Raw genomic sequence first — 52774 nt, forward strand, 5'->3', positions numbered from 1 at the left:
GCCGGGGGCGGCCCCACCCCCCCCCCGCCCCGCGTCCCCCGCGGGCGGGCGCCCCCCCCCGCGCCCCCCCCCCCGCCGCGTTTTTCACCTCAGTAGAAGACCGGACCGGGGACGCCCCCACCGTCCGCGACGGCGTCACCCGACGACGCCTCCCCACCGATGGATCGCCCGCACTCCCGGAGCGGGCGAGGCCGACGTGGCGGAGTCGGCGTTTCCCGAGGACACTGGGGAGATAGCACTCGACAAGCCCCAGGAGTACATGCGATGCCAACCAACGGGCCTTTCGGCATCGACCCGGAAGATTTCGAACGCGCACTGCGCGGGGCGGGAACCGAGCTGCGCGACCTGCTCGGGAAAGCAGGCGTATACCTGGACCGCGTAGATCACGCGAGCATCGGTTCACTGGCGTCGCTGCTCGGACAGTTCGTCCAACCGCAGCGGACGCGTCCACCGGAGCCCGAGGGCGACATCACCGGTGAGACCGGCAGCGGGGTATGGGTGATCTACCGCATCGACGACAGCGGCGAGGCCAGGGTGGACCAGGTCTTCCCGAGCGAGCTCGAGGCCTTGCGCGCGCATCGCGACAACACCGATGAGCGCCGGCGGGTGCGGTTCCTGCCGTATGGGGTTCCGGCAAGCGTGCTGGATGCGCCCTGACGACGCCGGCTCGCCGTACGAGTGGGTTGCCGCTCCCGCGGCACACGTGCTGAGCGCGCGGAGAGTCGCTGCGTGCGCCCGGCCGGATCGCTGATTCTCGCGTCATCTCGCCTCGGCATCGGTCAGGTCGCCGGGCGCTGCGGCTCGAGTTCTCGCACAGCGCGGCGAGTCAGCCGTTGCCGTAGACGCGATCCGGCGAGATCAACACCACCGCCCGGCGCTCGGCGGCCATCACCCGGTCGTACTCGTCCCAATCCTCGTGCGTGCCACCGGCCGCGGTGAACACTTCACGCAGCAGAAGACGCAACCGTTCGGCGTCGATGCCTGGAGCCGGGTCGTCGGGGCCGACGATCCACACGGGCCCCTCGGCTGCGAGCCATTCCCATCCGACGCGCACCACGATCGTCGCACGCGGCCGGGCACGCAGATTATCCAATTTGCGCGTACCGCCGCGCACCACCAGACCCACCGCATCCGCCCCGCTCTCGGGGTGTGGCAACACGCCCGCGTTGACCAGAGACGACTGGATCGTGTTATCGGCTCGAAGCGTGGAGACGACGCAGAGTCCATGGTCGCCGGCGATCAGCCGGGCGAAGTCCGCGAGATCGGTCATGCCGAGAGTCTAAGTACGCGAGTCGGCGAAGACCGCCCGGAACAGCGAATCACCTGGTCGGCCGCCGATGCCGGTGGATCGACGTCATTCGCAACGCAGCTGCTTGTCCAAGTGCATCGAGGACACCCGGTAGCCATTGCGGCGGTACAAGGCGATCGCCGCCGCGTTGTCGCCCACCACGTTCAAGCCGAGCCTGGTTCGCCCCTCACCGGCTATCAGTTCCTCCGCGGCGGCGAGGATCGCCGATCCGTAGCCGCGGCGGCGGAACGGCTCGTAGACGTTGATGTCGTACAGCCACGCCGACTCGGCCGTGCCGGTGGTATCCCGGGGGTCCGGGCCGATCCACGCGTTGCCGACGACCTCACCGGCCGCGTTCACGGCGACGACCAGATGATGACCTTCGGTGTCGCGCCCGGCCGGAAGGAACTGGGCCGTGCCGTTCCGCGCCCGCCTCCAAGCCTCTTCCTCTGACATGAATTTGCCGAGTTCGCGTGCCCCCGCCGCCTCGCGGTCCCGCCTAGCCTGCGTGTACTCCGCTTCCGTCATCCTCCGCAGAGTCACCTTCGACGATTCCATGCCGACCATCATCGGCCCGCTACCCGCGCACACAAACGTTTTCAGCTCCGCGGTGCCCGTTCGGGGCGAAACCCTCCGTGGGCCTGCCTGTCGTTATCCACGACTATCGGTGATATCGAACCGCACGCCGGTGTGGAGCAGGTCGGTCGCGGAGAGACCGAACGTGTGCCGGAAGGTGTCACTGAAGTGCGATGGTGAGGCGAATCCCGCCTCGGCGGCGCTGCGGGTCACGTCGTGGCCCGATGCCAGACCGTGGACGGCCCGGCGCAGGCGGGCCCACTGCTGATAACGGCGGAATGTGGTGCCGGTACTGCGCTCGAACAAGCGCAGGAAATGCGAGGTGGACAAGCCGAGCCCGGCGGCGACCTCGTGCGCCCGGTATGCGCGCTCGGGCGCGGTCCGGATGGCTCCGGTCAGGCGGGTGATGCGCGGATCGGCGATGACGTCGGCGTGCAGCGCGGTACGGCGGGCGATCAGTTCGGGCGCGCCACCGTCGCGGCATGCCGCGGCGATCTCGGCTTCCCACCGATGTCCGACGCCGAAATGACCGACGGACCCGCGCATGGCGCCGGACACCGCGCGGCAGGCGGGATCGGCGAACAGCAGCAAGACCCTTCCTTCGGGAGCCAGCACCCGGTGCGGAAGACGCGCAGGCGCGTAGACGCTGCGCACGCGCAGACGGCCGAGGCCGGGAGCTTCGAAGGTCAACGGCGCGTCGACCCCGATATTGAGCACGTCGACCGCGGCGGAATGGTGTTCGACTCGGATGTTGTGGCCGAGGTAGCCGGCGTGGTCCGGCCTGATCCACACCAGCGGCGGCGGTTGACCACCGCACGTTTTCGGAAGTCCGGCGGCGAGCACATCTGCGAGGCTAGCGGCACGGCGCGCAGGCGTCGAACCGCATCGGAAAGAGTGATGATCATGCTCCCTGTTCGCGCCCGTGAGGAAATTCGCGCACGCGCCGACCGCGTCTCCGAGACGGCTGGGGCGCTCCGGGTGTCCGCGGCGACGACGCTGCGCGCGCATGCGCAGTCCGGCTTCCCTGCCCGTGAGCTTCGCCTGTACCGCCCGTGGTACCCGGCATCCGGCTCCGCACTGCCCGAACGGATCTTGCTGAGCGTCAACGAATTCCGCCCGCACCGGTTCCGCGACGTGGTCCCGGTCGCCGTGATCTCGGCCCGATTGGAGCAGCAGGTGCTTCGGACCGACGGTGCGCTCGGCATCGTCACCGCCTATCAGCCGTGGGGCCGGATCACGTATTCGCTGTCCCTGTGGAGCGGCGAAGCGGCGCTCGAGGAGTTCACCGGCAGTCCGGAGCATGTAGCGGTGATGAACACCTACCGCTCACGCGGATACCTGCGCCACATCCACTGGTGGGGGCGGCACCACTCGATCGGCGCGTCGATGGCCGAGGCGCGCCGCCGCCTCGACGCGGGGCAGGGACGACGCGCCGGTGCGCCCCGCGACGAGTGGGCCCGCTGGGACCGGCGGCGCTTGTCCGCCGCGTCCGCGCCGGATGATTCGCTGCGATGAAGGTCCTGGTGCTCGGCGGCTACGGTGCGGTCGGGCGGCATGTGGTCACCGAACTTCGCCGCGGCGGGGCCACCGTGATCGCGGCTGGACGCGATCGCGTCCGCGCGGACGCGGTCGTCGACCTCGGCGACCCGATGCTCACGGGCTATAGCGCGGCGCTGTCCGGAGTCGATGTGGTCGTCAACGCCTCCGGCTCCGAGAATCCGGAATTGGCCGCCGTCGCCGGCGCGGACGGCTGCGCGTTCGTCGACATCACCGCGACGCCGGGCTACGTCGATGCGCTCCGTCGGCTGCCCGCGGCGGCGCCCATCCTGGTCGACGTGGGGCTCGCACCCGGCCTGACCAACCTGCTGGCCATCGCGGTTCATCAGGAGGCGCCAGGGCCGATCGACCTGGCCGTGCTGCTCGGCGCGGGTGAGCGCCACGGCGCTGCCGCCACGGAATGGTCCTACCGCCTGCTGGGCGCGCACTTCCACGAGGACGGCGAACGCATCCGCAACTACAGCCGACCCGCACGATTCCTGCTACCGGGACACCGCGGGCGGCGGCTGTTGTTCCGGCTGGACTTCTCCGATCAGCACACTCTGCGCCGGGAACTGAATATCCCGGTCCGCACCTACTTCGGACTGGATTCCCGGCCCGCCACTATTGCACTGGCCGTCTTGACCTGGCTGCCGGGAGTAGCGAAAGCCCCACGCGGACTGCATATTCCGGGGACGGACCAGTGGATCGTGCTCGCTCGCGGTCACAACGGCACCACGCGCTGGGCGCGCGGGCGCAACCAGTCCCGCGCCACCGCCCTCGTCGCCGTCGCGGCGACCGAGCGAGCGCGGGGCGCCGCACCGGGCGTACACGCGCTGCACGATGTCCTCGGTCTCTCCGGCCTCTCGACAGACGAAATCGAGATCGGCCACACGACGGTATGACGCGGACCGAATACGAGACCAGCGGCGGAAAGCACCGACGACGAGCAGCACTCTGCCGCCGCGGTGCTTCCCGGCGACCACGCCATGCGACCGACTCCACGGGGAACACGACGGCTGATCGGGCAGCCTCGCACTCCGGCCGTCGCCGCAACCGACACCCGCCTTGTCCATGCCGCGAAGTGGGGACTTACAGCGCCTCGTAGACTGCCGCGACGAGGTCGTGGGCACGGGTGTCACCGTCGAGCCCGTCGCGGCGCAGGGCGGCGTGTCCTGCCGCCGCCCGGCCGTTTCGGCGCGTCCCGGTAACGACGGAGAACTGCGCCGGTCCCGCCGTTGACGGCAAGTGTGAACCGCATCTGGCCGGGTAGTGCCCTCGATATCGCCGCCGCACCGGTTGCTGGGCCGACGCTGGACCGGTCTCGTCTCCTAGGCAGCGAGCACTTGCGAAGACAGAGCAACCCGAAGGTTGGTGCCGTCATGGCGTCGCAGGAACTGGGAGCGCGTCTCCGATCGAGGGTCGCGGCGTGACCGCGCGCGGCTCGTCGCACTCGGTCGTCCACACCGACCGACCGGAGCGGTACGGCAAGCAATTGGTGTCGCACCTGGGGCGGCGCAACGGCGGCGAGTGGTCGTCGGAATCCTCGGCGGGCTGGATCGACCTGGACATAGGCCGAGCGACGGTCACCGCCCGTCCGGGCGAATTGCATCTGCGGATCGATGCGGCTGCCGAGGATCTGCCGCGGCTCGAGGACGTGCTCGCCAGGCACCTCGTCCGTTTCGGCGAGCGCGACCAGCTCGACGTGACCTGGCGGCGCGATCCCGCCACAACGGCCCCGGACGATCCGGCCGGTGATCGCCCGTCGGACAGCTGACGCCCACCGCGAGGAGACCCCCATGACCGGCCACAACGGCGACGAAGAACCGATCACCGACCTCCGATCCGCGCTCCGCAGGTTGGCGCGGCATCCTGGTCAGCTCCTCGAGACCGACCACCCGGTCGACCCGATCGGTGAGCTCGCCGGGGTCTATCGGCGGATCGGGGCGGGCGGCACGGTGCAGCGGCCGACCCGGCTCGGACCGGCGATGATCTTCGACAACGTCACCGGTTACCCCGACGCCCGCGTCTTGGTCGGCTTGATGGCCAGCCGCAAACGCGTGGGCATCCTGCTCGAATCCCCACCCGACCGGCTGACCCAGCGCATGTCCGAAGCCTATGACAAGGCCGTGGGACCGGTCGAGTTCCATGGCGGCGACGCGCCATGCCAGCAGGTGGTCCATCGCGCCGACGATCCCGGCTTCGATCTGCGCAAGGTGCTGCCCGCCCCGACCAACACCGATCAGGACGCGGGGCCGTACTTCTGTCTCGGCCTGGTACTCGGCAGCGATCCCGAGCTCGGCACCGACGTCACGATCCACCGGTTGTGCGTGCAGAGCCGCGACGAGATGACGATCTTCTTCGCTCCGGGACGCCACATCGACGCCTTCCGGCAACGAGCCGAGCAGGCGGGCCGCCGGTTCGAGATCACGGTCAACATGGGCCTCGACCCCGCCATTCACATAGGCGCCGAATTCGAGGCCCCGACGACACCGCTGGGCTACGACGAACTCGCCGTCGCCGGTGGCCTGCGCGGAAAGCCGGTGGAACTGGTTCGCGGGGTCACGGTGGCCGAAAAGGCCATCGCCGCCGCGGAGGTGGTGATCGAGGGCTATATCGTTCCCGGCGAGCGCCAGGCCGAGGACCAGAACACGCACACCGGGCACGCGATGCCGGAATTCCCCGGCTACGACGGCCCGGCCAACCCGGCGCTGCCGGTGATCAAGGTGACCGCGGTGACCACCCGCGAGCGGCCGATCCTGCAGACGCTCGTCGGGCCCGGCGAGGAACACGTGAGCTTGGCCGGTATCCCCACCGAGGCAAGCATCTTCCACGCCTTGCACGACGCGATGCCCGGCTTCGTCACGGAGGTCTACGCCCACAGCGCGGGCGGGGGGAAGTTCCTGGCGATCCTGAAATGCGCCAAGCAAAGCGCCTTCGACGACGGGCGAGCCCGCCAGGCCGCATTGCTGGCCTTCGGGGTGTACTCCGAGCTGAAGAACGTCGTCCTCGTCGACACGGACGTGGACATCTTCGACACCGACGACGTGCTGTGGGCGATGCAGACCCGCATGCAGGGCAATCGGGACATCATCACCGTGCCCGCGGTGGCCGGACACGTGCTCGATCCCAGTCAGCAGCCCGCCTACGACCCGAGCTTGCCGGCCAAGGGCACCACGTCGAAAACCATCTTCGACGCCACCGCGCCCTATCACCTGCGCGCGGAATTCACCCGCGCCCGCTTCCGCGACGTCGACCCCCGCCCGTACGCACCCGACCTGGATCTGGAGTACCCATGACGCCGACGCCCACCGACCGGATCGTCGTCGGAGTGACCGGCGCGACCGGGATCGTCTACGCCGTGCGCGCGCTCGACGTACTGCGCACGGTGGGGATCGAGACCCACCTCGTCGTCACCAAGGCCGCCGACCTCACGCGCGCGTACGAGACCGACCTCACCCGCCGCGACCTCACCGACCGCGCCGATCACGTGTGGGCGCTCTCGGACGTCGGCGCCCCGCTGTCGTCGGGATCGTTCCACACCCGCGGCATGCTGATCGCCCCGGCCTCCATGCGCAGCGTCGGCGAAATCGCCTCCGGCGTCACCTCTTCACTGCTCACCAGGGCCGCCGACGTCACGCTCAAGGAGCGCCGCCCCCTCGTGCTGCTGGCCAGGGAAGCACCGCTCACCCTGATCCACCTGCGCAATATGGTGACGATCACCGAAGCGGGCGGCACGATCATGCCGCCGGTCCCCGCGTACTACTTCCGCCCACGGGGCCTCGAAGACGTCATCGACCACACCGTCGGCCGCGCCTTGGACCAGTTCGGCATCCACACGGACATCTTTCCCCGCTGGGACGACGAGCTGCGGCGCTCGGTGACACGCCCTGGTGAAGACCCGGTTCTCTGATTCGAAAGGAACATTCATGCGACGCAGGACCATGCTCGCCGCGCTGGCCGCAGCGACCGCGACCCCGCTGCTCGCCTCCGCGTGCGACTCGCAGGAGGACAAGGGGTCCGAATCCGGCACCTCGGACACGCTGCGCTTCGATCCCGAGAAGTTCACCACGGAGACCGCGACGGTCACCACTGCCGACGGCGAGCGGAAGATCACCTACCGCCAGTACAAGGGCATCGTCTATGTGGCGAAACCGGTGGACGAGCAATACCAGAGCCTGAACGTCAAGGTTCCGGTCGAGATCGATGGCGCCGCGGTGGACGCGAGTAAGGCGCCGATCCTGCTCAGCAACAACATCGCCGGATACCTGTCGGGCTCGGTGACCGGTACCGGCGGCATGCCCGGCGGCCTTCCGCCCGGGGCGACCCCGCCCAGCGGCACGGCGCCCGGCGGACCGGGCGGGTTCGACGACGGCGGGAACCGAACCAGCAATCCCGACCTCGCGCTGGCAGCTGGTTACGTTGTCGTCGAGGCGGGAGCCCGCGGCCGCGACCTGGTCGCCGCCGACGGCGTCTACTACGGGGTCGCGCCCGCGGCCATCGTGGATCTGAAAGCGGCGGTGCGGTACCTGCGCCACAACAGCGGGCGGGTGCCGGGCAACACCGACTGGATCGTCTCCACCGGTGTCAGCGCGGGCGGAGCGATGTCGGCGCTGCTGGGCGCGTCCGGGGACAGCGACCGCTACGACTCCTACCTCACCGATATCGGTGCGGCCGACGCCTCAGATGCCATCTTCGCCAGCGCCGACTACTGCCCCATCGCCGACCTCGAACACGCCGACATGGCTTACGAATGGAATTGGGGCGGCAATCCGCTGCAGTCCGGTGAACAGGTCGATCGAACGGTGTCGCGCGAACTGGCCGGAGCGTTCCCGGCCTACCAGGCATCGCTGAACCTGCGGGGACGCGACGGGTCGGCGCTCACCGCCGACAACTACGGCGAGCACCTGCTGCGCACCTACCTGCAACCTTCGGCCACCGAGTACCTGAAAGCCCTGCCGGACAGCGACCGCGACTCCTACCTGGCCGCCAACCCGTGGCTGCGCTTCGACAACGGCACCGCGACCTTCACCTGGGCCGACTACCTGACGCATGTCGGCGCGCGCAAGAAGAACGTGCCCGCCTTCGACGCGTTCGACCTGTCCTCCGGGGAGAACAACGAATTCGGCAACGGCACCACCAAGGCACGCCACTTCACCCTCTACAGCCTGCGCCACGCCACCGGCGAGGCGAACGCGCAACTCGACAGCGACCTGCCGGGCAAGCTCGAGTTGATGAACCCGATGTACTTCCTCGACAACCAGACCCCGGGCCGGGCCGAGCACTGGTGGATCCGCGTCGGAACCAAGGATTCCGACACCTCCCTGACCGTCGTCGGCAATCTCGCCGCGAAGCTGGAGAACCTCGGCGCGAATGTCGACGCCGCCATGTATTGGGATGCCGGGCACGGCAGCAACGAAGACGCCGCGGATTTCATCACCTGGATCCGCGGCATCACCGGATACGGCCGTTGACTCGGCCGGGCGGCGCAGCCGGCCCGGAACCTACGGCGGAGTTCCTTTCGGGGCGGGAATGGTGAGCAGACCGAGGAACGCTCGCGCTTCCTCCGCGGTGGGCGCGGGCAGGCTGCCGCGACCGTGAATGAAGCCGATGCCCAGATACACCATCGCACCGGCGCGCAAACGCGCTTCGTCGGGAGCGAAGCCCAACTCCAGCATCGCCTTTCGCACCGTCTCGAAGACCTGCCGATCCAGGGCGCGCACCGTCGCGGCCACCTTCTCGTCGCTTCGCGCCCACTCGCGCACGGTGGCCTCGGTGGCCCAGGTGCCCTGGTCGATGAGATTGGCGGCCATATTGGCGATGCGCTGCTCGACCGGAACGGAGTCGATCGCCCCGAGTGCCCGGATGATCTCGGTTTGCCGCGCGCACCACCGATCGGCCATCGCCTCCATGAGTTGTTCGATGTCGTCGAAATGCCAGTAGAAGCTGCCTTTGGTGACGCCGAGTTCGTGGCACAGCCGCGGAATCCTGATGGCGGAGACGCCTTCACGAGCGAGCAGTGCCAGCGCACCGTCGACCCACGCCTCGTAGGAGAGCCGGGGTGCGCGGCCACGGTGCTGTGCCGCCGCCTTGCGGGAACGCCGCGGCGACGACTCGGTGACGTCCACGCCGGAGGGCCCGCAGGCATCGGCTGCCTGCGGCCGGTCCGCCGTCATCGGCGCTGCCCCGCATCGGTGGAAATCACCTCTCGATCGTAGGTGACCACCCCGCGAGGTTCAGGCGCGGCGACCGTCCGCCGTCCCGGGCTGGCGGCTGCCCCGTCTTCCGCGACGTATCTCCATTCGAAATGGTACCGATAACTATACCCAATGGTATGGTCACCGGCGTGGGTGCGCGCCGAAGCCGCCCCGAGAAGGGTTCGAAGATGAGACAGCGGATCTGCCGCGAGTTCCGCATGGTGTCGGCGCGGGCTTCGCCGGTTCGACCCTGGCCTGCGGCCATGCCGTCGGACCGATCCGCGGGAAATGCAGGCCGTCGGCGCCGCTCCGCATGCGTAGCTGATCGAACCGCCCCGTCTCACGCACTCCTCGGTCGACCAGCCCGAGGGCGTCGGGCAGATCATCACCGATTGGTCGACGCGAACTGGTGGGCTGAGCGGCCCCGCGACCGCATCGAAGAGTAGGAGCACCCATGTCAGTGGAAATTCCGCCTGCGGGCGCGGAGGCCGGCGACCAGCCACCGGTGAAGTGCCCCACCGCGTTCAGGTACTGGGAAGCGCGCCGCACGCCGAGGGTGCGACGGTTCGAGCGTCTCTTCGCGAAAGTCACCGGGACACAGTTGTTTCCGACCGACGCGCAGGCCGTCGCTTTGTGCGAGGACCTGTTCACCGGCGATCCGGTCGCGGAACGGTTCGTCGCGGAGGTGATGCACGGTGAGATCGGCCCGCAGGCCGGGCGCCGGATGTTGGAAACCGCGCTCGCCGCGGGCATCGACGCCGTGCCGGACGCCCCGGAGTCGATGCGCGCCCTGTTCGAGGAATTCGAGACGGTGCCCGAATGGGTCGTGCCCGAGCTGGTCGAGCAAGGCGCGGCGATCTGGCGGCGGTGGGGAACGATGCTGTTCAGCTTCGCCGGCGCGGAAACACTCGAGATGTACACCGAGGCGGCGGTGGCGACACCGTTGTCGCTGGCCGGTGGGTACGCCGGGGACAGCGCGCTGCGTCGTTTCCTGGAGACCACCCGCTTCTGGATGGACGTCTCCGCGCCCGGTGCGCTGCTGACGCCGGGATCGGCCGGGCGGGCCACGGCGTTGAAGGTCCGCGTCATGCACGTCTCGGTCCGCGCGAAGGTCGCCGGGCATCCGGAATGGGACATGGACCGGTGGGGCCTGCCGATCAGCCAGACCTACCAGATGCTGACCCTGCTCGCCGGCAGCGTCACACCCGGGCTGGGCCTGTGGGCGCTCGGGTACCAGACGACCGCGTCGGAAATCCGGGCGCTGCTGCATTTCCAGAAGTACATGGGATACCTGCTCGGCGTGCGGCTGCGCTGGTATCCGGAAACCGTCCTCGACTCGTTGCGTGTGCTGGCCATGACCATCGCCTCGCGGTCCTACGACGCCGGTCACCACGGCGCGGAACTGATCGAGTCCTATCCGATGGCGTTCGCGCCGCGCGACGGCCATCGCGGTCTCACGAGGCTGCGCGAAGCGTACAACTTCCGCATCAACTCCGTGTACTCCGCGATGTACATGGCGCCCTTCACCCGGCGCCGCTACAACTTGCCCCCGGCCTTTCCCTGGATAGTCATTCCCCTCCTGCGCTTTCCGCTGATCACGGCGATGGAGATCCTGCGTAGAACGCTCCCGCCCTTCGCGCGGGCGCACGAGAAGCTCATGCTCTGGCATCGCGAGAATTGGTACCGCGCTCAGATGCACGGGCGGAATGCGGCTTTCGACGCCAGCGGGGCGCTGCGCCGATGACATCCGCGTCGCGGCGGCCCTCTCACAGAACCGGTACTTCGATGCGCACCGGCTACGCCTTGCACGAGCTGGTCGCCCTGGCCTGAACCGGGCACAACCAGCTCGGTCCAACACCTTGCCAGATTGTTGCCATAATTATCGACAAAACGGTTGTCACATCGATCGGCAGGACGGTGTCAGTGTCGGAGACTCAGGGGCTCGAACGGGGAACCCAGGGAAAAGCCATCGCGATGGACCAGCTGCGCAGGGCCATCCGGCAGGGTGAGGTGGCGCCGGGGCAGCGGCTGGTGGAAGCGGAGCTGGTCGAGCAGTTCGGCGTCACCCGCGGCAGTGTGCGCGCCGCCATCGATGAACTGGTCGCCGAAGGACTGGTCGAGCGGATCCACAATCGGGGCGCCCGGGTGCGCAAGGTGTCGCGTGGGGCGGCGATCGAGATACTGGAGTGTCGCAAGGTGCTCGAGGGGTTGATCGCGGCAAAGGCCGCCCAGCACGCCACCGCCGCCGACCGGGATCGGCTGCGCGAGTACGGCGAGCAGCTCACCGCGGCGGTGCGCGACGGGGAGCCGATGAAGTATTCGAGCCTCAATCACGAGCTGCACGCCGCCCTGCGCGACATCGCCGGGCAAGCGACCGCGGCCGATCTGATCGATCGGCTCAACGCCCAGATCGTGCGCCATCAATTCCAGCTCTCGCTGCGGCCCGGTCGCCCGCAGGTCTCGCTCCGAGAACACCTGGCCGTGGTGGAGGCGGTGGTCCGAGGTGATTCGGCCGGCGCGGAACAGGCGATGCGGAACCATCTGGACAGCGTCATCGCCGCTCTGGACGAGTCGGCTGAGCAGGCGCCGTAGCAGCCGCACCTATGCGTCAACAGAATTGTTGACAATTTTGCGAGCATCCACTTACCCTCGGTCACGGGCGCGCCGCCGCGCCCGTGACCCGTTCGGTGAGAACACGTGAGGTGAGGCGATGCCCGAGAACACATCCGAGTCGCTACTGGTGGTCAGCGCCCATGCCGGCGACTTCGTCTGGCGCGCCGGTGGCGCGATCGCGCTGGCCGCTTCGCGCGGCGAGCGCGCCACCGTGGTGTGCTTGAGCTACGGCGAGCGCGGCGAATCGGCCAAGGCGTGGCGCGAAGGCAAGCAGCTCGACGAGATCAAGGCGCTACGCCGCAGCGAAGCCGAGGCGGCAGCGGATGTGCTCGGAGCCGACATCCGTTTCCTCGACGCGGGCGACTACCCCCTGATCGAGTCGCGCCAGCTGACCGACCAGCTGGTGCACATCTACCGCGAGACCCGGCCGACGGTGGTTCTGACGCACACCTTGGTCGACCCCTACAACGGCGACCATCCGGCCGCGGCGCGCATGGCCTTGAACGCCAGAATCCTCGCGCAGGCGGTGGGATACGACGCGCCGGGCCAGCCGCTAGGTGCGCCGCCGGTGTTCAGCTTCGAGCCGCACCAGTCGGAGATGTCGGAATTCCGCCCCGACGTCCTGCTCGACATCACCGAGGTGTTCGAGCTCAAGCGCAAGGCCATGCGCTGCCTGGGCGCCCAGCAGCACATGTGGACCTACTACGAGGACCTCGCCGATCGCCGCGGCGTACAGCTCAAGCGCAATGCCGGGCCGAATCTCGGCCTGCCGCACGAGACCAAGGCCGAGGCGTTCGTACGCCACTACCCCCACGTGACCGACCGGTTGTCATGACCTCGCCGGTGCGGGTCGCCGTCCTGGGATTCGGGGAAGCCGGAGCCGAATTCGCTCGCGACCTGGTCGTCGCGGGCGCCGACGTGCGGGGATTCGACCCGGAAGTCCACGCCCCGCACGGTGTGGCGCAGCGGGCCGACGAAGCCGACGCGGTACGCGACGCCGAGCTGGTGTTCAGCCTGACCACCGCCGAACAGGCGGAGGCCGCGCTGCGCGCCGGCCTGCCCGCGCTGGCGGCGGGCACGCTGTGGGCGGAGGCCAACACCTGCGCACCGGCGCTGAAGGCGCGGCTCGCCGAACAGGCCGCCCGCGTCGACGCCGAGCTGGTCGACGTGGCGATCATGGCTCCGGTGCCCGGCACCGGCCTGCACACGCCGATGTCGGTTTCCGGGCCGGGAGCGCCACGTTTCGCCGAGCTGATGAGGGGCTTCGGCGTCACGGTGACGGTGGTGGCCGGCCCGGTCGGCGCCGCGAGTTCCCGCAAACTGCTGCGCAGCGTCGTATACAAAGGCCTCGCCGCGGCGGTGGTCGAGGGCCTGGCGGGAGCCGAGGCCGCGGGCTGCGCCGACTGGTTCCGCGCGCACATCGCCGCCGAATTGCGCGGCTTCGACGAGCAAACCCTGGACCGGCTGATCGACGGCACCTATCTGCACGCCGCCCGTCGCGCCGAGGAGATGGCGGCGGCCGCCGCCCAGCTCACCGACCTCGGTGTCACCCCGCACAGCGCCACCGCGACCCGCGACGCGCTGCGCGCGATCGCGAACGGGCCCGGCCCGGACAGTACTCGACCTTCAGGAGAGAAAAGATGAAATCGATTGTGGTCACCGGCCACCCCCGCGCGGCGCTCGAGGACGCGACTCGACTCGGCGAGTACGGTGTCGCGACCGTGCACGAGGCGGCAGGCCGGGTCGGCTACCTCGGCCCGCGGTTGCGGCCCGCCTGGCCGGGCGCCCGCATCGGCGGCACCGCCGTCACGGTCCTGTGCTGGCCGGGCGACAACCTGATGATCCACGTCGCCGTCGAGCAGTGCCGTCCGGGCGACGTGCTGGTCGTGGCGACGAACTCGCCCTCGACCGACGGACTGTTCGGCGAGCTGTTCGCCACCGCCTTGCAGCGGCGGGGCGTGCGCGGCGTCGTGCTCGGCTGCGGGGTGCGCGACGTCGCCGAGCTGCGCGAGATGAACTTTCCCGCCTGGTCGGCGGCGGTCAGCGCGCAGGGGTCGGTGAAGGCGACCGCCGGTGCGATCAACGTGCCGGTCGTCGTCGAAGGACAGGTGATCCATCCCGGGGATGTGATCGTCGCCGACGACGACGGCGTGACCTGTGTGCCGCGCGCGGATGTGCCCGATGTGCTGGCGGCCGCGGCCGCACGGCTGGCCAAGGAGGAAGCCTCCCGGGCGGCCTTCCAGGCGGGTGAGCTCGGCCTCGACCGCTACGGTCTGCGGGATCGCCTGGGCGATTTCGGCATTACCTACCTCTCCTACGAGGACTACCTGGCCGCGGGAGAACGGGCGTGACGGCGCCGGACGCGGGCGTTCCATGCGTGTGGATGCGGGGCGGCACATCCAAGGGCGCGTACTTCCGCGCCGACGATCTGCCCGCCGATCCCGCCGCCCGCGACGATCTGCTGCTCCGGATCATGGGCACGCCCGATCCACGGCAGATCGACGGCATCGGCGGCGCGACCTCACTGACCAGCAAAGTGGCCGTCGTGTCGCCGTCGGCCCGGCCCGACGTCGACGTCGACTACCTGTTCCTCCAGCTGGGCGTCGCCGAGGCGACCGTGTCCGACCGGCAGAATTGCGGCAACATCCTGGCCGGCGTCGGACAGTTCGCGGTCGAGTCCGGGATGGTGCGCGCGGTCGGTGACCAGTGCACGGTGCGCATCCACCTGGTCAACTCCGGCGCCACCGCCACCGCGACATTCCCGGTGCGCGACGGTCGCCCGATATACGCCGGTGACACCCGCATCGACGGCGTGCCCGGTACGGCTGCCGCAGTGTTGCTGGCTTTCCAGGACACCACGGGATCGGCCACGTCAGGGTTGTTTCCGACCGGTAGCCCGGCCGACACCGTCGACGGCGTGCAGGTAACCTGTGTCGACAACGGCATGCCGGTGATCGTCGCCGAAGCCGAGAGTTTCGGCATCACCGGATACGAGTCGCAGGCCGAACTAGCCGATGACGACGCACTGCTGACCCGGATCGACCGCGTGCGCCGCCAGGCGGCGACGTTGATGGGCTTGGGCGATGTCGCGCGATCGTCGGTACCGAAGACGGTGCTGGTCGCTCCCGCCCGCGACGGCGGACAGGTGAGCGCGCGCTCGTTCATCCCGGTCCAGCCACACACCTCGATCGGCGTGTTCGCGGCGATCAGCGCGGTCACCGCGATGAGAACGCCGGGAGCGGTCGGTTACGACCTCACCGCGGACTGGCCCGCCGGTCCGCAACGGGTGGATGTCGAACATCCGTCCGGGCGGCTTCGAGTCGATGTCGACGTCGACACCAGCGTCTTCCCGCCGCTGGTGCGTCGCTCCGGGGTGGTCCGCACCGCTCGCAAATTGTTCGCCGGTTCGGTTTTCCCCCGCACCTGAGGCGCCTGTTCGTCAAGGAGGACATCACCATGGCACCTGGCCACGACATCGCGCATCTGGCGCACGTGCAGCTGTTCACCCCGAAGCTCGACGAGAGCATCGCGTTCTTCGTCGACTTCCTCGGCCTGCGCGTCGTCGGCTCCGACGGCGACGACGTCTACCTGCATGCCTGGGACGACTATCAGCACCATACGGTCACGCTCAGCGCGCGCAAACGTTCCGGCATCGGGCGCACCTATCTGCGGGCGTCCAGCCCCGAGGCGCTGACGCGGCGGGTCGCGGCGCTGGAAGCGGCTGGCCGTGGCATCGGCTGGACCGACGGCGAACCCGGCTTCGGGCCCACCTATGTGTTCACCGATCCGGACGGGCACGAATTCGGCCTCTACTACGAGGCCGAGTGGCACCTGGCCGAGGAGGAGACCCGGCCCGCCCTGAAGAACCAGGCCCGCGCCTATCCAGGTGGCGGAGTTCCGGCGCGACGACTCGATCACGTCAACTTCCTCGGGCGCAGCCCGGCCGACAATCGCGACTTCCTGGTCGACACGCTCGGCGGCATGGTCACCGAGCAGATCGTGCTGGACGACGGCACCGTCGCGGGCAGCTGGACGACTTTCACCAACAAGAGTTACGACCTGGTCTACACCCGCGACCATCTGGGATTCTCGGGGCGGCTGCACCACATCGCGTTCGCGGCCGACAGCCGCGCCGACATCCTGCGGGCCTGTGACGTGGCCCTGGACCAGGGCGTGTTCATCGAGACCGGCCCGCACAAGCACGCCATCCAGCAGACGTTCTTCCTCTACGTCTACGAACCCGGCGGCAATCGCGTCGAGTTGTGCAACGCCGGCGCCCGGCTGATTCTCGCGCCGGACTGGAAGCGCGTCGACTGGACCGAGGCCGAGCGCCGCAAGGGGCAGGCGTGGGGCTTGAAGACCATCGAATCGTTCCACACGCACGGCACCCCGACGGCCGAGGAACTGGCCGCGGACCACTGACTGGAATAATTGTTAACAATTTCTTCAGCAATATTGTGCGCGACATCTCCAACGTTGTAGCGTGCGTCACATGAAGTACCCCATGGATGAAAGGGACGATGTTGTCCTCGACTGAACCGAACGGCCGCGCGGCTTCCGCCGGCGGCCGACTGTCGATCCGCGTGACGACGCTCTGCTGGTTTCTCGTCCTGCTGGACGGCCTGGATCTGTTCGTCTACGGCGCCACGCTGCCCGGTGTCCTCAAGGACGAAAGCTTCGGCCTCACACCCGCCATCGCGGGCGACATCGGCAGCCTCAACACCTTCGGCATGCTGCTGGGCGCCCTGGGTTCGGGCCTGATCACCGACCGCGTCGGCCGCCGCAAGATCATCGCCGCCGGCGTGCTGATCTTCACCGTCGCCGCGGCCGTCTGCGGCGCGGCGCCCAACGTCGAGATCTTCGGCGCGGCCCGCTTCTTCGCCGGCATCGGCCTCGGCGGCCTGCTGCCGACCGCCATCGCGCTGGTCATGGAATACGCTCCCGCGCATCGCAAGAACCTCAGCGTCACCGTGCTGATGACGGCCCATCAGGCAGGCGGCGCGATCGCGGGCGCCGTGGCGATGACGATCGTGGAATCCCTCGGCTGGCGCTCGGTCTACTGGTTCGGCGCGGCGCCGGTGGTAATCGCACTGCCCGCCATCCTGTTCCTGTTGCCGGAATCGCTGACCTACCTGCTGGCCTCGGGCAAACAGCAGAAGGCCGAGGCGATCGCGAACAGGTTCGGCGTCTCGTTGGCGGCGTTCGCACCGGAAGCAGGCTCACAGCAGCGGCGCGCGAAAGTCACCGCGCTGTTCACCCCGGCGCTGCGGGGAACGACGGCTTTGTTCTGGATCGCGTCGTTCGGCGGCCTGCTGCTGGTGTACGGCGTGAACACCTGGCTGCCGACCATGATGCGCGGCCACGGCTACAACCTCGGGTCGGCCATCAGCTTCCTGCTCGTGATCAATATCGGCGGCATCGTCGGCATGCTGGTCGCCGGACGCCTGGCCGATCTGTTCGGGCCGCGCCGGGTCACCGTCATCTGGTTCGCGATCACCTGTGTCGGCATCGGACTGCTCGCGGTCCACATGCCGCTGGTCGTCACCTACGTCAACGTATTCCTCACGGGCGGTTTCCTGTTCAGCGCGCAGACCCTGATCTACGCCAGCGTGGGCACCTACTACCCGCCCAGCATCCGGGCGACCGCGCTCGGCTGGGTCGCGGGCATCGGCCGCACCGGAGCCGTCTTCGGCCCATGGCTGGGTGGCATCCTGGTCTCCCACCAGGTGTCGGATTGGGGTTTCGCGGTGTTCGCGCTCGCCGCTCTCATCGCGGCGGTGATGGTCGGTCTGGTGCGCGCGCGTCCGCTTACCGAGCCGGCACCCGATCGTGTCGCTCCAGCCGCGCCCCGAACCGTGGACCTGGCGTCCTGATCCTCCCGTGGCCGGCGACGTGCCGATGAAGCGCCAGGTCCGCTCCGCCGCGGGCCTGGCGCCCCCATCGCCTGCCGGAGTTTCTCCACGCGCCGCCCGGCGTCACCTTCGATCGAGTCTGCTCATCCGCGGGTGCGCCGACAGCTGCAATTGCCCGGTCCAGCTGTCGGTTTCATGGGCGATCACCTCGTTGACCCGGTAGGAGAAGTCCCGCAGCAGGCCCATCCTGCGGTCGATCTCTCCGTTCGAGTTCGCGGGCGCGCGCGAGACGGAAGCCCACTCGAGCTGGAAGTCGCACAGCATCGCGTTGATCGACTGGGCGCTGCGGAGGTCGCGCATCCACGCGGTGGACACGCCGAAGAGCCGGTCGCATGCCAGGCTTCCTGCGGCGCAGGCGAGCAGGATGTATCCCCAGCTCGGGTTGATGGCGTCGACGCCCGCGGTGGTCAGCAGCGGCACCAGGATTCCGAGTAGGCCGAGCACGATCAGCGCCGCGGTGAGGGCTAGGCTGGCCCGCCGCTTCGTCAGACCGTCCCGCGAATACCACTCGCGTGCGTCCATGGCATACGCCTCGACGCGTTGGAACAGCCGGGCAAGGGTCTCATCGGAACTCGACCAATCGGCGGAGCGGAGGTCCAGCGAACGCGGCACTCCGAGGTCCTGCGAGCGATCCCCGCCGAGGGGCGATCGGTGCTCTGTCACGGCCCGTACTGTATCTCCCCTGGCGCTCCCGAATCACCTTTCGCCCGTTTGCCGGTCGGGCCGAACGGTGCCGCGGACCTCGACGATGACGCGGGCGTAGTTCTTATTGATGCTGTTCGATTCAGCTTGCACTACAACACATTTCGAGAAAGCGCCCAGTCGCGGACCGGGTCCGGTCGCGCCGTGCCCAAGGGTGCGGACGCGGTGGATTGCACGAAAGTTGCGACTTAGTAACGGATTCGGGCAGCTCGCGTCCCACGGCAAGGCGTCGGTCACAACCAGCGCCGGGACCGAAGAGACTTCCGACGGCACCGATGGAATTGTGCGACCGGCCCTCCCCTCCGATGAGTCGGTCACTCCCGTCCGACCGCGGGTACGTCGTCGCGACCTCGTCGGTAACCGCTTACTCAGAGGATTCAGAATCCCGTTGATCGCAATCATTTTCCGGCCATTGCGCAGCTCCTAGTGTTCGGAGAACCCTGCTGAGCACCGTGCCCGAGGACGACCGCAGCCGGGGATCGCCATGTCCGCCTCGGTTCCGCAGCGAACCGATCCTCGATTTCGGAGCGACGTGCAGCCAACTCCCTGGTCAGCGAAGGACTCTCGGCTCGAGCGAGTACCGGACGCGACGCCGGGACGGCTCGGCGCATCGCGCGCATCCCGGCCCGCGCTGCACGGCCACCGGGGCTATCTCGGCGCCGCGGCAGGCAGCCTCGTCACGCTGATCCTGCTGTTCCAGCCGTGGCTCATGGCGGCGGGCGCCGACGGCAGAGCCAGTGCGAATGCCTTCGGCCGGATCACCGCGACCACCTCGTATCTCAACGTCTGGTCGGCGACGCAACCGCCCACCGCGCGGATCAGCGGCGCCCTGGCGCTGCTGTCCGCGGGCGCGATCGTCATGACCGTCTGCGTGGTGGCGGTGAATCTCCGGCTGCGCACCGAGATCCTGGCGCGCGCGGCGACGGCGTGCGCGGTGACGACCGCGGCGCTGGTCGCGCTCACCGTGCTCTACGTCAACAGCAAGGCTCCCGAGCTGCGCGCCATGCTCGCGCGCTCCTCGGACTTCGGCGGGCAGGTCGGCATGGTGACCAGCTGGGCGTTCGGCAACGGCAGCCTGATCGCGCCGGGGGTGCGGCAGGTCTCCTACAACACCGCGGGACTCACCCACTGGCCCCTGCTCGCTGGGGTCACCTCGCTGGGCTCGGCCGTCGTCGCCGTCGCCCAATGGGCATACAACCGTCCGGCCACCTCACTGCGGCTGCCGCGACTCGCCGGTGCGCGTTCCGGCGAACCGGCCGGGCGCGTCGAGTGAGCGGGCCGGCACGCCACCCCGCGCTCCGCTGACTCCCCGCCGATCCGGGGTAGGACCAGCGCCGCACCCCCTGCGGCGGCACACCGTGACCGGCCGCGGTCGCCGGGCGATCCGCGCTGAACTACCGGACACCGAGGGACTCTCCGGTGCGGAAAGTAACCGGCGCAGCGGACTTTCGGCCCTACGGCCACGCCGCGCGCCGCGGGCACAGTCGTGCCAGGTGAGTCGGTGGGGCGAGAGCAGTGGAGGATGGGATGTCGCTGGTGTCGGAGGCGTGGTCGTCGACGTCGTTCCCGGAAGTCGCCGTGTTCGCCGCGGGCCGGGTGCCCGCACTCGAGCGGGAGCGCTTCGCCGGCACCGTGTGCCGTCTGCTGTCGCGCTTCCCTGCCGCGGGCAGCGCCCGCCTGCGGATCACGGGGCCCGATCACGACGACGGCCCGATGGTCGTCCAGGTGAATCTGTCCGTCGGCGGCACGCCGGCACGCATCCAGACGCTGGCGCGACGCCGTGGTGACGCGTTGCCGACGCTGGTGCGGTTGGAACGGCAGATCAAGGCGTTGCAGAAGACGTGGGAGCCGCGTCCGTGGCCGGATCCGGGTCGTCGGCCGCTGGACGCCCCCGGTCCGGGCGAACTGGTCCGCCGCAAGGTCGTCGCGCTGATGACCTGCGGGTTGCCCGCGGCGGCGGCGATCATGGACGCGATGGATTACGACGCGCATCTGTTCACCGATGCCGAGACCGGAGAGGACGCCGTCGTCCACCGCGCAGGGCCGTTCGGGCTGCGGATGGCGCGCCAGCACAGCGTTCATACCCCGCCCTGGATCGCGGGCACTCCCGGACTGGTCACCATCAATCCCCGCCCGGCCCCGGAGCTGACCGAAACCCGAGCCGTGGCACGGGTATGCGAATACGGCTTGCCGTCGCTGTTCTACACCGACTCGGCGTCGGGACGCGGCCGTCTGATGTATCGCCGCTACGACGGCGGCCTGACGCTCGTCGCACCCGCCGACCGCATCGACACCGTCACCGCCTGAACAACCGCACTCCCCCGGCGCTGTCCGTCCGGCACCGGTCGTCGCCGGTCACGCCCGGACCGAGCCGTTATCGATCACCTCTCCTTCCGAACCATGCGCAAAAGAAAGGCGGACACGACGTTGGCGCGTGATCTGACACAGCTGGAGATTCTCACCGAACTGGAACAATTCGCGGGCGCCGCGTTGGACCGCCACCTGTCCATGGTCAAGGAGTGGCATCCCCACGACTACGTGCCGTGGGACGCGGGACACAACTTCGCGATGCTGGGCGGAATCGATTGGGACCCGAGCCAATCGCGACTGTCGGACGTGGCGAAGGCGGCTTTGATCACGAATCTGCTCACCGAGGACAATCTTCCCTCCTATCACCGCGAGATCAGCGCGAACTTCTCCCGAGACGGCGCGTGGGGCTCGTGGGTGGGACGATGGACCGCCGAGGAGGCCCGCCACAGCATCGTCCTGCGCGACTACCTCGTCGTCACCCGGGCTGTCGACCCGGTCGCCTTGGAGAACGACCGTATGGCGCACATGTCCCACGGTTTCGCCGCGCCGATGGAGCGCACGGACACCTCCGGTGACGGCGGATTCCTGTTCTCGGTGGCTTACGTGTCCTTTCAAGAGTTGGCGACCCGCATCAGCCATCGCAACACGGCGGCCGTCTGCGACGATCCGGTCGCCGACCGCATGCTGCAACGCATCGCCGCCGACGAGAACCTGCACATGATCTTCTACCGCGGCATGTGCGCCGCGGCCCTGGATCTGGTGCCCGATCAGGCCATCGAAGCGATCGACCTGATCGTGCGCAATTTCCGGATGCCCGGCACCGGCATGCCCAACTTCCGGCGCAACGGCGTCCTCATGGCCAAACACGGCATCTACGATCTGCGCCAGCATTCGGAAGAAGTGCTGCAACCGGTCATCCGGCAGTGGAACGTATTCGAGCGCGACGACTTCGGTCCGCGCGGCGAGCAAGCCAGGGAACGACTCGCCGCCTTCCTGGACGACCTCGAGCACGTGCGCATTCCCCGGTTCGAGGAACAACGCGACCGCGCCCTCGCGCGGGAAGCGCGCCGGGGTGTCGGCACCGTGGCGGGATAGTGGCACCGGAGGGATCCTGGCCGGCGAAACGGGCGTCAGCCCACATAGCGCCGCGCGGCGGAATGGCGCTGGGATTCTTCCAGCAGAACGAGCCCCGCCTCCACTCGCGGCGGCAGGACTTTTCGTTCGCGCAGCACCCACGGCATCCCGCGCAGCGTGTCGAGAACGGCCGCCGCGGTCGTCAGGTCGGCCGGGGCCGATCTGAGCACCACGGCGGTCCGCCGCGCGGCGCTGCGGGCCGGGCGGCGCAACCACAGCGTCCACAGCGTGTTCCGGATGCCGAGGCGGCGACGATGGGTCGGGTCCCGGGTGGTGGACGGCTCGTGGTGGATCACGATGTCCTCCACCCAGCACATCCACCAGCCGTACGCCGCGAGGTCGAGCGCGAGCAGTTCCTCCTCCCCACCGAACCACAGGCGCCGGGAGAACCCGCCGACCTGACGGAACGCGCTGACCCGGAAGGCGGACAGCGCCGCCATCACGCCGAGCAGGGCGGGGCCTGGCAGCCAGTCGGGCCCGGCGACCGGCGAGTAGCGCAGTTCCGGCGTGATCGGGTCTTCGCGGAGGTCGGGGGCGACCAGGCAGCGTCCCGTCACCGAGCCGAGGCCCGGATACCGGTCGAGTAGATCGGCCGCGCGGGTCAACGCGCCCGGCTGCCAGCGGGTGTCGTCGTCGCAGAACGCCACGTACGGCGTGACCACCCGCTCGACCGCGATGTTCCTGGCCACCGCGCCCAGGTTGTCCGCCGAGCGGATGAGCTGCACGGAAGGGAACGCCGCGGCGACCGCGGCGGCCGTTCCGTCGGTGGAACCGTTGTCGACCAGGATGATCGGGGCCGCGTCGGCGAGCGCGGTCATGTGGGCGAGGGTGTGCAGCAGTTGCTCGCGCCGGTTGCGGGTGATGATGACGACCGTCATCCGTTCCGTTGGCATCCGTCACTTCCTTCCGTGGGCGAGTTCCAGAGTTCTGGCCCTGCGCTCGATCTCCGGCGGCAGCCTGCGCCGCTGCGCCAGCGCCCTGGGCAGGCGGCGCACGATCCCGGCGAACGCCAGCACCGTTCCCGGGTCGCGCACCGTCCGGCACAGCAGGCTCGCGGACTCGGCCGCGCACCGCCGCAGCGGCCTGCGCATCCAGGCGATCAACGCGTTGTTGCGCTGTTCGGCCCGTCTGCGCCACGCCTGCGGCGGCCGCCGCGCCGAGGGGTGGTGATGGGCGCGCACCCGCGCCACGTAACAGAGGTCCCAGCCGCACGCCGCCATGTCGAGTGACAGCAACCGTTCTTCGGCGCCGAAATGCAGAAGCGGGCTGAACCCGGACGCCTGTAGATACGCGTCTTTGCGCACGATCGCCGCGCAGGCGAGGAAGCCGAGAACCAACGGGCCCGGCAGCCCGGGGGGATGCCCGAGCGGGCTGGTCGCCATCAGTTCGTTGACCGGATCGTCACGGTGGTCGGCGCCGACGAGCGTGCGTCCCGCGACCAGGCCCAGCCGTGGATGGGCGTCCAGCACCCGCTCGGCTTCCTCGAGCGCGTCCTCGGCCCACCACGAGTCGTCGTCGCTGAACGCGACGTAGGGCGTCCGGGCCAGCGCGACGCCGAGGTTGCGCGCCGCGGCGCCGAGATTGCGGGGCAGCCGGACGACGCGCACCCCGGGGAACGCCTCCGCCACGTCGGCCGTGTCGTCGACCGAAGCGTTGTCCAGCACCACGATCGCGGGGGCCGGGCGCAGTGCGCGCAGTTCGGTCAAGGTTCGGCACAGTTCGGCGGCGCGATTGCGGGTGGCGATGACGACGGTGGTCTTCGCCACCGCCGGCGCGCTCACGCCGGCCGTCCCGCGAGCAGTTCCTCGAGCAGGTCGCTGGTGAGGGTGTCGGCGACGGGGAACTCCCGCCGCCGCGCCCGTTCGCGCCCCGCGGGCGCCAGGCACCAGCGCCACCACTGATCGAACGCGCCTGTGTCGGTGGTCTGCTCGGCGCCGACCAGCGCGGGCCAGTCCAGCGCCTTCGCCTGCGCGGTGACTTTTCCGCCGCCCGCGACGGGATCCACCGCCAGCACCGGGATACCGGCGCGCAGTCCCAGCACCATGCCGTGCAGCCGCGTGGTGATCACCGCGTCCAGGCGAGCGAACACCGACGCGAGCTGGTCGGGCGTGCGGCACAGCCGCCAGTCGTCGGAGGTCAATCTGGTGTCGAGCGGCAGTCGCGCGCAGTCGAGTTCGCGCAGCCACCGCAGCAGCGCGCGATGCACCGAGCGGTGCCTGCGGGCCATGCCGTATTCGGCTTGGCCCGGGGCGAAGACGACACCCACCACCGGGACGCTCACCGTGGACGCCCCGACCGCGATGTCCGGTCGCGCCACGGACGGACTGTCGCGCGGCAAGATGCGGTGGAACCCGGTGACCGCGGCATCGGCCGGATCGAGGATGGAGACGCCCACCGCGATGCGCCTGCAGTTCGCGTACCGCTCGTGCAGGAACCGGACCTGCTCACCGTGCGCGGGCCCGCAGACGAAAACGAGGTGCGAATAGCGTCCGGAGTCCGCGTCGTCCAGATGCATCGCGTCGGAACGAAACCCCGGGCTCCACGCCGTGTCGTGCGGGATCGCGGCGGAGGCCAGAGCGTCACACACTCGGCTCATGCTCAACACGTCCCCGGCCGTCGCTTCCCCGTGCAGGAAGCTGGGCCACCCGGTGACAAGTACCCGCATGTCTGTGCCCATACCCGCCGCACCCCAGGTCAATCAGCCGTGTCTTGGTTCGGTGACCGCGAACTTCGCACATCGCGGGCCGGTGGCCTAGCTCGGGGCCGCGCGCAGGTGCACGACCTTCGTCTGGGTCATCTCGTCCAGCAATTCCGGCCCGTAGCCGAAGCCGGATCCGCTGGCGCGCCGCGGGTGCGCCGCTCCGCCGGGCGCGCCGCCGAAGACGGAGTTGATCTTCACCGTGCCCACCGGCAGTTCCCGCCACGCGAGCTGGGCATGGGCCATCGAAGGCGTCAACACGGTGGCCGCGAGACCGTAGTCGTCGGTGGCGGCCTCCTCGATGCCGTGCTCGAACGTGTCCACCACTCGCACCGGCGCGACCGGACCGAAGGTTTCCTCCCGCATGATCCGCATGGCCGGATCGCACTGTGTCAGCACGGTGGCCGGATAGTGCGCACCGGCGCCGTCCGGCAGCACACCGCCGGTCAACAGCTCGGCGCCGTGCTCGACCGCGTCGCGGACCTGCGCGTGGACCTGCTCGCGGTGGCGCCGGTCGACCAGTGGGGCCGGCTTCCACGACTCGGCCTCGGCCACCAAGGCCGCCAGGAATGATTCCGCGACGTCCCGGTGTACGAAGATCCGCTCGACCGACACGCAGATCTGACCGGAGTTCGCGAACGCGCCGAGGGCCGCCTGCCCGGCCGCCCAGACGGGATCCACTCCGGCGTCGACCACGAGCGCGTCGTTGCCGCCGTTCTCCAGCAGTGCCTTCGCGCCCGTGTTCGCCACGCTCCGCGCGATCGACCGTCCCGTGGCCGTGCTGCCGACATGCGCGACGACGTCCACATCCAGCCGCGCGGCCAGCAGCGCGCCCACCCTTCCGTCGCCTTGCACCGTCTGCAGAACGCCCTCGGGAAGCGTGCCGGCCAGCAACTCACCGAGCAGACCTCCGGTATGCGGCGCGCGTTCGCTCGGCTTGTACACGACGGTGTTTCCGGTGACCAGTGCCGCGCCGAGCAAACCGCAGGACACCGCAACGGGATCGTTCCACGGTGTCAGGGCGACGACAACGCCGCGCGGTTCCCACACCATGAGATCGGTCGCTTCGAAAGCCCCCTGCAGGCTTCTGCCTCGGTGCAGCGGTCCCAGTTCGGCATATTGCTCCAGCGTCGCGGCACCCGCCAGCACCCCCTCCTTGCTCTCCGACCGCGGACGTCCGGTTTCGAGCCGGTTGAGTTCGGCCAACTCGTCGGCGCGCTCGCGCAGCAGAGCGGCGCCGGCACGGACGGCGGCGGCCCGCTCGGCCGCCGGAGTACGCGCCCACGCGGATTGCGCGCGATTTGCCATACCCACTTGCCGATCGATCTGCGCGAGATCAGTCATCGGCACCTTGCCGACGGCGGCTCCGCTGGCGGGATCGACGATCTCGATCGTTTCGGTCGCGCGGAGTCCGGTGGCGGACGGGGCAGCGTTGGGTGCGCTCATGTCGCGGCCATTGCCTGGCTTCCGCGGTTCAAACCGGTCGTGCCACAGCCGTGTCGATATCGCCGCACGGCACGTTCACCAGGCTCGATAGCTGAGAGGTTGCTGCCGTGCCGCGCCGACCAGGTTTGATCCGGCGGTAATAGGCAAGAGCTACCGGCATGGCCGAAAAGACCGAGCGGCTCACGGTGCTGCTGTGGCACGTGCACGGCTCATGGACGACGTCGTTCGTCCAAGGGCGGCACCGTTATCTGCTGCCCGTGCTGGCAGGCGGCGGACCGTGGGGCCGTGGACGGTGCGGTCGCGACTGGCCTTCGGCGGCGGAAGTGCCCGCGGATCGCTTGCGCGAAACCGAGCCGGACGTGGTCGTGCTGCAGCGCCCGGAGGAAATCGATCTCACCGAACGCTGGCTCGGTCGTCGCCCCGGGGCCGATATTCCCGCCGTCTACGTCGAGCACAACGCCCCGCGTCCCAGCGCGGCCACCACCAGCCATCCCCTGTCCGATCGCGCCGACATCCCGCTCGTGCACGTCACCCACTTCAATAACTTGATGTGGGACAACGGACGCGCGCCCACCCGGGTGGTGCCGCACGGAATCGTCGACCCCGGCGCGCTCTACACCGGTGAACTGCCCCATGGCGTGGCGCTGATCAACGAACCGACGCGGCGCGGGCGGATCACCGGAAGCGATCTGCTGCCGGACTTCGCGATGGCGGGACCGATCGACCTGTACGGCATCGGCGCGGCCGATTACACGGCCGACAGATCCACCGGCCACCCGATCCGCGGCGTCGGGGATCTGCGGCAGTCGGCGTTGCATCCGGAAATGGCGCGCAGGAGGGTGTATCTGCACACCGCGCGCTGGACCTCGCTCGGATTGTCCCTGCTGGAAGCCATGCACTTGGCCATGCCGGTGGTGGCCATCGCCACCACCGAGGCCGTCATGGCCGTGCCGCCGGAAGCCGGTGCGATCTCCACCGACGTCGCGGCGCTCACCGCGAAGTTCCACGAATTCCTCCACGAACCCGATCTCGCGGCGCTCGCGGGCAAGTCGGGACGGCAGTTCGCGCTGGAGCACTACGGCCTCGGGGTCTTCCTGCGCCGGTGGGATGCCCTGCTCGCCGAGGTCACCGAATGAAGGCAGTGTCCCGGAGAGAGAAGGCGGAATCATGAAGATCGCGATGGTGTCCGAACACGCCAGCCCGCTCGCCGTGCTGGGCGGGGTCGATGCCGGCGGGCAGAACGTGCATGTCGCCGAGCTGTCCGCGGCCCTGTGCGGGCAGGGGCACGAGGTCACCGTCTACACGCGCAGGGAGGACGCCGACGCGCCGGACACGGTCACCGCCGAACAGGGTTACCGCGTGGTTCACGTTCCGGCCGGTCCCGCTCGTGTGCTGCCGAAGGACGAGTTGCTGCCGCACATGGTCGAATTCGGTGTCTTCCTGCGCGAGCAGTGGCGCGACGTCCGGCCGGATGTGGTGCACGCGCATTTCTGGATGTCCGGGCTCGCGGCCTTGTCGGGGGCACGCCCCACCGGCGTTCCCGTGGTCCAGACATTTCACGCGCTGGGCGTGGTGAAGCGCCGCCACCAAGGCGCCGACGACACCAGTCCGGCCGACCGGGTGCGCCTGGAGCGGCTGATCGCCGAACAAACCGACCGCATCATCGCCACCTGCACCGACGAGGTGTTCGAACTCGCCAGGTTCGGCGTGCCCCGGTCCAGGACCTCGGTGATCCCGTGCGGCGTGGATCTCGCGCAGTTCACACCCGACGGACCGGCGGAACCGAAGTCGGCCGAGCACCGGATGATCAGCGTCGGAAGATTGGTGCCGCGAAAAGGTTTCGACACCGCGATCACCGCGCTCACCAGCCTGCGCGACACCGAGCTGGTGCTGGTCGGCGGCCCGGACGACGCCGAACTCGCCGACGACCCGGAGGGCAAGCGGCTGCTGACGCTGGCGGAGGAGCTGGGCGTGCGCGACCGGTTGCACATGCTGGGGCGGGTGCCGCGGACCCGGATAGCTCCGCTGCTGAGATCGGCGGACGTCGCGGTGTGCACACCGTGGTACGAACCGTTCGGGATGACGCCGCTGGAAGCGATGGCATGCGGCATTCCCGTGGTGGCCACCGCGGTGGGTGGTCTCATCGATACCGTCGTCGACGGTGTGACCGGCAGGTTGGTCCCTGCGCGCGAGCCGGCGGAACTGGCCGACGCGGTAGGCGATCTGCTGACCACGCCCGGGCTCAGGGAGCGCTGCGGCCGCGCCGGGCGCGAGCGCGTCGAAGCGCGTTATTCATGGGACCGGATCGCCACGGAGACCCTCCACGCCTACCACCGGGTGATCGCATCCGGCGCCCGCCGCGGGAGCGGGCCCACCGATGGCGGTGCGGTCGACGTCGCGGAGCTTCCTCCCGAGGCGCCGTCGACTGACCACGGTGTGCGCGCGAGCGGTCAAGGATAGGCGGCGTCATGTCCGAACCCCGCGAACGTGCGTTGGTCACCGGCGGCTGCGGATTCGTCGGATCACACCTGTGCGAGCAGTTGCTCGACGCGGGCACCACGGTGGTCGCGCTCGACAACTTCGCCACGTCCACACCGGACAATGTCGCCCGGCTGCTGGACCGCCCCGGATTCGAACTCGTTCGGCACGATGTCACCGAGCCATTGCCCGCGATGGGCGTTTTCGACGTCGTCTTCCATCTCGCCTCGGCCGCATCGCCGCCGGACTACCTGCGCCTGCCGATCGAGACATTGCGGGCGGGCGCTCTCGGCACCGCCAACGCCATCGACGCGGCCGAGCGGAATCGGGCTCGTTTCGTGCTCGCGTCGACGAGTGAGGTCTACGGCGACCCCGCTGTCCACCCGCAGCCCGAGCATTACTGGGGTCACGTCAATCCGGTCGGCCCGCGCAGCGTCTACGACGAGGCGAAGCGGTACGCCGAGGCTTTCACGATGGCCTTCCGCCGGGAACGCGGGGTGAATACGGGAATTGCCCGGATCTTCAACACCTACGGCCCCCGCATGCGTACCGACGACGGCCGGATGGTGCCCACCTTCATCGCCCAGGCGTTGTCGGACGCGCCGCTCACCGTCGCGGGCACCGGCGAGCAGACCCGCTCACTGTGCTATGTCGACGACACGGTGCGCGGCCTGCTCGCGCTGGCCTCGACCGACCATCCGGGCCCGGTCAACATCGGCAATCCGCACGAGATCTCCGTGCGCCGCCTCGCCGAGGAGATCCGGGCGGCGATCGGCAGCCGTTCCATCGTGACGTATGTCGACGGCGCCATCGATGATCCGCAGCGGCGCTGCCCGGACATCTCGCTGGCCCGGCGTGCGTTGGGCTGGTGGCCGTTGGTCGACAGGGAGGAGGGCCTGCGGCGCACGATCGATTGGTTCGCCGGTCGAACGACCGAGCCGGCCGAAGAATCCGTGCGCTGACCGGGGCCGGACGGCGAAGCGGTTTAGTCGTGACTTCAGCGGGTAGCGCCCCCCTTGTATGCCAGCGGGCGAACCGACAGGTCCCGCGCGTCTCGAAGTCTCGAACAGAAAGGCGGCCCGGTGCGCATTCTCGGAATCAACGCGATTTTTCATGATCCTGCTGCGGCTCTGATCGTGGACGGCGAGATCGTCGCGGCCGCCGAGGAAGAGCGGTTCACCCGTCGCAAGCACGGCAAGCGCCCGGTTCCGTTCTCCGCGTGGGAACTGCCCGAACAGGCGGCCGCCTGGTGTCTGGAGCGAGCGGGGTTGCGTCCCGATCAGCTCGACGCCGTCGGCTACTCCTACGACCCGCGACTGGTCGACCATTCGCTCGGCGGTCTGGATCGCAAAAGCGAGGCGACCAGAACGGACTACGCGTTCCGAGCGCCGGCTTTCCTCGCGGCCGCGTTGCCCGGACTCGATCCCACGATCGTGCGTTTCGTGCGGCATCACTTGGCGCATGCCGCGTCCGCGGCTCTGGCGGCCCCCTCCGGCGACTCGGCGGTGCTGGTGGCCGACGGACGCGGGGAGAGCCAGTCCTATCTGGCCGGAGAATACCGAGACGGCAAGTTCGTCGAGCTGGCGGCGCAGCAGCTGCCGCACTCGCTCGGATTGATGTACGAGGACCTCACCGCGCATCTGGGATTCACCAGATCCAGCGACGAATACAAGGTCATGGCACTGGCCTCCTACGGAACGCCCCGGTTCCTCGATCGGTTCCGCGAACTGGTGTACGCCACCGGCGACGGCGGTTTCCGCACCGAGCCCGTGCGCTGGCCGGACTTCGCGCCCGCGGTCACCGACGGCGAGTTCGGTCGCGATCACGCCGACCTCGCCGCGAGCGTCCAGCGACGACTCGAGGACGTACTGCTGGAGTTGACCTCCTGGCTGCATCGCCAGACCGGGCAGCGAACCCTGACCCTGGCCGGTGGTATCGCGCTGAACTGCGTGGCCAACAGTCGTCTGCACGCCGAAGGCCCCTACGAACGGATCTGGGTGCAACCCGCGGCGGGCGACGCAGGCACCGCGCTGGGCGCCGCGCTGCAATTGGCGGCGGAATTCGGGGAGCGCGTGACCCCGATGCCGGGGGCCGACCTCGGACGCGAGTGGACGGACGCGGAACTGGAAACCGTTCTCCGCACGGCCGAGGTCCGCTACACCAAATCCGACGACATCGCGGCGGAAGTAGCGCAGGCGCTCGCGCAAGATCAGGTCGTCGCCTGGTTCCAGGGCCGGGCCGAATTCGGCCCGCGCGCACTCGGTCACCGTTCACTGCTGGCGCATCCGGGCCGATCGGAGAATCTCGAACGCCTCAACGACGTGAAAGGGCGCGAGCAGTTCCGGCCCCTGGCACCGATGGTGCTCGCCGACCGGGCGTCCGAGATCTTCACCCGCGGACCGCTGCCCAGCCCGTACATGCTGTTCGTGCACGACGTCGCGCCGCGGTGGCGGGAGCGGATTCCGGCCGTGACCCATGTGGACGGCACGGCGCGGGTGCAGACCGTCGATCCCGCGGACAAGCCGGTCCTGGCGCGGATGCTGGCGGAGTTCGAGCGGCGCACGGGTCTGCCGGTGGTGATCAACACGAGCCTGAACACGGCGGGCAGGCCGATGGTCGATTCCCCGCGCGACGCCCTCGAATGCTTCGGTTCGGCGCCCATCGATCTGCTCGCCATCGGGTCGTTCGTGGTCCGCCGCCCATGAACGGCCACACCGTGGACTACAGCATCGTGATCCCGACCATGGGCCGGGAAAGTCTTCGCGTGCTGCTCGCGTCGCTGGCCACCGCGTCGGGTCCGAAGCCACGGGAGATCATCGTGGTGGACGACCGGCCCCGCGAGGGGGACCTCCCGCTGCCCGCGACGGCGCCATCGGTTCAGGTCATCCGCTCGGGTGGACGCGGACCCGCCGCGGCCAGGAACGCGGGATGGCGGCACGCGTCCGGCACCTGGATCGCTTTCCTGGACGACGACGTGCTCACCGCGCCGGATTGGCCTGCCCGCTTGGCCGAGGACCTGCACGGTCTCGACGACGACACGGCGGCTTCCACGGCCCGCATCGAGGTTCCGCTGCCGAAGCACCGCAGGCCGACCGACGCGGAGCGCGGGATCGCACGGCTGGCCACGGCGCGCTGGATCACGGCGGACATGGCCTACCGCAGGTCAGCGCTGGTCGCGGTCGGCGGCTTCGACGAACGATTCCCGCGCGCCTTCCGTGAGGACGCCGATCTGGCGCTGCGGGTCTGTCTGGCGGGCTACGCCATCGCCGAGGGCCGGCGCGTCACTCGTCACCCACTGCGCGAATCGGGCCCCATGGCCAGTGTCCGAGCACAACGCGGCAACGCCGACAACGCCTTGCTGCGCCGGAAGTACGGCGCTCGATGGCGGGCCAGGATCGGCGAAGAGGCCGGGCTCCTGCGCCGCCACGCGCTCACCACGGCCGCAGGCGCCGGGGCCATGGCGCTGGGCCTCGCGGGCCGCGGACGCCCTGCTCTCGCGGCCGCGGCGGTGTGGCTGGCGCTGACCGGTGACTTCGCCGCGCGCCGCATCGCACCCGGCCCCCGCACGGCCGCCGAGATCGGCCGAATGACACTGAGCAGCGCGCTGATACCACCGGCGGCATGCTGGCACCGGCTGCGCGGCGAGCTGCGCCACCGCGACGCGACCCACGCCTCGCCCCTGGCATTGCTGTTCGACCGCGACGACACCCTCATCGTCGACGTCCCTTACCTCGCCGACCCCACCGAGGTCCGGCCGGTGCCCGGAGCCGTCGAGGCGCTGCGCAGAGTCCGCGCGGCAGGCATCCAGGTCGGCGTCGTGAGCAACCAGTCCGGCGTGGCGCGCGGGTTGATCAGCCGCGAACAGCTGGCGGCGGTGAACTCCCGGGTCGATGAGGTGCTCGGGCCGTTCGGGACGTGGCAGGTATGTGTGCACGGCGAAGGCGACGGCTGCGGGTGCCGCAAACCCGAGCCGGGCCTGATCCGGCAGGCCGCGGCGGATCTCGGCGTCGACATCGGCAGGTGCGTGGTCATCGGCGACACCGGCGCCGACGTCGCCGCCGCGCAGTCCGCGGGCGCACGCGCGATCCTGGTGCCGACGGCGCGAACCCTTCCCGACGAGGTGCGGCACGCCCGTCGCGAAGCGACCGTGGCGCGGGATCTGACCGAAGCCGTCCGGCTGGCGATGGCGGGTGTGCCGTGACCGGCCGGGCGCTGGTGGCGCGCATGGACAATTTCGGCGATGTGCTGCTGGCGGGGCCGTGCGTGCGAGCGGTGGCGGCGCACGCCGATTCGGTGACGCTGCTGGCCGGCCCGCGCGGCCGGGCCGCCGCGGAGCTCTTGCCCGGTGTGGACCAGGTGGTGACCTGGCGCGCGCCGTGGATCGATCTGGAGCCGCCCGCGGTCACGCCGGCGGGCATCGACGCTTTCGTCGAGCGGATCCGCGCGCTCGAGGTGGACGTTGCGTTGATTCTCACGTCTTTCCACCAGTCCTCACTGCCGCTGGCGCTGTTGCTGCGGATGGCCGGTGTTCCGTGGATCGGGGCGATCTCGGAGGACTACCCCGGTTCGTTGCTGGATCTGCGCCATCACGTCGAGGGCGATCCGCCCGAAGCCGAACGCGCGCTGTCGCTGGCCGCGGCGGCCGGTTTCCGGCTGCCGCCCGGTGACGACGGGAAACTCGCCGTCCGGCAGCCGTTGCCGAAAGTCGGCGGGCTCACCGGCGAACCGGGTTACGTGGTCGTGCATCCCGCCGCGTCGGCGCCTGCGCGGCAGCCCTCATCGTCCCGGTCGGCGGCCATCGTCGCCGCGCTGACCGGCGCCGGTCACCGGGTGATCGTGACCGGCGCACCCTCCGACCGGCCGCTCACCGGCGCGGTCGCGGGCAGGCACGGCCTCGATCTCGGCGGAGCGACCACCTTGCCCGAGCTGGCCGCGGTGCTGCGCGACGCGAGCGTCGTGGTGGCGCCCAACACGGGCCCTGCGCATCTGGCCGCGGCCGTCGGGACCCCCGTGGTCTCGCTGTTCGCGCCGGTCGTGCCCGCCGAACGGTGGGCGCCCTACGGCGTGCCGGTGGCCATGCTCGGTGACCAACGCGCGCCGTGCCGCGGCAGCAGAGCCAGGATCTGCCCGGTGGCGGGCCACCCGTGCCTCGACTCGATCGCCCCCGAGCAGGTCGTCACGGTAGCCGAAGAACTGGGTGCGGGCAGAGCTGCGCGTCCGCGGACAGGAGGTGCGCGGTGATCGAGGATCATTTCGCGGCGTTGCATGCGGCGCTGGACCGCACCAGCTGCTTCGCACCCGATATCCGCAGATGGGGACGGCATCTGGCGGTCGTGCTCGACAACGGCGGGCGACTGCTCGCCTGCGGCAACGGCGGCAGCGCCGCCGAAGCCCAGCACCTGACCGGTGAACTGGTCGGCCGCTTCCGCCACGAGCGCCGTCCGTTCTCGGCGATCGCCCTGCACGCCGACACCTCGGCCGGCACCGCGATCGTCAACGACTACGGCGAAACCGAACTGTTCGCCCGGCAGGTCCGCGCGCACGGCAGACCCGACGACATCCTGATCTTGCTGTCCACCAGCGGCACCAGCCAGAACGTGGTGGCCGCGGCGAAAGCCGCGCACGACATCGGTGTCACCACATGGGCCATGACCGGGCCCGCGCCCAATCCGCTCGCCGCACTGTGCGACGACGCCCTTGCCGTCGACGCGCCCACCACGGCCACTGTGCAGGAAGTGCATCTGGTCCTGGTGCACGCCCTGTGCTCGGCCCTGGACGACGCACTGGGGGTACCGACATGAAACCGCTGGTCGTGATCGGCGACAGCATGCTGGACGTCGACATCGAAGGGGTCGCCGAGCGGTTGTCGCCCGAAGCGCCCGTGCCCGTGGTCGACGTGGAACGCCAGTGGACGCGCCCCGGCGGCGCCGGATTGGCCGCCGCGCTGGCCGCGCAGTCGGTCGCCGAGGTCTCGCTCATCACGGCGACCGCCGACGACCACGACGGCCGCACCCTCACCAGACTCCTCGAGCAGCATGTCCGAGTCGTTCCGATCACGTTGCGCGGCAAGACGATACGCAAGACGCGGGTGCGCGCCGCAGGGCAGTCGCTGCTGCGACTGGACACCGGCGACGGCACCGCCGACGGCGGCTCGCTGAGCGCTTCGGTCACCAGGACACTGCGGGCGGCGGGCGCGATTCTCGTCGCGGACTACGGCCGAGGTGTCGCCGCGCACCCGCGGATCAGGAGCCTGCTGACCGAACTTGCCCGGTCCGTACCGGTGGTGTGGGATCCGCATCCGCGTGGCCCCGCGCCGACACCCGGGACGCAGCTGGTCTCGCCGAACCTGAAGGAGGCGCGGCAGTTCGCTCCGGGATACGTCGAGCCCGACGAGCTGGCGAAGGTGCTCCGGGACGAGTGGGCAGCGGATTCCGTCGCGGTCACCACCGGTCCGGGTGGTGCGGTCCTGGCCAACGGGAAGCGGCTCACCGTCGTTCCGGTCCCTGCCGGAGTTCGTCTCGCCGGCCATTCCGGCACCGACACGTGCGGAGCTGGTGACCGATTCGCCTCGGCCGCGACCGCCGCGCTGTTCGACGGCTGCACGGTGGCCGACGCCGTGTCGCACGCCGTCGACGCGGCGGCCAGGTTCGTCGCGGCGGGCGGCGCGGCCACGTTGTCCACGTGCGACAGCGCGGCCGTCGCCACGACGGGCGCGACCGAGCCGAACGAGTCGGCGTTCGAGGTGGCGGCGCGGATCAGGGCGCGCGGCGGCAGGCTGGTCGCCACCGGCGGCTGTTTCGACCTGCTGCACCCCGGCCACGTGAGTTTGCTGCGCCAAGCGCGCGCCATGGGTGACGCCTTGGTGGTCTGCCTCAATTCCGATGCGTCGGTGCGGCGCCTGAAAGGGCCGCACCGTCCGATCGTCACGGCGCGCGACCGTGCCCGGCTGCTGGCCGAATTGTCTTCGGTGGACGCCGTCGTCGTCTTCGACGAGCCGTCACCGAGCGCGTTGCTGGACCGCCTTCGCCCCGATGTCTGGGTCAAGGGCGGCGATTACTCCGGCGTCGATCTGCCCGAGGCCGCGGTCGTTCGCGGTTACGGCGGCGAGATCGCGCTGATTCCCACTGTTCCCGGTTACTCGACAACACAACTGGTCGCCGCGAGCCGGGCAGGCGCGGGCGACCCGAGAACGTAAGGAGCACGATGCGCACCCTCGGCAATGTCCTGATCACCGGCGGCGCTTCCGGGCTCGGCGCGGCCGTCACCGCCGCCGTCCGCGCACACGGGGGCCGCCCCTACGTGATCGACCGGGTGGAGCCGCAGAGCCCCGTCGATTTCGTGCGTGCCGATCTCGCCGATACCGTCGCCGCCGAACAAGCCGTGCACGAGATCATCGAGCGCACGGGCGGCCGGATCGACGGCGTGTTCACCGCGGCGGGGACCGACGCGTGCGGGCCGCTGGACGTAGTGCCGACGAAGAAGTGGGAATACGTCGTCCAGGTCAACCTGTTCGGCACCGCCGCCGTCATCCGTGCCGCCCTTCCGGCCCTGCGGGAGACCAAAGGCACGGTGGTGACGTGCGCTTCCACCCTGGGCATCAAGGCGGTCGGGCACGCGACCGCCTACTGCGCGTCGAAATTCGGCGTCGTGGGCTTCACCAGGGCGCTGGCCGCCGAGACGGCGGGCAGCGTGGGGGTGACCCTGCTGATTCCGGGCGGCATGCACACGGCGTTCTTCGACGACCGCGACGAGCAGTACAAGCCGCCGCCCGACGCGAAACTCAACCAGCCTCAGGACGTCGCCGAGGCGGTGATCTTCGCGCTCCGGCAGCCGCCGGGCTGCGAGGTCAGGGAGATGGTCGTGTGCGCATCGGAAGAGGGATCGTGGCCCTGAGGCGCACGATCCTGGTGCTGCGCGCGCTGGGGCTGGGCGACCTGCTGACCGTCGTGCCCGCCTTACGCGGGATCAGGAACGCCTACCCCGACGACCGGGTGGTCCTCGCCGCGCCGCAAGCGCTGCGTGACATCATCGACCTGATCGATGCAGTCAACGAACTCCTGCCGACCGCCGGGCTCGGTGCGCTCCGATGGCTCGGGGTCCCACCGAGATTCGCGGTCAATCTGCACGGCAAAGGGCCGGAGAGCATCCGTGATCTGCTGACGGCGCGTCCGGACGCATTGCTGACCCATCGCCATCCGGACTTCCCCGACCTGCCCGGCCCCGGCTGGCGCGACGACGTGCACGAAGTGGAGCGCTGGTGCCGGCTGCTGGAATACGGCGGGATCGACGCCGATCCCACCGCGCTGCTGCTACCGGCTCCCCTGCGGCCCTCCCCCGAGTCGAACGCGGTCGTGATCCATCCCGGCGCGGCCTATCCCGCGCGTCGCTGGCCGTCCGAGCGTTTCGCGCGGGTGGCGCGTGAGCTCTGCGCCGAAGGTCATCGCGTCGTGGTCACCGGGAGCCGGGACGAAGTGCGCTTGGCGAACGCGGTGGCCGAGAAGGCCGGGCTCGCGCCAACGGCGGTGTACGCCGGGCGCACCGATCTGACCGAACTCGCCGCGCTGGTCGCCGACGCGGCGCTGGTCGTGTGCGGCGACACCGGCGTCGGGCATCTCGCCACCGCGTTCGGCACCCCGTCGGTGGTGCTGTTCGGGCCGACGCCGCCGCAGCGGTGGGGGCCGCCGGCGGACGCCGAACACCACATCGCCCTGTGGGCCGGAACCGTCGGCGATCCGCACGCCGATTATCCCGATCCCGGCCTGCTGATGGTGCGGCCCGAACACGTGCTCACCGTCGCGGCCGGGTTGCTCGGACAGCGGGTCCGCCATGGGTAGTCGCGTCGGTGTGGTCGGCGCCGGTTACGTGGGGCTCACCAGCGCCGCGTGCCTGGCCCACCTGGGACACCACGTGATCTGCGTCGACAACGACGAGGCCAAGGTCGCGGCGCTGCGCGCGGGGTCGGTGGCGATCGTCGAACCCGGCTTGCCGGAGCTGGTCCGCGAAGGGCTGCAGGAGAATCGACTCGTCTTCACCTCGGACCCGGCGGCGCTGCACGAATGCGAAGTGGTGCTGCTGTGTCTTCCCACGCCCATGGGCAGCGGAGGTACGGCCGACCTCGGTGTGCTGGAGGACGCGCTGAAGCGGCTGGCCACCGTCCTGTCGCCGGACTGCGTGCTCGTCACCAAATCCACCGTCCCGGTGGGAACGGCGGCGCGCATTCCCGCCCTGTCCGGCCTCGCGGGCACGGCGGTGGTCAGCAATCCCGAGTTTCTCCGGGAAGGCCACGCGGTCGAGGACTTCCTGCGCCCGGATCGGATCGTGCTCGGTACGACCGAGCGGAATCGCGAATCGGCCGACCGTGTCGCGGCGCTCTACGCCGGAACGGGCGCACCGGTGCTGCGCTCCGACGCGGCCAGCGCCGAGCTGGCCAAGTACGCCAGCAACGCGTTTCTCGCGGTCAAGCTCTCGTTCGTCAACACGCTGGCCGAACTGTGCGAACGGGTCGGCGCCGACATCTCCGAGGTCACCGGCGCGATGGGCATGGACGACCGGATCGGCCCCGCCTTCCTCGCGCCGGGCCCCGGCTGGGGCGGCTCGTGCCTGCCGAAGGACACCCGTGCGCTGTTGCGTGCCGCGGAAGCGTGGGGCGTGGACTTCGCCGTGCTCAGGGACGCTCTGCAGGCCAACGATCGGCAACAGGCGATGATGCTGCGCAAGATCCGCCGCGCGGTCACCGACGCGGTCGACGGCTCGCTGGCCGGAACCCGGATCGGCGTGCTCGGCTTGGCGTTCAAAGCCGGCACCGGCGACCTGCGCGACTCCCCCGCCGTCGCGGTCGCGCGGCAACTGTCCCGGCACGACGCCACGGTCACCGCCTACGACCCGTGTGTCCCACCTGGCACCCCCGGCCTCGACGGCATCCGCGTGGTGGACGACCCGTATCTGGTGGCGAAAGACGCGGGCGCGCTGGTGATCCTCACCGAATGGCCCGAATTCCGTTCGCTGGACTGGGCGAAACTCGCCACCGACGTCGACCGGGCCGTGATCGTCGACACCCGCAACCTGCTCGACGAACACCTGCTCAGCGGCACCGGCTTCACCTTGCTCGGCAACGGCACCGCCGAATCGTCCGACGCCGCACGGACCTGACGGCTCTGGGGCAGTCACCGAGACCGGCCGGGTCGGACCGGCGCCGTGCCGAGGTGGCGGGCGTAGATCCGGGACGAGTCCTCGACCTCGAACCAGGGCACGTCGACGGTGCCACGCGCGATTCCGGCGACCGAGACGAGTGATCCCCGCGGCTGACGATCACACGGAAGTCCGTGCGCGACAACCGATCCGGGACAGGAACCCGTCGACGAGGTCGGCGGTGCCCGCGGCGCTGCTCGACCCGTAGAGATGGAAGTCGGGGCGGATGAGGACCGTGTCCGCGCCGAGTTCGTCGAACCAGGCGCGGTAGGTGCCGTCGACATCGTCGATGACGGCGCAAGCACCCGCGGGGCCGGACAACGCGACCAGGTTCACGCCCAGAGCGCGCAGCGACGCCCGCGCGGCGGCCGGGATCGCCGTGAGGGCGTCCGCCGTACGGGTGATCACCGCGCCGGGGCCGCCGAGCGCGTCGTCGAAGAGCACCACGTCATCGCCGCCGACGCGGACCCGCCCTTGGCGCGCGAGCATTCCGCCGGTCGCGCCGACGTGCAGGCCGTCGCCGAGGCCGGGCCGCGGCGGCGCGGGCGGTTTCCGGCTTGCTTCCCATTCCGCGATCATCCGGGCATCGCGGGCCGCCGCCTCCGCCGGATCGGTGATGCAGATGACCTGCCCCAGCGAGGTCGAGAATCGCACGAACGCCACAGCGTGATGGATGCGTTCGCTGCCGTAGGTGTCGATGAGACTCTCGTCGGCCGCGCCTCGCAGGACCGCGTCGAGCTTCCACGCCAGGTTCATGGCGTCGCGCAGACCGGCGCCGAGGCCCTGCCCCGCGAACGGCGGCATGAGATGCGCGGCGTCACCGGCGAGCACGACCCGCCCTTTGCGCCACTCGGTGGCCCAGCAGGACTGGAATGTGTACACCGAATGCCGTTCGAGGTCCGCGTTGCCCGGCGTGAGGCCGTACGGGGCCAGCAGTTCCCACGCCTTCTCGGCGCGGTTGAGCTCGGCGGGCGTCTCGTATGGCAGCCGCATGAACTCCCAGCGCCTGCGTCCAGGACCACCGGGCACCATGGTCGTGGGTCGCCGCACATCGCAACTCTGCCTGGCCACGTGCGGGAACTCCGATCCCGGCCGTGGCTTCACGTCCACGACCAGCCAGTCGAAGAAGTAACCGTCGTCGTGCCAATCCATGCCCGCCCAGCCGCGGATCCTGCTGTTGGCGCCGTCGGCGCCGATGACCCAGTCCGCCGTCACCGACCGCTGTTCTCCGGTCGCGCCGCAACGAATGACCACGGTGGCATCGTCGGACCGCTGCGACAGCGCGATCGCCTCCCAGCCGCGCAGCACCCGCACGGTCTCCAGGCCCGCGATGATCCGGTCGAAGGCGTCCTCCAGGTCGGGCTGGTTGAAGAAATACGTGTTGTACCAGCCGGATTCCCCGCGTCCGCTCCAGTCGACCTCGACCAGCGTCTGCCCGTCGCCGTTGCGCCAGCAGTACATGTCGTCGTAGGGCTCGGTGATGTGCGGGATGGTGTCGGGAGCGAGACCGACGGATTGCAGGATCCGGGCGACGTCCGAGCAGTGGGTCACCGCGCGGGGCAGCGGATAACCCGCCTCGTTGCGGTCGACCACCACGACGGTGTGGCCTTGCCTGCCCAGCTTGACGGCCAGCAGCTTTCCCACTGGGCCGAATCCGACGATCAGCACTTCGGCGGTCGTCCGAAGCGGGGTGGCGGGACTGGTGTTCATGGCAGGTCCGTTCTGGCTCGTGATCAAAGGCTGCTGCGCGCGAGTGATTAGAAGGATGCGAGCCGGTGTGCCGCCGGTCACGGCCTGCGTCCCGTATTCCGGGACAGAACGTCGGATCGCGACGGCGGGTCCCGGCGGCGCGGTTGGTGTCCCGGAATCCGGGACTGGCGGGTTACCCAGGTCACAGTCGTCCGTCCAGTATGTCGTGCGTCACTCGCCGAGCCGGTTTGCGCCGCTCGCCAGACTGGAGACTGCTATGCAACTGACCACTTCGCCCGGGACCCCTGCAACTCCGGAAACCCGATCGCATCCCTGGGTCATCGTCCTGTGCATGTTCATCACCGTGATCGAGGGCTTCAATCTCATCGTGTACGGCTCGGTGGTTCCGCTGCTGTTGGAAGACACCACGCTGGGGCTGACCGACCAGGCGACCGGCTTGGTCGGTGGCCTCGTCTACATCGGAGCGATCCTCGGATCGGTGATGGCTCCTTGGGTGGCCGATCGGGTCGGCCGCAAGCGGGTGCTGCTGATCGCGATCGGTCTGTTCGCCCTGGGCGCGCTCCTGACCGGATCGGCGCTGAACGTGGTCGTGCTCGCGTTCGCGCGGTTCGTCACCGGTTTCGGCGTCGGCGGGTCGCTGACCACCGCCATGACGGCGGCCCGCAACAGCTCGGCCGCGAAGCACGCGTCGGTGGTCGTCACGATCACGATGGCCGGCATCCCGCTCGGCGGCGTCGCGGCGGCGCTGCTGGCCATCCCGATCCTGCCCGCCTACGGCTGGCGCCCGATGTTCTTCGTCGGGGCCGGCACCGCGCTGGCCATCATGATCGCCGTCGCGGCCATGACGATCCCGACCGACACCCCGCAGGAAGTGGCGGGCCGGCTCTGGTCGACCCGGCGCAAACTGCGCGTCATGTTCGCCGGGCGCGGCGCGGTGGCCACCGCGATCATCGCCGGGTGCGCGGTCGCGAACATGGTGGCCTGGCAGGGTCTCAACGTGTGGGCGACCCAAGCCATGGTCGACCTCGGTTACTCCCTCTCGGTGGCGTTGCTCATCACGTTCACGCTGACCGGAGCGGCGGTGGCGGGCTCGTTCGGCACGGCGCTGGCCGCCGACCGCCGTGGCGCGGCGCTGATCGGCATCCTCACCAGCGCCTGCACGGTGAGCGGGCTGGTGGGCATCCTGGTCTTGCCGCTGTCCACGGTGACCACGATCGGGTGCGTGGCGTTGATGGGCATCGGCGGCCACTCGACGATGAATCTGGTCCACACCACTACCGCGGACATCTTCCCGCTCCCCGTCCGCGCCACCGCACTGGGCTGGTCCAACAGCACGTCGTTCATCGGCGCGTTTCTCGGGCCGGTGGTCGGCGGCAGCGCGATCGCGGCGGGCGGAGCCCACGGCGTCTTCTCCCTGTTCGCCGCGTCGGCGGCGGTATGCCTGATCGCGGTGGTGGGCCTCTACCTCGCGGACCGCACCGCACGCGGGCGATTCGGCCGGGCCGGCGACGATCCGCTGGCGGTGCCGACGGTGTCGGCGGCAACGGCCTGAGTTGGTCCGTGAGATTCAGAGCCGGCGATCCGGGAGTGCCCCCGATCGCCGGTTCCGGGCGTTCGCAGTCGCGGCGACGAGAGGAAGGATCAGCGCCACGGCGTCGTCCCGGACGCGACCACCGCGGGATTGACCCGGCCGAGAGCCTCGATCGCAAGGTCCCGTTTCTCGGTGAAGCGAGCTGTGGGCATGACGACGGAAACCGCTTGCAGCGCACCGGTCGGGCCGAGGAAGCCCGTCGCGACCGCGCAGATACCGAGGTCGTGCTCTTCCTGATCGATCGCGATATGCGACCGACGGACCTGCTCCAGACGCTCCATGATGCGCGCACGGTCGGTCACGGTCTTCGCCGTGAACCGGGTCAGCGGCGCGGACAGCAGGTCGCGGACCCGCTCGTCGGGCAGGTGCGCCAGCAGAGCCATGCCGAGACAGCTCGCGTGCAGGGAGAAACTCTTGCCCACCTTCGTGACGCCACGGAGGCGATCCGGTGACGCCAATTGATCGACCACGACGACCTCGCGGCCGCTGAACACGGCGAGCTCGACGTTCTCGTTGATCTCCCTGGCCAGCCGCGCCAACCGGGGCCGATTGCCCGACAGCAGTCGCAGGTGCGCGTTCATGCCGAATTTGAGCAGACCCGGTCCGAGGCTGTAGCCGTGACGATCGGCGACCCGCACGACGTACAACTCGCGTTCGAGGGCCTGCACGATCCGATGGACCGTCGACCGGGGCAAGCCGGTGCGACCGGCCAGTTCGGTCAGGGTGAGCGGACCGCGCCCTTCGGCGATGGCATCGAGGATCACCGTGGCGCGGCCGATGTCCGCCATCGCCTCAGCCCCTCGTCCACGTCCTGGTCACGGTCAGTTCGGTGAAGGTCCAGTCTCCGGAGTCCACCACCAGCGTGTACTCACCCAGGGTGTGCAAGACAGGTTCCGGCTCGAAGATCCACCGCGTGTAGTGAGCGTGCGCGCGCCACCGGTGCTGCTCGACCGGCGACACCCGCAGGTTGGTGACATCATGCCGGTGCGCCGATGGGAGCGCCCACAGGTTCGTGAAGAACTCGCGCGCATCCGCCGATGCGTCGTAGCCGCCCGCAGGGAACCGCACGCGCGCCGATCCGAGCAACTCGACCGCCGCCTCGACGTCCTTGCGGTCGGCGATGTCGACGTAACGGTGCAGCAGTTCGGCGATGTGGTGACGGGCGACCTCGCCCGCCACCGCAGGGTGGTTCCGCGTCACGGGTGTTCCTGCTGCCACTGCCGTAGGTAGGCCCGACCGTAGTCGTTGCCGTGCGGGATACGCAGGACGGTGTGGACGTGGAAAGGCTTCGGGGTGTCGTAGTCGAGGAACACTCCGCAGTGGTGGTCGAGTTCGGCGATGATCACCGGCGACTGGATGCGGTAGTAGAAGACGTCACCCGGCTGGTGACCGCCGATCCAGCAGAACCAGGTCTCGGACAGGAAGTCGCGGACCTCGCGCATCCTCGCCGCCCGCGGGCCCTCCGGCAGCAGGCCGACGAACTGCTCGACGATCGCGAACACCAGCTCCTGCGCCTGCGAGGACAATTCGGCGACGCGCACGCCCTCGAACGGGATCTGCCGGTTGTCCTGGAAGGCGCCGGCGAGGTGACGCTCGTCGCCGGGATGGACCCGGCCGGGCGGCATCGCGGGATCGACCATCTGCTCGAAGACCGTGGCGGCGGCCCGCTGTTCCGGCGAGAGCGCGGCCATCAACCGCACACCGAGCTCGATCCGCGGGTTGAACGCTTCCACCCCGGCATGCTCGCCCGCATCGATCTCGTTCGGCTCGGCGCCGAGGAAGGCAGGGCCGATGACCATGCGACCGCCGACCACCAGGCAGTTCACCGCCATGTGGTGTCCGAAGATCTGCCAACCCCACGGCTGGACCGGATGCGGGGTGCCGTAGATGGCCACGTTGTAGCTGAACTCGTTGAGGATGCTCTCCAACCCGACGACTTCACCGAGGAAGCCGTTGATCAGCATCATGTTGTGCGCCAGTTCGTAGCCTTCCGGGCTCAACGACGCACGCATCAACGCCAAAGCCTTCTGCTGCACGTCCACGGGCTGGAACTCCAGGCGCAACCCGGTGTCGAACTGCATGAACTCCGGATTCGCCCAGGTCTGCCACTCCGGCGCGTCGACCGGATAGCGGATGCGCTCGCGTGCGTCGTCGTCGAGCGCGGCGAGCAGGGCCTGCGCCGCGGTCACCATCGCCGCGACGGGCGCTTCCTCGCCCGGCCGCGGCGGCTGGAATCGATGGACGTCCGCGCGCAGGTTCCCGTCCTCGGTGACGCCGCGGAACTCGTTGAGATACAACGGCGTCCAGCCCGCCACCAGATCACCGGTGAAGGTTCCCTGCTGCCTGGCGGCCTTGCGGTAGGTGTAGGCGTCCATGCCGCGCACGTCGGCCAGGCGCGGATGATCGTGGTCGAACAGGTAGCGGCGGAATTCTCCGGCCATCGCGGGTTCCTCTCACACGGTGGTGTCGTTGTGCCGGGTGACGACCTCGCGCACGGCGGGTTCGTCGCCCGAGGCAATGGCGGCGACCAGATCGACATGGATCTGGTACCGCTGGCGCCGGTAGGAGTCGGCATCACGGTCTTCGATGCGCGGTGAAGTCGTGTTCAGGTGGCCGAGCGTGCCGACGTAGACCGCGCGCGCCATCTCGTTCGGACAGATCGCCGCGATGCGCTCGTGCAGGGCCCAGTTCGCGTGCACGAAGTCGTCCCACGTCGGCGCGATCTCCAGCGCGCCGAGACGCTCTTCCAGTTCGGCGACATCTCGCGCGGTGCGATGCCGCGCGGCCGCGACATCGATCAGCACCTCGAGGTGATCCCGCAGCTCGATGGCGTCGGCGATCGCCGACGGCTCGTCGGTGACGTCGAGCAGCGTGCGGCGCATCCGCACGACGGGGCCGATATCGGCGACGAACAGGCCACCGTTGCGGCCGGGGCGAATCTCGAGCACCCCGCGATCCCGCAGCAACCGGACCGCCTCGCTGACCGTCGAGTACGCGAAGCCGGTTTCGGCACGCAGCGATTCCAGCGTGCCGATCGGCTCCCCCGGCGCCAGTCCGCCGCTGCGGATGCGCTCGTCCAACGCGGCGGCCAGCTGCTCGGCGCGCGTGCGCTGGGCGAACGCTCCGGCACGCGACTCGAAGACTTTCGACGGGGCGGCGTGCACCCCTTGCTTCCGCGGTGACCGTTCGGGCATAGTCACCATAGAACCATAAACCTACGAAGGTTTAAAAGGGTTTAGTTGTTTTTGCGGCATACAGGAGCAAGTGGACATGAGACTCGTCGGGATCAAACGCCAGGGCACCAGCAACATCGAGGTGGCCGACCTGTCCGCCGACGGCGAGTTCGTCACGGTGGTCGCCGGTCTGACCGAGTTCTGGGCGGATGCCGCGGGCTTCATGGCACGCGGCGGCACCGAAGTCATCGCGCGTGATCAGGTGACCCTGGTGCCGCCGGTTCTGCCCGACGCGCGCGTCGTCTGCATCGGCCTCAACTACCTGAAACACGTCGCCGAGGGCAGTTTCCGCGCCGAGCCCCTCCCCGAGTACCCGACGCTGTTCGCCCGCTGGCCCGCGTCACTGACCGTCGACGGCGACGAGATTCCCGTGCCCGCCGACGAGGCCGGTCTCGACTGGGAAGGCGAGGTGATGGCCTGGGTCGGCAGTCGGCTGGCCGACGCCACACCCGAGCAGGCCCTCGCCGCGGTCGTCGGCTACTCCACGTTCAACGATGTCACCGCGCGCCGTGCGCAGAAACTCACCTCGCAGTGGATCCTGGGCAAGAACGCCGACCGATCCGGCCCGCTCGGCCCCCTCGTCCCCGCCGCCGAAGTGGGCGATCTGCGCGACGGCTTGCACATCACCACCCGGGTGAACGGCGAAACCGTCCAGGACGCCCATACCGACGAGATGGTCTACACCGTCGGGGACACACTCGCCCATATTTCCCGCACCTTCACCCTGCGACCGGGCGATCTGCTGGCTACCGGAACGCCGTCGGGCGTCGGCTACGCCCGCACCCCCGCCTGGCTGTTGCAGCCCGGCGACACGGTCGAGGTGGAGGTCGAACGGCTCGGCATCTTGCGCAACACCATCGTCGGCAACGAGGGCCGTACGGCCGACCGGTGACGATCGACCGGCTTCCGTCGTCCGGCACGTATCGCCGCCGACGGCGGATCTCTCCGTCACCCGTGTTCCGCGGGGAACGGTGAGCGTCCCGGCACCGCGCCGACTGCCGGGCGGCGCGGTGCCCGCGGCGGAACACGCCGCGGGCGTCGACTCGTTCGGCTCCGGCGGCGAAACCAGGACCGCGACGACCGCGGCCCACACAACTGGCCGACCCCCGATGCCGCAGACTGCTCCCATGACGACCCCCGAATCGCGGACGGGATCGATGTTCCGGTGGACTCCGGTCGCCACCGGCGCTGTGATCGCGCCCGACGAGCGATTGACCTGGCCCCGCACGATCGGGATCGGAGTGCAGCACGTGGTGGCGATGTTCGGCGCCACCTTCCTCGTTCCGGTGCTCACCGGGTTCCCGCCGTCGACGACGCTGCTGTTCTCCGGGGTCGGCACCCTGTTGTTCCTCGTGATCACCCGTAACCGGCTGCCGAGCTATCTGGGTTCCAGCTTCGCGATCATCGCTCCGGTCCTCGCGGCCGGCGCGTCCGGCGGAATGGGCGCCGCCCTCGGCGGGATCGTCGTGGTGGGCGCCCTGCTGATCGTCATCGGCGTGGTGGTGCACTTCGCCGGCGCGCGTTGGATCGAAGCGCTGATGCCCCCGGTGGTCACCGGCGCCATCGTCGCACTGATCGGCCTCAATCTGGCGCCGACCGCCAAGACGAATTTCGAGCAGGACGCGATCACCGCGACGGTCGTGCTCGTCTCGATGATTCTGTGTCTGGTGCTCTTGCGCGGGCTGCTCGGCCGGTTGGCGATCGTCACCAGTGTCGTGCTCGGCTATCTGCTCGCGCTCGCGCGCGGCGAGGTCGACACCGCGGCGATCGGGCGGGCGGCCTGGGTGGGATTGCCCGACTTCCACGCCCCGAGCTTCCATCTCGCGGTGATCCCGATGTTCCTGCCGGTGGTCCTGGTGCTGGTGGTCGAGAACATCGGGCACGTCAAGTCGATCACCACAATGACCGGCATCGACTACGACCGGCGCATGGGCCGCGCGCTGGCGGCCGACGGTCTGGCCACGGTGCTCGCCGGTAGCGGCGGCGGCTCGGCGACCACTACGTATGCGGAGAACATCGGCGTGATGGCCGCGACCAAGGTGTACTCCACCGCGGCGTACTGGGTCGCGGGGGCCGCGGCCGTCGCGTTGAGCCTGTCGCCGAAGGTGGGAGCGGTGATCGCCGCCATCCCGGCCGGGGTGCTGGGTGGCGTGACGACCGCGCTCTACGGCCTGGTCGGAATTCTCGGCGTGCACATCTGGGTGAGCAATCGGGTGGACTTCGGCAAGCCGATCAACCAGTTCACCGCGGCCGTCCCGCTGGTCATCGGCATCGCCGACTTCACATGGGTGATGGGAGATCTCGACTTCGGCGGGATCACCCTCGGCGCCGTCGCCGCGCTGCTGATCTACCACGCGATGCGGCTGATCGGGGGATGGCGCGGGACGGCCGCGCCCGACGCCGTGGCGAGGCCGGAGGAACCGACGGTCCGGTGACGGGCGGCCGGATTCTCCGCACCGCTGATTGACGCTCCACGATCCGGGTAGGCGGGAGTCGAACATCTGTTCTGTCGAGTGTGAGGAGCGACGATGGTGCAGCCGAAGCCGGAGAAGGATCCGGACGAGTGGACCACCGGCGACGAGCCGATGACCGGCCCGCAGGACTCCTACCTACACACCCTGGCCCAGGAAGCGGGTGCGCAGGTGCCGGAGGGACTGACCAAGGCGGAGGCGTCACAGCTGATCGATGAACTCCAGCGACGCACCGGCCGCGGCTCCTGACCGCCTGCGGCCCTCCCGCCGAACCGGCGGGAGGCGCTGTGCGCCGGCCGGGCGCGCACTCCGTCGACGCCCCGCAACGTAGGCGGGTCACGGTCCGGCAAGCGAGCGGGTGGGGGTGATGGTCCGGATGTGCAGGAGCACGTCGAACCAGTCACCCAGGCCCGCGCCGGCGATGTGGTGGTCGGTGTCGCGCTCGGGACGGTAGGTGCCGATGACGAGGCGGAGCCTGGCGGGCCGATGCAGCCAGCTCCGGACCGCGCCCGCGGGTGCGGTCCGGAGATCGAGCAGGTAGTCGCCGAGTTCGGGCTGATCGAGCACGGCGTCGGCGAAGCCCGCCGCCGGGGCGGGCACGGCCAGGTCGGCACGGACATTGCCATGATGGAAGGTGAGCGCGACCGAGAGATATCCGCTTCCGAAGTGGTCACGCAGCACCGAGCCCGTACTCGGAAACCGTTGTGACATAGCGGCGACGGTGAGTTCTCGCGCGACGGCGGTGTTGGACACGCCTTCCCAGTACACGATCCGGTGCCCCGTGCGATCGTGCCAGTCCACGATGCGGCGAGCGGCATCGAGCGATTCGGCGGCGAAGTCACGCCGGCCCGAGGCGGTGCTGTTGTCGTGGTATCGCACGATGAGGCGAGCCGCGTCCAGGACTTCGGGCGCGTCGGCGGCAGCGGGCAGCGACGCGACCAGCGCCAACGCGTCTTCGGCATGGTCGGCGAACGGGCGCCCCGGGTGGGTGCCGTTCGCGCGCTGGATGTGCTCGCCCAGCCGATGGGCCGTCACGATCGGATCGTAATGCGATCTCAGCTCCGCGAGCCGTTGCGGTGCGGCACGTTCCACGAAGCGAGTCACCCGCTCGTAGTGCGACGGTTTGGCGGTCTCGGCAGCCAGGCCGACCAGGCGCACCGGGTCGTGCGGATGCGCCGCGTTGAATTCCCGCGCCCACCGCAGAACCGCGAGCGTCTCAGCCGTACGCCACGGCACCCACGCCTGACCCAGGATCGCCCGCGCGTCCCCGGCGCCCGTGCGCGCGTATGCGTCCATGGCCGCCACCACCGATTCGTCATCGAGCAAGGCGAGCGCCCGGAACCCCAGCTTTTCCACGAACAACCGCAGGATGCGGTGTGCGGTTACGGAGAGTTCGTGCCCCGCTCGGGTGGTTGTGCCGACTCCGACGACTACAGCGCCGTCGGCCCGGTCGGCCAACGCCGCGAGGTCGGCGAGTGATCCATCGGCCTCGACCTGCACAAGCGGGTGCGCGAAGTCGCGGATCCAGCGCGCCACATGCGCGGCGTCGTGCGTCTCATCCGACATGATCTGCTCCTGAGAGAACTGATTCGCCGAACCCCGCGCGGGCCACGGAGAACAACGGAAAGTATCTTTGCACTCAAACATATTTATATTTGATCACAAAGGTATTTTCGGCAGAGCCCGGTGTCAATCGCCCCCCTGGCCCACTCCCCATGACGCGCCGATGCCAGCCGTGCGAGCAGGGTGGAGGTACTTCACGCGACGTGGCGCGACGGACCCCGCAGCTCTCGACGCCAGCGCGTACAGGCGCAACGCGGACCGGTCACCGCGACGAGGCGGCACACCGAGGAGATCCCGCGCTCGCGGGTGTTGGATAGCGCGCACCACCGAGTCCGGCAGCGCCCGTGGTATCCACGCGTCCGGCCGCAGCACCTGCGGCGCAAGCTGCGCCGCGGCCGGACTCGTGCGCAGCGTGGTCGCACAGGCATCCTCGAGGTAGTCACGGAACTGCGGCAGTGTGCGCGGCATGTACCGGGCCGAAATGCCGTACCGGCCATACCATTCGACGCATTCGCGATAGAGCCGGTCGCTCTCTTCCGGCGTCAGCGGGCGAATGAATGTGTTGATCGCGAAGAAGAGCGTGTCGACATACGTCGCATGCTGGAAGAAGAACACGTCCGGCCGAAGCGCGTGATAGCGGGCGCCCGAATCGTCACCACCCTGCACGTGGGCGTGCCCCGCGTGGATCAGTGAGCGCAGATCCCGGTCGGAATAGGCGATCTGCACCATCGCGTTGACGGTGCGGCGCTTGTGCAACCACAGCCGGTAGGTCACATGCTCGGTGAGCGCCGCCGCGATCGCGGGATGCAGTATCTGCAGGGCCACCGCCCGGGGAAGCGCCAGCGCGAATCGCCGGTCGCCGAGGTACTTCCGCAGCAACGATCCGGGACCGCCGACCGAGACCGCGCGGTTCACACGACTGGAGGCGGTCTGCATATCGGCTTCCGGGGCGCACGCCGCCCGCAGATGCCCTGCGGACAGGTGCCGAGCATCGCTGCGGCCGAGCAGGTCGGAGTCGCGCGGCCACGCAGGAGTGCTCGACAGCCGCGCTGCCGGTTCGGATTCGGACATGCCCAGCTCCAACGATATGTTGATAGAGAATTCACTTTATCCTCTCATCAAGCCTCCGCGGCGGCAATCGCCCACCCCCTCGCTCCAGCGGGTCGAATCGGCATTTATGTGAATGATGATTCTTCTCTCGAGGTAGGCTTCATCGCCGGAGAGCCGCATCGACGGGGCGGCTCGGCGGCTGGGTTCGATCGCCGATCGGCTCACTGGAGGTGTTGGATGACCATGACGTTGCGCTCCCCCCTCGTGGCGCTGCGGTCGGTGGCCGACCTGGTCTCGGCGGCCGCCGTGCTGGCCAGGCGCGGGGTGGTCGATCCGGCGCGGCCGGCGGAGACGATTCGCGTGATGCGTGAAGCCTCCGTGTACGGCCCGTTCGTCACCACGCTGGCTCATGCCACCCGCACCCACGGGGCAGCACCCGCGATCGTCGACGAACGCGGAACACTCACGTTCGATCAGCTCGACGAGCAGTCCAACGCGCTCACCCGCGGGCTCGCCGCCGCCGGAATCGGCTCCGGCACAGTGCTCGCCGCACTCTGCCGCGACCACCGTGGAATGGTCCTGACCCTGCTGGCCGCCGGGAAACTGGGCGCCCGCGTGGTCCTGATGAACACCGGCTTCGCCAAGCCGCAGCTCGCCGAGGTCGCCGCCAGAGAGAACGTCGGCGCGATCCTGCTCGACAGCGAATTCCTCGAACTGCTCGGCGCGGTGCCTGGACGGGTGCCGCGCATTCTGAGCTGGGTGGACGAGAGCGACGCCGTCGAGCCGGGCACACCGACGATCGACTCGCTCATCGCCGCCAACTCGTCCGCGCCGCTGCCGCCACCGCAACGCCCCGGCGGCATCGTCATTCTGACCAGCGGAACAACCGGCACTCCCAAAGGCGCCCCGCGCGAGAAGGTCTCGCCTTTGCAGTCCGCGCAGTTCCTGCACCGAGTGCCGTTTCCCCGCGACGACACGGTCGTGATGGCGGCCCCCATCTTCCACGGCACCGGCCTGTCGCAGTTCACTCTCGGCTGGGCATTGGGCAACAAGATCGTCTTCCAGCAGCGCAGATTCGATCCGCGCCGGACGCTGGCCAACGTCGCCGAGCACCGCGCCGCCACCTTGGTGGTGGTACCGACCATGCTGCAGCGCATCCTCGACCTCGGACCCGCCGTCCTCGAGCAGTTCGACACGAGCGCACTGCGGGTGATCTTCACCGCGGGAGCGCCCGTCTCGCCGGACCTGAGCCGGCGCACGGCCGCCGCCTTCGGTGATGTGCTGTACAACCTCTACGCCTCGACCGAGGTCGCGGTCGCCGCCGTGGCCACCCCGCACGACATGCGCGTGGCGCCGGGCACCGTCGGCAGACCCCCGGTCGGCTGCCGGGTCGCGATCTACGACGCGCAGCGCAACAGGATCACCACGCCCGGCGAGGTGGGCACGATCTTCGTCTCCAGCGGGCTCAGCTTCTCCGGCTACACCGACGGACGCAACAAGGAAATGGTCGACGGATTGCTGTCCAGCGGCGACGTCGGCCACTTCGACGCCGACGGCCGGTTGTTCATCGACGGCCGTGACGACGACATGATCGTCTCCGGTGGCGAGAACGTCTACCCGCTGGAGGTGGAGAACCTCTTGGCCGACCGTCCCGACGTCCTCGAAGCCGCGGTCGTCGGCGTGGAGGATCGCGACTTCGGTAAACGGTTGCGCGCGTTCGTCGTGCCCGCCGAAAACGCCACGCGCGACCCGCAGGAGATCAAGGACTACGTCAAAGCGAACCTGGCCCGCCACAAGGTGCCTCGCGACGTGGTGTTCGTCGACGAATTGCCGCGCAACGCCACCGGCAAGCTGATGCGCCGCAAGCTGGAGGAAGCCGACATCTGACCGGAGTTCGCTGTTGCGCTGCCGGACGGCGGACGCGGTCCGGCAGCACGTTCGCTCCCGCTACCGTGCCGCGCCATCCCCCAGCGTCGTCATGTTGCCGCTGTTGTAGGCCATCACCTGCGTATCGTCGTTGTCGGCAAGTGATTCCCGGATCGCGACCTGCGCGGCATGCGGCAACGTGTGCATGATCT

General features: G+C 69.6%; 50 protein-coding genes. 34 read left to right on the top strand and 16 right to left on the bottom strand.

All coding sequences use genetic code 11. The annotated features are described in order from the left end of the window. Positions 1 to 264 precede the first annotated feature (264 nt). Positions 265 to 657 (top strand): hypothetical protein, encoded by a 393-nt coding sequence (locus ACWDMM_RS30605; protein ID WP_195044655.1) that lies wholly within the window; start codon positions 265 to 267, stop codon positions 655 to 657. A gap of 169 nt (positions 658 to 826) precedes the next feature. Here ACWDMM_RS30605 and ACWDMM_RS30610 read toward each other — a convergent pair whose 3' ends face one another. The 3 genes from ACWDMM_RS30610 to ACWDMM_RS30620 form a co-directional block, all read right to left on the bottom strand. After that, a complete protein-coding gene (locus tag ACWDMM_RS30610) occupies positions 827 to 1270 on the bottom strand; it encodes a TIGR03618 family F420-dependent PPOX class oxidoreductase (RefSeq protein ID WP_357104839.1) in 444 nt (147 codons plus the stop codon). Positions 1271 to 1354: 84 nt separating this feature from the next. Further along, positions 1355 to 1816 (bottom strand): GNAT family N-acetyltransferase, encoded by a 462-nt coding sequence (locus ACWDMM_RS30615; protein ID WP_323124280.1) that lies wholly within the window; start codon positions 1814 to 1816, stop codon positions 1355 to 1357. 123 nt (positions 1817 to 1939) lie between these two features. Continuing rightward, positions 1940 to 2707: a helix-turn-helix transcriptional regulator gene (locus ACWDMM_RS30620; RefSeq protein ID WP_357206200.1), complete on the bottom strand. Its 768-nt coding sequence runs from the start codon at positions 2705 to 2707 to the stop codon at positions 1940 to 1942. A gap of 60 nt (positions 2708 to 2767) precedes the next feature. Here ACWDMM_RS30620 and ACWDMM_RS30625 point away from each other — a divergent pair, with 60 nt between their 5' ends. The 6 genes from ACWDMM_RS30625 to ACWDMM_RS30650 all read left to right on the top strand — a co-directional run bounded on the left by ACWDMM_RS30625 (position 2768) and on the right by ACWDMM_RS30650 (position 8874). Then, the gene (locus ACWDMM_RS30625; RefSeq protein ID WP_357104832.1) at positions 2768 to 3379 is read left to right on the top strand and encodes a hypothetical protein; all 612 of its coding nucleotides are present in this window, start codon (positions 2768 to 2770) and stop codon (positions 3377 to 3379) included. Then, a complete protein-coding gene (locus ACWDMM_RS30630; RefSeq protein ID WP_357104829.1) occupies positions 3376 to 4305 on the top strand; it encodes a hypothetical protein in 930 nt (309 codons plus the stop codon). Before ACWDMM_RS30625 ends, ACWDMM_RS30630 begins: the two co-directional genes overlap by 4 nt. A gap of 524 nt (positions 4306 to 4829) precedes the next feature. After that, the gene (locus ACWDMM_RS30635) at positions 4830 to 5177 is read left to right on the top strand and encodes a DUF2218 domain-containing protein (RefSeq protein WP_195081094.1); all 348 of its coding nucleotides are present in this window, start codon (positions 4830 to 4832) and stop codon (positions 5175 to 5177) included. 22 nt (positions 5178 to 5199) lie between these two features. Next, a complete protein-coding gene (locus ACWDMM_RS30640; protein WP_195081093.1) occupies positions 5200 to 6699 on the top strand; it encodes a UbiD family decarboxylase in 1500 nt (499 codons plus the stop codon). Next, the gene (locus tag ACWDMM_RS30645; RefSeq protein ID WP_357206204.1) at positions 6696 to 7313 is read left to right on the top strand and encodes a UbiX family flavin prenyltransferase; all 618 of its coding nucleotides are present in this window, start codon (positions 6696 to 6698) and stop codon (positions 7311 to 7313) included. Before ACWDMM_RS30640 ends, ACWDMM_RS30645 begins: the two co-directional genes overlap by 4 nt. A gap of 16 nt (positions 7314 to 7329) precedes the next feature. Continuing rightward, positions 7330 to 8874 carry a subtype B tannase gene (locus ACWDMM_RS30650; protein ID WP_449940789.1) on the top strand — a complete coding sequence of 515 codons (1545 nt, stop codon included), beginning with the start codon at positions 7330 to 7332 and terminating at the stop codon, positions 8872 to 8874. 30 nt (positions 8875 to 8904) lie between these two features. Here ACWDMM_RS30650 and ACWDMM_RS30655 read toward each other — a convergent pair whose 3' ends face one another. Next, on the bottom strand, positions 8905 to 9576 hold the full coding sequence (locus tag ACWDMM_RS30655) for a TetR/AcrR family transcriptional regulator (RefSeq protein ID WP_357104820.1): 672 nt from the start codon (positions 9574 to 9576) through the stop codon (positions 8905 to 8907). A 475-nt stretch (positions 9577 to 10051) separates the two neighbouring features. Between ACWDMM_RS30655 and ACWDMM_RS30660 the strand changes: the two genes are divergently transcribed. The 8 genes from ACWDMM_RS30660 (at position 10052) to ACWDMM_RS30695 (ending at position 18083) form a co-directional block, all read left to right on the top strand. Beyond that, complete coding sequence (locus ACWDMM_RS30660; protein ID WP_449940792.1) at positions 10052 to 11341, top strand: oxygenase MpaB family protein; 1290 nt, start codon at positions 10052 to 10054, stop codon at positions 11339 to 11341. A gap of 179 nt (positions 11342 to 11520) precedes the next feature. Beyond that, complete coding sequence (locus tag ACWDMM_RS30665) at positions 11521 to 12189, top strand: GntR family transcriptional regulator (RefSeq protein WP_357206209.1); 669 nt, start codon at positions 11521 to 11523, stop codon at positions 12187 to 12189. A 118-nt stretch (positions 12190 to 12307) separates the two neighbouring features. Beyond that, positions 12308 to 13045 carry a PIG-L deacetylase family protein gene (locus tag ACWDMM_RS30670; protein ID WP_195081088.1) on the top strand — a complete coding sequence of 246 codons (738 nt, stop codon included), beginning with the start codon at positions 12308 to 12310 and terminating at the stop codon, positions 13043 to 13045. Continuing rightward, on the top strand, positions 13042 to 13854 hold the full coding sequence (locus tag ACWDMM_RS30675; RefSeq protein ID WP_357104811.1) for a DUF1932 domain-containing protein: 813 nt from the start codon (positions 13042 to 13044) through the stop codon (positions 13852 to 13854). Before ACWDMM_RS30670 ends, ACWDMM_RS30675 begins: the two co-directional genes overlap by 4 nt. Then, on the top strand, positions 13851 to 14561 hold the full coding sequence (locus tag ACWDMM_RS30680) for a 4-carboxy-4-hydroxy-2-oxoadipate aldolase/oxaloacetate decarboxylase (protein WP_195081086.1): 711 nt from the start codon (positions 13851 to 13853) through the stop codon (positions 14559 to 14561). The genes ACWDMM_RS30675 and ACWDMM_RS30680 overlap by 4 nt, the downstream gene beginning before the upstream one ends. After that, positions 14558 to 15637, top strand: a complete 1080-nt coding sequence (locus ACWDMM_RS30685; RefSeq protein WP_449940797.1) for a 4-oxalomesaconate tautomerase — start codon at positions 14558 to 14560, stop codon at positions 15635 to 15637. The genes ACWDMM_RS30680 and ACWDMM_RS30685 overlap by 4 nt, the downstream gene beginning before the upstream one ends. A gap of 29 nt (positions 15638 to 15666) precedes the next feature. Further along, positions 15667 to 16632 (top strand): VOC family protein, encoded by a 966-nt coding sequence (locus tag ACWDMM_RS30690; RefSeq protein WP_195081084.1) that lies wholly within the window; start codon positions 15667 to 15669, stop codon positions 16630 to 16632. 161 nt (positions 16633 to 16793) lie between these two features. Continuing rightward, positions 16794 to 18083 (top strand): MFS transporter, encoded by a 1290-nt coding sequence (locus tag ACWDMM_RS30695; RefSeq protein ID WP_449940801.1) that lies wholly within the window; start codon positions 16794 to 16796, stop codon positions 18081 to 18083. A 102-nt stretch (positions 18084 to 18185) separates the two neighbouring features. Here the strand turns inward: ACWDMM_RS30695 and ACWDMM_RS30700 are convergent, their stop codons facing one another. After that, positions 18186 to 18785, bottom strand: coding sequence for an SLATT domain-containing protein (locus tag ACWDMM_RS30700; RefSeq protein ID WP_195081082.1), 600 nt, complete (start codon positions 18783 to 18785; stop codon positions 18186 to 18188). A 571-nt stretch (positions 18786 to 19356) separates the two neighbouring features. Between ACWDMM_RS30700 and ACWDMM_RS30705 the strand changes: the two genes are divergently transcribed. The 3 genes from ACWDMM_RS30705 to ACWDMM_RS30715 all read left to right on the top strand — a co-directional run bounded on the left by ACWDMM_RS30705 (position 19357) and on the right by ACWDMM_RS30715 (position 22229). Further along, positions 19357 to 20097 (top strand): hypothetical protein, encoded by a 741-nt coding sequence (locus tag ACWDMM_RS30705; RefSeq protein ID WP_449940806.1) that lies wholly within the window; start codon positions 19357 to 19359, stop codon positions 20095 to 20097. A 254-nt stretch (positions 20098 to 20351) separates the two neighbouring features. Continuing rightward, positions 20352 to 21131: a sigma 54 modulation/S30EA ribosomal C-terminal domain-containing protein gene (locus ACWDMM_RS30710; RefSeq protein ID WP_357104802.1), complete on the top strand. Its 780-nt coding sequence runs from the start codon at positions 20352 to 20354 to the stop codon at positions 21129 to 21131. A 120-nt stretch (positions 21132 to 21251) separates the two neighbouring features. Next, positions 21252 to 22229, top strand: a complete 978-nt coding sequence (locus ACWDMM_RS30715; protein WP_195081407.1) for an acyl-ACP desaturase — start codon at positions 21252 to 21254, stop codon at positions 22227 to 22229. A gap of 35 nt (positions 22230 to 22264) precedes the next feature. Here ACWDMM_RS30715 and ACWDMM_RS30720 read toward each other — a convergent pair whose 3' ends face one another. The 4 genes from ACWDMM_RS30720 to ACWDMM_RS30735 form a co-directional block, all read right to left on the bottom strand. After that, positions 22265 to 23161 (bottom strand): glycosyltransferase family 2 protein, encoded by an 897-nt coding sequence (locus ACWDMM_RS30720; protein ID WP_449940809.1) that lies wholly within the window; start codon positions 23159 to 23161, stop codon positions 22265 to 22267. A 3-nt stretch (positions 23162 to 23164) separates the two neighbouring features. After that, positions 23165 to 24049, bottom strand: coding sequence for a glycosyltransferase family 2 protein (locus ACWDMM_RS30725; protein WP_449940812.1), 885 nt, complete (start codon positions 24047 to 24049; stop codon positions 23165 to 23167). Beyond that, on the bottom strand, positions 24046 to 24933 hold the full coding sequence (locus ACWDMM_RS30730) for a polysaccharide pyruvyl transferase family protein (RefSeq protein ID WP_449940814.1): 888 nt from the start codon (positions 24931 to 24933) through the stop codon (positions 24046 to 24048). Before ACWDMM_RS30730 ends, ACWDMM_RS30725 begins: the two co-directional genes overlap by 4 nt. An 87-nt stretch (positions 24934 to 25020) precedes the next feature. Then, entirely contained in the window at positions 25021 to 26412 is a 1392-nt protein-coding gene (locus ACWDMM_RS30735) for an aldehyde dehydrogenase family protein (RefSeq protein ID WP_357104795.1), read from the bottom strand. 158 nt (positions 26413 to 26570) lie between these two features. Between ACWDMM_RS30735 and ACWDMM_RS30740 the strand changes: the two genes are divergently transcribed. The 11 genes from ACWDMM_RS30740 (at position 26571) to ACWDMM_RS30790 (ending at position 39039) form a co-directional block, all read left to right on the top strand. Continuing rightward, on the top strand, positions 26571 to 27548 hold the full coding sequence (locus tag ACWDMM_RS30740) for a glycosyltransferase (protein WP_357104792.1): 978 nt from the start codon (positions 26571 to 26573) through the stop codon (positions 27546 to 27548). Between the two features lie 31 nt (positions 27549 to 27579). Beyond that, positions 27580 to 28872 (top strand): glycosyltransferase, encoded by a 1293-nt coding sequence (locus tag ACWDMM_RS30745; protein ID WP_357104789.1) that lies wholly within the window; start codon positions 27580 to 27582, stop codon positions 28870 to 28872. A gap of 8 nt (positions 28873 to 28880) precedes the next feature. After that, positions 28881 to 29852 carry a UDP-glucuronic acid decarboxylase family protein gene (locus ACWDMM_RS30750; protein WP_449940817.1) on the top strand — a complete coding sequence of 324 codons (972 nt, stop codon included), beginning with the start codon at positions 28881 to 28883 and terminating at the stop codon, positions 29850 to 29852. Positions 29853 to 29972: 120 nt separating this feature from the next. Beyond that, positions 29973 to 31595: a carbamoyltransferase family protein gene (locus ACWDMM_RS30755; protein WP_195081074.1), complete on the top strand. Its 1623-nt coding sequence runs from the start codon at positions 29973 to 29975 to the stop codon at positions 31593 to 31595. After that, positions 31592 to 33091: an HAD-IIIA family hydrolase gene (locus ACWDMM_RS30760; protein WP_357104782.1), complete on the top strand. Its 1500-nt coding sequence runs from the start codon at positions 31592 to 31594 to the stop codon at positions 33089 to 33091. Before ACWDMM_RS30755 ends, ACWDMM_RS30760 begins: the two co-directional genes overlap by 4 nt. Beyond that, a complete protein-coding gene (locus ACWDMM_RS30765) occupies positions 33088 to 34131 on the top strand; it encodes a glycosyltransferase family 9 protein (RefSeq protein ID WP_357104779.1) in 1044 nt (347 codons plus the stop codon). Before ACWDMM_RS30760 ends, ACWDMM_RS30765 begins: the two co-directional genes overlap by 4 nt. Continuing rightward, positions 34128 to 34691, top strand: a complete 564-nt coding sequence (locus ACWDMM_RS30770; protein WP_357104776.1) for a D-sedoheptulose-7-phosphate isomerase — start codon at positions 34128 to 34130, stop codon at positions 34689 to 34691. Before ACWDMM_RS30765 ends, ACWDMM_RS30770 begins: the two co-directional genes overlap by 4 nt. Further along, positions 34688 to 36085: a D-glycero-beta-D-manno-heptose 1-phosphate adenylyltransferase gene (rfaE2, locus tag ACWDMM_RS30775; RefSeq protein ID WP_195081070.1), complete on the top strand. Its 1398-nt coding sequence runs from the start codon at positions 34688 to 34690 to the stop codon at positions 36083 to 36085. Before ACWDMM_RS30770 ends, rfaE2 begins: the two co-directional genes overlap by 4 nt. A gap of 8 nt (positions 36086 to 36093) precedes the next feature. Next, positions 36094 to 36783 carry an SDR family oxidoreductase gene (locus ACWDMM_RS30780; protein ID WP_195081069.1) on the top strand — a complete coding sequence of 230 codons (690 nt, stop codon included), beginning with the start codon at positions 36094 to 36096 and terminating at the stop codon, positions 36781 to 36783. Next, positions 36774 to 37724, top strand: coding sequence for a glycosyltransferase family 9 protein (locus ACWDMM_RS30785; RefSeq protein WP_357104771.1), 951 nt, complete (start codon positions 36774 to 36776; stop codon positions 37722 to 37724). The genes ACWDMM_RS30780 and ACWDMM_RS30785 overlap by 10 nt, the downstream gene beginning before the upstream one ends. After that, a complete protein-coding gene (locus ACWDMM_RS30790; RefSeq protein ID WP_195081067.1) occupies positions 37717 to 39039 on the top strand; it encodes a UDP-glucose dehydrogenase family protein in 1323 nt (440 codons plus the stop codon). The genes ACWDMM_RS30785 and ACWDMM_RS30790 overlap by 8 nt, the downstream gene beginning before the upstream one ends. A gap of 159 nt (positions 39040 to 39198) precedes the next feature. Here the strand turns inward: ACWDMM_RS30790 and mhpA are convergent, their stop codons facing one another. Further along, complete coding sequence (mhpA, locus tag ACWDMM_RS30795; RefSeq protein ID WP_357104768.1) at positions 39199 to 40788, bottom strand: bifunctional 3-(3-hydroxy-phenyl)propionate/3-hydroxycinnamic acid hydroxylase MhpA; 1590 nt, start codon at positions 40786 to 40788, stop codon at positions 39199 to 39201. 331 nt (positions 40789 to 41119) lie between these two features. Here mhpA and ACWDMM_RS30800 point away from each other — a divergent pair, with 331 nt between their 5' ends. Then, positions 41120 to 42340: an MFS transporter gene (locus ACWDMM_RS30800; RefSeq protein ID WP_357104765.1), complete on the top strand. Its 1221-nt coding sequence runs from the start codon at positions 41120 to 41122 to the stop codon at positions 42338 to 42340. A gap of 89 nt (positions 42341 to 42429) precedes the next feature. Here ACWDMM_RS30800 and ACWDMM_RS30805 read toward each other — a convergent pair whose 3' ends face one another. Genes ACWDMM_RS30805 through ACWDMM_RS30820 form a run of 4 tightly spaced genes read right to left on the bottom strand, consistent with a single transcriptional unit; the run spans position 42430 to position 45573 of the window. After that, complete coding sequence (locus ACWDMM_RS30805; RefSeq protein WP_357104762.1) at positions 42430 to 43167, bottom strand: IclR family transcriptional regulator; 738 nt, start codon at positions 43165 to 43167, stop codon at positions 42430 to 42432. Positions 43168 to 43171: 4 nt separating this feature from the next. Beyond that, complete coding sequence (locus ACWDMM_RS30810) at positions 43172 to 43579, bottom strand: nuclear transport factor 2 family protein (RefSeq protein WP_357206224.1); 408 nt, start codon at positions 43577 to 43579, stop codon at positions 43172 to 43174. Continuing rightward, positions 43576 to 44820, bottom strand: coding sequence for a DUF3500 domain-containing protein (locus ACWDMM_RS30815; RefSeq protein ID WP_195081063.1), 1245 nt, complete (start codon positions 44818 to 44820; stop codon positions 43576 to 43578). Before ACWDMM_RS30815 ends, ACWDMM_RS30810 begins: the two co-directional genes overlap by 4 nt. A 12-nt stretch (positions 44821 to 44832) precedes the next feature. Further along, complete coding sequence (locus ACWDMM_RS30820) at positions 44833 to 45573, bottom strand: FadR/GntR family transcriptional regulator (RefSeq protein WP_195081403.1); 741 nt, start codon at positions 45571 to 45573, stop codon at positions 44833 to 44835. A gap of 76 nt (positions 45574 to 45649) precedes the next feature. Here ACWDMM_RS30820 and ACWDMM_RS30825 point away from each other — a divergent pair, with 76 nt between their 5' ends. From ACWDMM_RS30825 to ACWDMM_RS30835, 3 genes are all read left to right on the top strand, one after another. Beyond that, entirely contained in the window at positions 45650 to 46504 is an 855-nt protein-coding gene (locus ACWDMM_RS30825) for a fumarylacetoacetate hydrolase family protein (protein WP_195081062.1), read from the top strand. A gap of 235 nt (positions 46505 to 46739) precedes the next feature. Next, positions 46740 to 48047: a solute carrier family 23 protein gene (locus tag ACWDMM_RS30830; protein ID WP_397070671.1), complete on the top strand. Its 1308-nt coding sequence runs from the start codon at positions 46740 to 46742 to the stop codon at positions 48045 to 48047. 93 nt (positions 48048 to 48140) lie between these two features. Next, positions 48141 to 48332, top strand: a complete 192-nt coding sequence (locus ACWDMM_RS30835) for a DUF3072 domain-containing protein (protein WP_195081061.1) — start codon at positions 48141 to 48143, stop codon at positions 48330 to 48332. A gap of 87 nt (positions 48333 to 48419) precedes the next feature. On the opposite strand, the gene ACWDMM_RS30840 is transcribed toward ACWDMM_RS30835, so the two are convergent. Next, on the bottom strand, positions 48420 to 49649 hold the full coding sequence (locus ACWDMM_RS30840) for an erythromycin esterase family protein (protein WP_195081060.1): 1230 nt from the start codon (positions 49647 to 49649) through the stop codon (positions 48420 to 48422). Positions 49650 to 49772: 123 nt separating this feature from the next. Continuing rightward, positions 49773 to 50717, bottom strand: a complete 945-nt coding sequence (locus ACWDMM_RS30845; RefSeq protein WP_449940825.1) for an oxygenase MpaB family protein — start codon at positions 50715 to 50717, stop codon at positions 49773 to 49775. 216 nt (positions 50718 to 50933) lie between these two features. On the opposite strand from ACWDMM_RS30845, the gene ACWDMM_RS30850 reads away from it, so the two are divergent. Beyond that, complete coding sequence (locus tag ACWDMM_RS30850; protein ID WP_323124287.1) at positions 50934 to 52583, top strand: acyl-CoA synthetase; 1650 nt, start codon at positions 50934 to 50936, stop codon at positions 52581 to 52583. The last annotated feature ends 191 nt before the right edge of the window (positions 52584 to 52774 follow it).

Source organism: Nocardia sp. NPDC003726, from assembly GCF_053586955.1.

Coding starts and splice junctions, on each gene's coding strand:
- ACWDMM_RS30605 (WP_195044655.1), top strand. CDS start 265: ATGCCAACCAACGGGCCTTTCGGCATCGACCCGGAAGATTTCGAACGC.
- ACWDMM_RS30610 (WP_357104839.1), bottom strand. CDS start 1,270: ATGACCGATCTCGCGGACTTCGCCCGGCTGATCGCCGGCGACCATGGA.
- ACWDMM_RS30615 (WP_323124280.1), bottom strand. CDS start 1,816: ATGACGGAAGCGGAGTACACGCAGGCTAGGCGGGACCGCGAGGCGGCG.
- ACWDMM_RS30625 (WP_357104832.1), top strand. CDS start 2,768: ATGCTCCCTGTTCGCGCCCGTGAGGAAATTCGCGCACGCGCCGACCGC.
- ACWDMM_RS30630 (WP_357104829.1), top strand. CDS start 3,376: ATGAAGGTCCTGGTGCTCGGCGGCTACGGTGCGGTCGGGCGGCATGTG.
- ACWDMM_RS30640 (WP_195081093.1), top strand. CDS start 5,200: ATGACCGGCCACAACGGCGACGAAGAACCGATCACCGACCTCCGATCC.
- ACWDMM_RS30645 (WP_357206204.1), top strand. CDS start 6,696: ATGACGCCGACGCCCACCGACCGGATCGTCGTCGGAGTGACCGGCGCG.
- ACWDMM_RS30650 (WP_449940789.1), top strand. CDS start 7,330: ATGCGACGCAGGACCATGCTCGCCGCGCTGGCCGCAGCGACCGCGACC.
- ACWDMM_RS30655 (WP_357104820.1), bottom strand. CDS start 9,576: ATGACGGCGGACCGGCCGCAGGCAGCCGATGCCTGCGGGCCCTCCGGC.
- ACWDMM_RS30660 (WP_449940792.1), top strand. CDS start 10,052: ATGTCAGTGGAAATTCCGCCTGCGGGCGCGGAGGCCGGCGACCAGCCA.
- ACWDMM_RS30670 (WP_195081088.1), top strand. CDS start 12,308: ATGCCCGAGAACACATCCGAGTCGCTACTGGTGGTCAGCGCCCATGCC.
- ACWDMM_RS30675 (WP_357104811.1), top strand. CDS start 13,042: ATGACCTCGCCGGTGCGGGTCGCCGTCCTGGGATTCGGGGAAGCCGGA.
- ACWDMM_RS30680 (WP_195081086.1), top strand. CDS start 13,851: ATGAAATCGATTGTGGTCACCGGCCACCCCCGCGCGGCGCTCGAGGAC.
- ACWDMM_RS30690 (WP_195081084.1), top strand. CDS start 15,667: ATGGCACCTGGCCACGACATCGCGCATCTGGCGCACGTGCAGCTGTTC.
- ACWDMM_RS30710 (WP_357104802.1), top strand. CDS start 20,352: ATGTCGCTGGTGTCGGAGGCGTGGTCGTCGACGTCGTTCCCGGAAGTC.
- ACWDMM_RS30720 (WP_449940809.1), bottom strand. CDS start 23,161: ATGCCAACGGAACGGATGACGGTCGTCATCATCACCCGCAACCGGCGC.
- ACWDMM_RS30730 (WP_449940814.1), bottom strand. CDS start 24,933: ATGCGGGTACTTGTCACCGGGTGGCCCAGCTTCCTGCACGGGGAAGCG.
- ACWDMM_RS30735 (WP_357104795.1), bottom strand. CDS start 26,412: ATGAGCGCACCCAACGCTGCCCCGTCCGCCACCGGACTCCGCGCGACC.
- ACWDMM_RS30740 (WP_357104792.1), top strand. CDS start 26,571: ATGGCCGAAAAGACCGAGCGGCTCACGGTGCTGCTGTGGCACGTGCAC.
- ACWDMM_RS30745 (WP_357104789.1), top strand. CDS start 27,580: ATGAAGATCGCGATGGTGTCCGAACACGCCAGCCCGCTCGCCGTGCTG.
- ACWDMM_RS30750 (WP_449940817.1), top strand. CDS start 28,881: ATGTCCGAACCCCGCGAACGTGCGTTGGTCACCGGCGGCTGCGGATTC.
- ACWDMM_RS30760 (WP_357104782.1), top strand. CDS start 31,592: ATGAACGGCCACACCGTGGACTACAGCATCGTGATCCCGACCATGGGC.
- rfaE2 (WP_195081070.1), top strand. CDS start 34,688: ATGAAACCGCTGGTCGTGATCGGCGACAGCATGCTGGACGTCGACATC.
- ACWDMM_RS30780 (WP_195081069.1), top strand. CDS start 36,094: ATGCGCACCCTCGGCAATGTCCTGATCACCGGCGGCGCTTCCGGGCTC.
- ACWDMM_RS30790 (WP_195081067.1), top strand. CDS start 37,717: ATGGGTAGTCGCGTCGGTGTGGTCGGCGCCGGTTACGTGGGGCTCACC.
- mhpA (WP_357104768.1), bottom strand. CDS start 40,788: ATGAACACCAGTCCCGCCACCCCGCTTCGGACGACCGCCGAAGTGCTG.
- ACWDMM_RS30800 (WP_357104765.1), top strand. CDS start 41,120: ATGTTCATCACCGTGATCGAGGGCTTCAATCTCATCGTGTACGGCTCG.
- ACWDMM_RS30805 (WP_357104762.1), bottom strand. CDS start 43,167: ATGGCGGACATCGGCCGCGCCACGGTGATCCTCGATGCCATCGCCGAA.
- ACWDMM_RS30815 (WP_195081063.1), bottom strand. CDS start 44,820: ATGGCCGGAGAATTCCGCCGCTACCTGTTCGACCACGATCATCCGCGC.
- ACWDMM_RS30820 (WP_195081403.1), bottom strand. CDS start 45,573: ATGCCCGAACGGTCACCGCGGAAGCAAGGGGTGCACGCCGCCCCGTCG.
- ACWDMM_RS30825 (WP_195081062.1), top strand. CDS start 45,650: ATGAGACTCGTCGGGATCAAACGCCAGGGCACCAGCAACATCGAGGTG.
- ACWDMM_RS30830 (WP_397070671.1), top strand. CDS start 46,740: ATGACGACCCCCGAATCGCGGACGGGATCGATGTTCCGGTGGACTCCG.
- ACWDMM_RS30835 (WP_195081061.1), top strand. CDS start 48,141: ATGGTGCAGCCGAAGCCGGAGAAGGATCCGGACGAGTGGACCACCGGC.
- ACWDMM_RS30840 (WP_195081060.1), bottom strand. CDS start 49,649: ATGTCGGATGAGACGCACGACGCCGCGCATGTGGCGCGCTGGATCCGC.
- ACWDMM_RS30845 (WP_449940825.1), bottom strand. CDS start 50,717: ATGTCCGAATCCGAACCGGCAGCGCGGCTGTCGAGCACTCCTGCGTGG.
- ACWDMM_RS30850 (WP_323124287.1), top strand. CDS start 50,934: ATGACCATGACGTTGCGCTCCCCCCTCGTGGCGCTGCGGTCGGTGGCC.